The organism is Halomonas sp. I1 (genome assembly GCF_032334135.1).
Lineage (GTDB): Bacteria > Pseudomonadota > Gammaproteobacteria > Pseudomonadales > Halomonadaceae > Halomonas.
The window spans coordinates 1-56660 of record NZ_JAVXUS010000012.1 but is presented as its reverse complement, the minus strand read 5'-3'; the positions used below and the strand labels follow the sequence as shown (position 1 = coordinate 56660).

The 56660-nt window shown below is 65.3% G+C and carries 48 protein-coding genes, 3 tRNA genes and 2 pseudogenes (1 of these 53 running past the window's edge); 25 read left to right on the top strand and 28 right to left on the bottom strand.

The window, feature by feature from the left end:
* The 3 genes in view from rmuC to RSO41_RS12890 are tightly spaced (at most 32 nt apart) and all read right to left on the bottom strand, a layout consistent with a single transcriptional unit that may run on beyond the window.
* A protein-coding gene (gene rmuC, locus RSO41_RS12900) for a DNA recombination protein RmuC (protein WP_315619543.1) crosses the window boundary here: on the bottom strand, positions 1-1288 show its 5' portion. The gene continues 146 nt to the left of window position 1, outside the view; only the first 1288 of its 1434 coding nucleotides appear in the window; its start codon is at positions 1286-1288; the stop codon falls past the left edge of the window.
* Between the two features lie 10 nt (positions 1289-1298).
* Entirely contained in the window at positions 1299-2765 is a 1467-nt protein-coding gene (locus RSO41_RS12895) for an aminoacyl-histidine dipeptidase (RefSeq protein ID WP_315619542.1), read from the bottom strand.
* A gap of 32 nt (positions 2766-2797) precedes the next feature.
* The gene (locus tag RSO41_RS12890; RefSeq protein ID WP_315619541.1) at positions 2798-4978 is read right to left on the bottom strand and encodes a tRNA(Met) cytidine acetyltransferase TmcA; all 2181 of its coding nucleotides are present in this window, start codon (positions 4976-4978) and stop codon (positions 2798-2800) included.
* A 307-nt stretch (positions 4979-5285) separates the two neighbouring features.
* Here RSO41_RS12890 and dctP point away from each other — a divergent pair, with 307 nt between their 5' ends.
* The 4 genes from dctP to RSO41_RS12870 all read left to right on the top strand — a co-directional run bounded on the left by dctP (position 5286) and on the right by RSO41_RS12870 (position 10156).
* Positions 5286-6389, top strand: coding sequence for a TRAP transporter substrate-binding protein DctP (gene dctP, locus RSO41_RS12885; protein WP_315619539.1), 1104 nt, complete (start codon positions 5286-5288; stop codon positions 6387-6389).
* A gap of 97 nt (positions 6390-6486) precedes the next feature.
* Entirely contained in the window at positions 6487-6990 is a 504-nt protein-coding gene (locus RSO41_RS12880; RefSeq protein ID WP_315619537.1) for a TRAP transporter small permease subunit, read from the top strand.
* Entirely contained in the window at positions 6987-8315 is a 1329-nt protein-coding gene (locus tag RSO41_RS12875) for a TRAP transporter large permease subunit (RefSeq protein WP_315619536.1), read from the top strand. The genes RSO41_RS12880 and RSO41_RS12875 overlap by 4 nt, the downstream gene beginning before the upstream one ends.
* A gap of 221 nt (positions 8316-8536) precedes the next feature.
* Positions 8537-10156: an iron ABC transporter permease gene (locus tag RSO41_RS12870; protein ID WP_315619598.1), complete on the top strand. Its 1620-nt coding sequence runs from the start codon at positions 8537-8539 to the stop codon at positions 10154-10156.
* On the opposite strand, the gene RSO41_RS12865 is transcribed toward RSO41_RS12870, so the two are convergent.
* On the bottom strand, positions 10103-11161 hold the full coding sequence (locus RSO41_RS12865; protein ID WP_410000335.1) for an ABC transporter ATP-binding protein: 1059 nt from the start codon (positions 11159-11161) through the stop codon (positions 10103-10105). The two genes, RSO41_RS12870 and RSO41_RS12865, sit on opposite strands and share 54 nt — an antisense overlap.
* Before the next feature lie 278 nt (positions 11162-11439).
* Between RSO41_RS12865 and RSO41_RS12860 the strand changes: the two genes are divergently transcribed.
* Positions 11440-12468, top strand: a complete 1029-nt coding sequence (locus RSO41_RS12860; RefSeq protein ID WP_315619534.1) for a Fe(3+) ABC transporter substrate-binding protein — start codon at positions 11440-11442, stop codon at positions 12466-12468.
* Positions 12469-12736: 268 nt separating this feature from the next.
* Here the strand turns inward: RSO41_RS12860 and RSO41_RS12855 are convergent, their stop codons facing one another.
* The 3 genes from RSO41_RS12855 to RSO41_RS12845 are packed head-to-tail and all read right to left on the bottom strand — an operon-like array spanning position 12737 to position 16274.
* Positions 12737-13450, bottom strand: coding sequence for a sulfite exporter TauE/SafE family protein (locus tag RSO41_RS12855; RefSeq protein ID WP_315619532.1), 714 nt, complete (start codon positions 13448-13450; stop codon positions 12737-12739).
* Complete coding sequence (locus tag RSO41_RS12850; RefSeq protein ID WP_315619531.1) at positions 13443-14891, bottom strand: amidohydrolase family protein; 1449 nt, start codon at positions 14889-14891, stop codon at positions 13443-13445. Before RSO41_RS12850 ends, RSO41_RS12855 begins: the two co-directional genes overlap by 8 nt.
* Positions 14892-14894: 3 nt before the next feature.
* Positions 14895-16274, bottom strand: coding sequence for a uracil-xanthine permease family protein (locus RSO41_RS12845; RefSeq protein WP_315619530.1), 1380 nt, complete (start codon positions 16272-16274; stop codon positions 14895-14897).
* A 137-nt stretch (positions 16275-16411) separates the two neighbouring features.
* Between RSO41_RS12845 and RSO41_RS12840 the strand changes: the two genes are divergently transcribed.
* Positions 16412-17317: a LysR family transcriptional regulator gene (locus RSO41_RS12840; RefSeq protein ID WP_315619529.1), complete on the top strand. Its 906-nt coding sequence runs from the start codon at positions 16412-16414 to the stop codon at positions 17315-17317.
* Between the two features lie 64 nt (positions 17318-17381).
* Here RSO41_RS12840 and RSO41_RS12835 read toward each other — a convergent pair whose 3' ends face one another.
* Complete coding sequence (locus RSO41_RS12835; protein WP_315619528.1) at positions 17382-17894, bottom strand: hypothetical protein; 513 nt, start codon at positions 17892-17894, stop codon at positions 17382-17384.
* A 92-nt stretch (positions 17895-17986) separates the two neighbouring features.
* Positions 17987-18685, bottom strand: a complete 699-nt coding sequence (locus tag RSO41_RS12830; protein ID WP_315619527.1) for a metalloregulator ArsR/SmtB family transcription factor — start codon at positions 18683-18685, stop codon at positions 17987-17989.
* Between the two features lie 115 nt (positions 18686-18800).
* On the opposite strand from RSO41_RS12830, the gene RSO41_RS12825 reads away from it, so the two are divergent.
* Entirely contained in the window at positions 18801-19145 is a 345-nt protein-coding gene (locus RSO41_RS12825; protein WP_315619525.1) for an antibiotic biosynthesis monooxygenase, read from the top strand.
* A gap of 9 nt (positions 19146-19154) precedes the next feature.
* Here RSO41_RS12825 and polA read toward each other — a convergent pair whose 3' ends face one another.
* Positions 19155-21920, bottom strand: a complete 2766-nt coding sequence (gene polA, locus RSO41_RS12820; RefSeq protein WP_315619524.1) for a DNA polymerase I — start codon at positions 21918-21920, stop codon at positions 19155-19157.
* Between the two features lie 161 nt (positions 21921-22081).
* On the opposite strand from polA, the gene RSO41_RS12815 reads away from it, so the two are divergent.
* The 4 genes from RSO41_RS12815 to RSO41_RS12800 all read left to right on the top strand — a co-directional run bounded on the left by RSO41_RS12815 (position 22082) and on the right by RSO41_RS12800 (position 27972).
* Positions 22082-22375 (top strand): DUF2782 domain-containing protein, encoded by a 294-nt coding sequence (locus tag RSO41_RS12815; protein WP_315619523.1) that lies wholly within the window; start codon positions 22082-22084, stop codon positions 22373-22375.
* A gap of 81 nt (positions 22376-22456) precedes the next feature.
* The gene (locus RSO41_RS12810) at positions 22457-23416 is read left to right on the top strand and encodes a homoserine kinase (protein WP_315619522.1); all 960 of its coding nucleotides are present in this window, start codon (positions 22457-22459) and stop codon (positions 23414-23416) included.
* Positions 23417-23424: 8 nt separating this feature from the next.
* Positions 23425-25335, top strand: a complete 1911-nt coding sequence (speA, locus tag RSO41_RS12805) for a biosynthetic arginine decarboxylase (protein WP_315619521.1) — start codon at positions 23425-23427, stop codon at positions 25333-25335.
* A 294-nt stretch (positions 25336-25629) separates the two neighbouring features.
* A complete protein-coding gene (locus RSO41_RS12800; RefSeq protein ID WP_315619520.1) occupies positions 25630-27972 on the top strand; it encodes a glucose/quinate/shikimate family membrane-bound PQQ-dependent dehydrogenase in 2343 nt (780 codons plus the stop codon).
* Between the two features lie 87 nt (positions 27973-28059).
* On the opposite strand, the gene RSO41_RS12795 is transcribed toward RSO41_RS12800, so the two are convergent.
* The 6 genes and pseudogenes from RSO41_RS12795 to RSO41_RS12770 form a co-directional block, all read right to left on the bottom strand.
* The gene (locus tag RSO41_RS12795; RefSeq protein ID WP_315619519.1) at positions 28060-28725 is read right to left on the bottom strand and encodes a fumarylacetoacetate hydrolase family protein; all 666 of its coding nucleotides are present in this window, start codon (positions 28723-28725) and stop codon (positions 28060-28062) included.
* Positions 28726-28791: 66 nt separating this feature from the next.
* Entirely contained in the window at positions 28792-29790 is a 999-nt protein-coding gene (gene thpD, locus RSO41_RS12790; protein WP_315619518.1) for an ectoine hydroxylase, read from the bottom strand.
* Positions 29791-30053: 263 nt separating this feature from the next.
* Complete coding sequence (gene putA, locus RSO41_RS12785; RefSeq protein ID WP_315619517.1) at positions 30054-33719, bottom strand: bifunctional proline dehydrogenase/L-glutamate gamma-semialdehyde dehydrogenase PutA; 3666 nt, start codon at positions 33717-33719, stop codon at positions 30054-30056.
* 246 nt (positions 33720-33965) lie between these two features.
* A pseudogene (locus RSO41_RS12780) lies at positions 33966-34088 on the bottom strand (transposase); the annotation flags it as partial.
* A 239-nt stretch (positions 34089-34327) separates the two neighbouring features.
* The gene (locus RSO41_RS12775; RefSeq protein ID WP_315619516.1) at positions 34328-35011 is read right to left on the bottom strand and encodes a metal-binding protein ZinT; all 684 of its coding nucleotides are present in this window, start codon (positions 35009-35011) and stop codon (positions 34328-34330) included.
* Positions 35012-35138: 127 nt separating this feature from the next.
* Positions 35139-36173: a zinc ABC transporter substrate-binding protein gene (locus RSO41_RS12770; protein WP_315619515.1), complete on the bottom strand. Its 1035-nt coding sequence runs from the start codon at positions 36171-36173 to the stop codon at positions 35139-35141.
* 133 nt (positions 36174-36306) lie between these two features.
* Between RSO41_RS12770 and RSO41_RS12765 the strand changes: the two genes are divergently transcribed.
* Both RSO41_RS12765 and RSO41_RS12760 read left to right on the top strand, forming a co-directional pair.
* On the top strand, positions 36307-37032 hold the full coding sequence (locus RSO41_RS12765; protein ID WP_315619513.1) for a metal ABC transporter ATP-binding protein: 726 nt from the start codon (positions 36307-36309) through the stop codon (positions 37030-37032).
* The gene (locus RSO41_RS12760) at positions 37032-37847 is read left to right on the top strand and encodes a metal ABC transporter permease (RefSeq protein WP_315619512.1); all 816 of its coding nucleotides are present in this window, start codon (positions 37032-37034) and stop codon (positions 37845-37847) included. The genes RSO41_RS12765 and RSO41_RS12760 overlap by 1 nt, the downstream gene beginning before the upstream one ends.
* Positions 37848-38015: 168 nt before the next feature.
* On the opposite strand, the gene hisF is transcribed toward RSO41_RS12760, so the two are convergent.
* From hisF to hisB, 4 genes are all read right to left on the bottom strand, one after another.
* The gene (hisF, locus tag RSO41_RS12755; RefSeq protein WP_315619511.1) at positions 38016-38789 is read right to left on the bottom strand and encodes an imidazole glycerol phosphate synthase subunit HisF; all 774 of its coding nucleotides are present in this window, start codon (positions 38787-38789) and stop codon (positions 38016-38018) included.
* 3 nt (positions 38790-38792) lie between these two features.
* Positions 38793-39545, bottom strand: coding sequence for a 1-(5-phosphoribosyl)-5-[(5-phosphoribosylamino)methylideneamino]imidazole-4-carboxamide isomerase (gene hisA / locus RSO41_RS12750; RefSeq protein ID WP_315619510.1), 753 nt, complete (start codon positions 39543-39545; stop codon positions 38793-38795).
* Positions 39546-39588: 43 nt separating this feature from the next.
* Entirely contained in the window at positions 39589-40230 is a 642-nt protein-coding gene (hisH, locus tag RSO41_RS12745) for an imidazole glycerol phosphate synthase subunit HisH (protein ID WP_315619509.1), read from the bottom strand.
* A gap of 96 nt (positions 40231-40326) precedes the next feature.
* A complete protein-coding gene (gene hisB / locus RSO41_RS12740) occupies positions 40327-40926 on the bottom strand; it encodes an imidazoleglycerol-phosphate dehydratase HisB (RefSeq protein WP_315619508.1) in 600 nt (199 codons plus the stop codon).
* Between the two features lie 177 nt (positions 40927-41103).
* Between hisB and RSO41_RS12735 the strand changes: the two genes are divergently transcribed.
* The 7 genes from RSO41_RS12735 to RSO41_RS12705 all read left to right on the top strand — a co-directional run bounded on the left by RSO41_RS12735 (position 41104) and on the right by RSO41_RS12705 (position 45703).
* Positions 41104-41556, top strand: coding sequence for a GNAT family N-acetyltransferase (locus RSO41_RS12735; RefSeq protein WP_315619507.1), 453 nt, complete (start codon positions 41104-41106; stop codon positions 41554-41556).
* Complete coding sequence (locus tag RSO41_RS12730) at positions 41553-43874, top strand: AsmA family protein (protein WP_315619506.1); 2322 nt, start codon at positions 41553-41555, stop codon at positions 43872-43874. Before RSO41_RS12735 ends, RSO41_RS12730 begins: the two co-directional genes overlap by 4 nt.
* Positions 43875-43942: 68 nt before the next feature.
* Positions 43943-45064 carry an A/G-specific adenine glycosylase gene (gene mutY, locus RSO41_RS12725; protein ID WP_315619505.1) on the top strand — a complete coding sequence of 374 codons (1122 nt, stop codon included), beginning with the start codon at positions 43943-43945 and terminating at the stop codon, positions 45062-45064.
* The gene (locus RSO41_RS12720) at positions 45061-45333 is read left to right on the top strand and encodes an oxidative damage protection protein (RefSeq protein ID WP_315619504.1); all 273 of its coding nucleotides are present in this window, start codon (positions 45061-45063) and stop codon (positions 45331-45333) included. Before mutY ends, RSO41_RS12720 begins: the two co-directional genes overlap by 4 nt.
* A gap of 90 nt (positions 45334-45423) precedes the next feature.
* Positions 45424-45499 (top strand) — tRNA-Phe (locus RSO41_RS12715).
* A 6-nt stretch (positions 45500-45505) separates the two neighbouring features.
* Positions 45506-45580 (top strand) — tRNA-Gln (locus RSO41_RS12710).
* Positions 45581-45627: 47 nt separating this feature from the next.
* A tRNA-Thr gene (locus RSO41_RS12705) sits at positions 45628-45703 on the top strand.
* Between the two features lie 204 nt (positions 45704-45907).
* Here the strand turns inward: RSO41_RS12705 and RSO41_RS12700 are convergent.
* The gene (locus RSO41_RS12700; protein WP_315619503.1) at positions 45908-46825 is read right to left on the bottom strand and encodes a LysR family transcriptional regulator; all 918 of its coding nucleotides are present in this window, start codon (positions 46823-46825) and stop codon (positions 45908-45910) included.
* A 152-nt stretch (positions 46826-46977) separates the two neighbouring features.
* On the opposite strand from RSO41_RS12700, the gene RSO41_RS12695 reads away from it, so the two are divergent.
* A complete protein-coding gene (locus RSO41_RS12695) occupies positions 46978-47967 on the top strand; it encodes an MBL fold metallo-hydrolase (protein ID WP_315619502.1) in 990 nt (329 codons plus the stop codon).
* Between the two features lie 123 nt (positions 47968-48090).
* The gene (locus RSO41_RS12690) at positions 48091-48612 is read left to right on the top strand and encodes a hypothetical protein (protein WP_315619501.1); all 522 of its coding nucleotides are present in this window, start codon (positions 48091-48093) and stop codon (positions 48610-48612) included.
* A 4-nt stretch (positions 48613-48616) separates the two neighbouring features.
* On the opposite strand, the gene RSO41_RS12685 is transcribed toward RSO41_RS12690, so the two are convergent.
* Together RSO41_RS12685 and RSO41_RS12680 are read right to left on the bottom strand one after the other, a co-directional pair.
* Positions 48617-49207 carry a YjaG family protein gene (locus RSO41_RS12685; protein ID WP_315619500.1) on the bottom strand — a complete coding sequence of 197 codons (591 nt, stop codon included), beginning with the start codon at positions 49205-49207 and terminating at the stop codon, positions 48617-48619.
* A gap of 26 nt (positions 49208-49233) precedes the next feature.
* Positions 49234-49527, bottom strand: coding sequence for an MGMT family protein (locus tag RSO41_RS12680; RefSeq protein ID WP_315619499.1), 294 nt, complete (start codon positions 49525-49527; stop codon positions 49234-49236).
* 47 nt (positions 49528-49574) lie between these two features.
* Between RSO41_RS12680 and RSO41_RS12675 the strand changes: the two genes are divergently transcribed.
* Positions 49575-50261: a type 1 glutamine amidotransferase gene (locus RSO41_RS12675; RefSeq protein WP_315619498.1), complete on the top strand. Its 687-nt coding sequence runs from the start codon at positions 49575-49577 to the stop codon at positions 50259-50261.
* On the opposite strand, the gene mnmH is transcribed toward RSO41_RS12675, so the two are convergent.
* The 5 genes and pseudogenes from mnmH to RSO41_RS18505 all read right to left on the bottom strand — a co-directional run.
* Positions 50229-51377 (bottom strand): tRNA 2-selenouridine(34) synthase MnmH, encoded by a 1149-nt coding sequence (gene mnmH / locus RSO41_RS12670; RefSeq protein ID WP_315619497.1) that lies wholly within the window; start codon positions 51375-51377, stop codon positions 50229-50231. The two genes, RSO41_RS12675 and mnmH, sit on opposite strands and share 33 nt — an antisense overlap.
* On the bottom strand, positions 51374-52411 hold the full coding sequence (gene selD, locus RSO41_RS12665; RefSeq protein WP_315619496.1) for a selenide, water dikinase SelD: 1038 nt from the start codon (positions 52409-52411) through the stop codon (positions 51374-51376). The genes mnmH and selD overlap by 4 nt, the downstream gene beginning before the upstream one ends.
* A gap of 57 nt (positions 52412-52468) precedes the next feature.
* The gene (gene radA / locus RSO41_RS12660) at positions 52469-53845 is read right to left on the bottom strand and encodes a DNA repair protein RadA (protein ID WP_315619495.1); all 1377 of its coding nucleotides are present in this window, start codon (positions 53843-53845) and stop codon (positions 52469-52471) included.
* A gap of 90 nt (positions 53846-53935) precedes the next feature.
* Complete coding sequence (locus RSO41_RS12655) at positions 53936-54388, bottom strand: copper resistance protein NlpE N-terminal domain-containing protein (protein WP_315619494.1); 453 nt, start codon at positions 54386-54388, stop codon at positions 53936-53938.
* Between the two features lie 110 nt (positions 54389-54498).
* Positions 54499-54675, bottom strand: a pseudogene (locus RSO41_RS18505) (AEC family transporter); the annotation flags it as partial.
* A gap of 250 nt (positions 54676-54925) precedes the next feature.
* On the opposite strand from RSO41_RS18505, the gene hisC reads away from it, so the two are divergent.
* The gene (gene hisC, locus RSO41_RS12645) at positions 54926-55981 is read left to right on the top strand and encodes a histidinol-phosphate transaminase (RefSeq protein WP_315619492.1); all 1056 of its coding nucleotides are present in this window, start codon (positions 54926-54928) and stop codon (positions 55979-55981) included.
* Between the two features lie 71 nt (positions 55982-56052).
* Positions 56053-56481: a VOC family protein gene (locus tag RSO41_RS12640; protein ID WP_315619491.1), complete on the top strand. Its 429-nt coding sequence runs from the start codon at positions 56053-56055 to the stop codon at positions 56479-56481.
* The last annotated feature ends 179 nt before the right edge of the window (positions 56482-56660 follow it).

Genomic DNA, 56660 nt, shown 5'->3' with positions numbered 1-56660 from the left:
CCCGGGCCTGCGCCACCAGGCTGCCCTGTCCCGTCGAGAGCCGCCGCATGGCGAGGCGATGGCTATCCCCGGCACGCTCCAGATGCCGTCCGACGTCATCCAGGCTCTCGACAAACCCGCCGAATTTGCTCAGCAGACGTTCGGCACGCTCGCCGATCAAACGCGCGTTCTCGTTCTGTCGTTCCAGGCTCCAAAGGCCTGCCACGGTGCGCAGGCTGGCCAACAGCGTGGTCGGTGTGACCATCACCACCTGCCGGTCAAAGGCCTCCTGAAACAGCGTCGAATCGCGCTCGAAAGCGGCCGCAAAGGCCGGCTCCACCGGCACGAAGAGGAACACGAAATCCGGTGAGCGCAGCGTCGACAGGCGCGGGTAATCCTTGGCCGACAGTCCCTGGACATGAGAGCGCAGCGACTGCAGATGATCGCGCATCGCCGCTTCCCGCTCGGTCTCGTCCGCGGCGTTGACCACCCGCGTCCAGGCACTGAGCGATACCTTGGCATCGACGATCAGGTGGCGATCTTCCGGCAGATAGATGATCGCATCGGGACGTCGCCGCCCCTGCTCGTCGTGCAGCGTCACCTCACGACGATATTCGATATCGCGGCGCAGGCCGCTGCGCTCGAGTACTCGTTCCAGGATCAACTCGCCCCAGTTGCCCTGGGCCTTCTGGTCGCCCTTGAGTGCCCGGGCCAGCCCGGCGGCTTCCTCGCCGAGCTTGGCATTGAGACCGGCGAGCTGGTCCAGCTGGGCCTTGAGCGAGCCGCGCTCACGCTGCTCTTGACCGTGCAGTTCCTCGACACGCCGACGGAAGTGATCGACCTGCTCACGGAACGGCTTGAGCAGGGCCTCGAGGCTTTCTCGGCTCTGGGAGCTATAGGTACGCTGCCGCTCGTCGAAGACCTGGCCGGCAAGCTGGTGGAACTCGTTCTTGAGCCGTTCGCGAGCGTCTTCCAGCAATGCCAGCTGCTCGCGGTGCCGCAACGCTGTCTGCTCACGCTCCGTTTCCAGACGTGCCGCCCGTTCGCGCTGTTCGGCGAGTTGGCCCTGGGTCTGCTCGAGCGTCGCCTCGACGCTGGCCAGGCGTTCCCGACAGCCATCCAGTTGAGCATCGCTCTGGGTCAACTCCTGCTCGAGTCGCACCACGGCGGCCTCGCGCTCGGCCAGACGGTTGGCGACGGCATCGTGTCGGCGGCGTTGCCCGATTCCCCACACCAGGCTCGCCAGTGCCACCAGGCCCAGCCCGAGCGGCAGCGCCCAGGCGGACGATGCGAGCCATGCATCGTTCATGCTGCTCTCCTCAAGCCACTGGACTCGCCAGATCCTCGACCAGGGCGCGCAGCATGTCCCAGAACTCCGACACCGAATCGATCTCCACACGTTCGTCCGGCGAATGCGCGCCACGGATCAATGGACCGAAGGAGATCATCGACAGGTCCGGATACTTGGCCCCGAGGATGCCGCACTCCAGGCCCGCATGGATCACCTTGATGGCAGGATCGACGCCCAGTCGATCGCGGTGCAGCGTACAGAAACGTGCCAAGAGCGGGCTCTCGGGCACCGGCGCCCAGCCGGGATAGGCACCCTCGACACGAGTACGGGCCCCGATCAACTCGAACAGCGCGCGAAAGCGATCGGCGATATCGGCACGCGCGCTATCACGCAGCGATCGCACCAGGGCACACAGGTGGAAACGCCCCCCTTCCAGGCTCACCACGCCGAGGTTGTTGGAGGTCTCCACCACGCCTGGCACGGCGGTGCTCATGCGCTCCACGCCACAGGGGGCGGCATGCAGAGCGTTGACCAGCAGACGGCTGGCATCGCGGGTCAGGGCCTGCGCCCCCTCGGTGTCACCGGGCTCGAGAGTCAGCCGCAGGCCATCGTCGACCCCGGCCAGCTCGTCGCGCAACGTGGTCTCCAGTGCCGTCAGGCGGGCCCGAGCAGCATCCACCTCTTCGACAGGCAGCGCCAGGGTGGCGAAGGCCTCCCGGGGCAGGGCATTGCGCAGGGTACCGCCATGATAGTCGATCAAGCGCGCATCGAAATTCCCGAGACAGCGCAGTGCCCGCACCAACAACCGATTGGCGTTGCCACGGCCCTTGTCGATATCGATACCGGAATGGCCACCGGTCAGCCCGGTCAGGGCAAGGCGCATCGGTGTCTCGTCCTCGCCCACCTCGCCGGTGGGCAACTGCGCCTCGACCACCACGTCGGCCCCACCGGCGCAACCGATGTAGACCTGGCCACGATCCTCGGAATCGAGATTGAGTAGAACCTCACCTTCGAGCCAGCCCTCCGCCAGGTTCAAGGCGCCGCCCATCGAGGACTCTTCCTCCAGGGTGAACAGCGCCTCGAGGGGTCCATGCACCAGCGAGTCGTCCTCCAGGATCGCCAGCGCCGCCGCCACGCCCATGCCGTTATCGGCCCCCAGGGTGGTATTCCGCGCCTTCAGCCAGCCGTCCTCCACATAGGTCGCGATGGGGTCTCGGGTGAAGTCGTGGGGATGCTCGGCGTTGGCCTGGGCGACCATGTCCAGGTGCCCCTGCAGGATCACTCCCGGCGCCTTCTCGTGACCGGGGCTGGCGGGCTTGCGGATTCGCAGATTGCCGAAGGCATCGCGATCATGGGACAGGCCGAGACCCTCGGCCCAGGCTTCCAGGTGTGCCACCAGGGCCGCTTCGTGGCCGGACGGGCGAGGGGTATCGCACAGCGTGCGGAAATGGCGCCACAGCGGGCGCGGCGCGAGTTGCTCGAGATGTGCGTTCATGGCGATTCTATATCGTGATTGACTCGGAGACTCTACCGACCGTCCCCATTCTTGGGAAGGCTAGCCGCTTCGAGCCACCTGGCGACACTTCGACGTCGCCAGGCATCGACCTGCCGGGCACCGCTGAGCGACAGCTGCCGGGCGAGCCAGCCGTCGTTGCGCCCCTGAAAGGCCCAGGCAGTCAGCATGGCCAGCTCGGCATCGCCCTGACCATGAGCGGCGACAATGCCGATCAGCGCCTGCATGGCCGGCCTCGCCATGGCCGGATCACGATGACCGTGGGCCACATCGTCAAGGTCACGTCGGTCCTCCGCCGACAGTGACTCGACGGCACGATCGCCGAGCAGAGCCAAGGCCACCAGGGGCTCCAGGTCGGCCAGCTCGAAGGCCAGCAGACCGGGAAGCTGGCGATGGAAGCGACGCACCAAACGTTCCACCAGGACGTCGCCGTCGGCGCTGACCGCTCGCACCACCATCAGGGCATGCTCGCCGGTGGACGTCTCGCGGGTCACCCCGAGGCGCACCACTCGGAACCCCCGGGCCTGCCAGAAGGCCAGCAGGCCGGGCTCGGCGCCGAAGCTCGCGCCGAGCAGGTCGATACCATCCGCTTCGGCATCGGCCTGCTCGGCCGCCAACAGACGCGCCCCCAGGCCCTGGCGACGGTACTGCGGCACCACCGCAATACGCGAGACGCGACGTAGCCGGGCCGTCAGGGCCTCGCGCTCACCGGCATGCGCCGCCAGCGACTGGGCCAACAGGTGACCACGAGGGCGCCGCTCGCCACGCGCCACACGCTCGGCCAGGTCGGCATCGAAGCCTCCTTCGTCGCTGGTGACCGCCACCGCCTCGACGCCGGTCTTGCCCGACAGGCTGGCGACACGACTCCCCGGGGCATCCAGCAACCGCCGCAGGTCACCGGGCGTGGTGCGGTAATGAGCCTGGACCAGCAGGCCGAAGATGGCACGCAGGCGTGGCTCGTCCAGGGCAAGGACATGACGATCCTCGCGTTGCCAGTACACTGCCCCGGGCTGTCCGGCCTCGCCATCCGGTTCCGCATCGAGCATCAGCAGACGCGAGGTCAGCGCCTCCAGAGGGTCCCCTTCGGCCCAGCGCACCGGCGTGGCCAGATGGCATTCACGCCAGTCCGGGGTCAGCCGGTCGAGTCGCTTTCGGAACCGCAGCGCAAAACCACGTCCTGCTCCTTCATAGCCATGCACGGTGGTGGCGAAGGCGATGCGTGGAAAGGCCTCGAGCCAGCCTCCCAGGAGACCGGCGGGAATCGCCGCGGCTTCATCCACCAGCAACCAGCGTCCTGCACCTCCGGCTTCGCCACGCTCGATTCGCGTCTGGAGTTCGTCCGGTGCCAGAAAGATCACGCTGCCATCATCGGCATCGAAGCGATTGCCCCGGCGTATCCCCTCGGGACAAAGCGCCGCCAGGCGCGCGAAAAGCCCCGATACCGCCGAAGGGCGCGGTGCGGTCACCAGGATGTCGCCGACACCTCGCGCCAGCAGCCGAGCGCAGGCAATCCCCAGGGCCGCCGTCTTGCCGCGTCCTCGGTCGGCGGTGATCACCAACGGCCGACGGCGACGCAGACGCACCAGCCGTGCCACGACATCGGCCTGGTCTCGGGTGAGGCAAGCCGGGTCCGGCGACATCGGCACGTCCCGGGGCACACCAGCCAGCACCGGCGTGACCGGCGATTCACCTTCCGTCCAGCGTGCCACGTCGTCGGACTCCGCCAGCAGCCTCGAGAGGCGCATCAGGTATCGACACGGCAAGGCGGCCACCGACCAGGGATATTCGGCCAGGCGCGCATAGTCGGCATCGGGTCGCGAGCCCCAGTCGATGGGCGTCAACAGCACCAGCAGCCCGCCGGCGCGCAGGGTACCGGACAGGGCACCGAACGCTTCGGGGTCGAATCCGGCCTCCGGGGAGATCGCATCGAAGATGATCAGATCGTGCTCTCCCCCCAGCCGGGTCCGTGCCTTGCTCGCCGGCAGCCACTCCTCCGCCTCGATACCCTCCGGTGACTCGGGTCCGACCCAGAGCGGTGCCCGCCAGGTCCCGCCGGACCACAGCCGTCGGGCACGCTCACGACAGCACTCGACACCGCCCCTCAGCCAGACCAGCCCGCGCCAACGTCGCGCAACGAGCGCCCGATGAAAACCGTCCAGATCGGGCGGCAAATCATGCCTGGATAGTGGCGACATGCGGGCTCCCTAGTAGATCAACTTTGGTCTAATACGTTTCGGCAATTAAACGCTCGATTGCACTGCGGCAACGCAACATTCAGTATCCCATAACACTTTCATTTTCCTGATATTACTATCTTTTTTAAGAAATAATGACATGTGCAATCGCCACAAAACCACGTGGACTCTGACCATGATGGACATCGAACATCACGGAAAAGCCATGCTAGCTTGATGACTGGCCTCATCCTTCCCCCAGGATGACCACACGACTCTGTCCGCGTCTCTTCTCGACAACCACAACAAGTCCCAGAGGGAGTCTCTCATGACAACACGCTTCACTCTCACCGGCCTGGCCGCCGGCATCGCCCTGGCCACCATGTCGACCGCTGCACAGGCCCAGGAAAGCTGGACCATGACCACCACCTGGCCGGATAACCTGGACCTGATCCAGATCGATCGCCACTGGGCCGAGCTGGTCAATCAGCTGGCCGGTGACGAACTGCAGATCGACTTCCGCGCCGGCGGTACGCTCATGCCCGGCACCGAGGTCTTCGACGCCACCGAGACCGGCAGTATCGAAGCCGCCGGCGACTGGCCGGGCTACTGGGCCGGCCGCAGCCCGGCCTTCTCGCCGCTGGCCACCACCACCAGCCTGTTCAATGGCGTCGACTATCTGAATTGGATCCAGCAGTGGGGCGGCTTCGAGCTCTATCAGGAAGTCTATGGCCAGTACAATATGGTCTACCTGCCCTACGGTATCACCAACAATGAGTCCGGTTTCCGTGGCGGCACGCCCATCGAGAGCCTCGCCGACCTGGAGGGCAAGCGCCTTCGCCTGTCCGGCCGCGACCAGGGCCGGGTGCTGGAGGAGCTGGGCGGCTCCCAGGTGACGCTGGCCGGCGGCGAGATCTATCAGGCCATCGAGCGCGGTGTGGTCGATGGTGCCGAGTTCTCCACGCCCGGCGTGGACTACAAGGCCGGCTTCAACGAGGTCGCCGATTACTGGCTGACGCCGGGCTGGCACCAGTCCGCCAGCGTATTCGGCGTGATGATCAACAAGGACGCCTGGGATGCACTGTCCGAAGAGACCCAGGAGAAGCTCAAGATCGCCGCGGACGCCACCATGGCATGGTCACTGGCCTGGTCCGAGCGCCAGTCCACAGAAGGTACGGTGAAATTCCTCGAGGACGGCACCGAGATCAACCAGCTCTCCGAGGAGGACCTCGCCGAGATTCAGCGCATCACCAACGAGGTCATCGTGCAGGGCGCCTGCGAGGACCCGATGCACGCCAAGATCTATCATTCGATGATCAGTTACATGGAGCACTACGCCCACTGGCGCGACATCTCGGTGCCCTACAACATGAGCCGGGTCACCGATAACCTGCCGTCCCTGGAAGACATCGAAGCCTGCATGGAGCAATGAGCCGGAATCGCCGTCAAGCGGAACGGGAGGGCCTCTTCAGGGCCTTCCCCTTCCATCGGCCTGACCTTGTCGACACCGACTTACGCCGGACCCCATCATGAATGCCATTGCCAGAGCCATCGATACCCTCAACGAGGTTTTCGGGCGCTTGATCGCCCCATTGCTCGCCGTGATCACCCTGATCGTGATCTACGACATCGCCATGCGGTTCTTCATCGGGCGCCCCAGTGACTGGGCCTTCGATGTCACCAAGATGCTGTTTGGCGCCCATTTCATGCTGATGGCCGCCTACGGGCTGCGACATCATGCCCATGTAGAAGTCGATGTGCTCAAACGCCTGCTGTCGCGACGCAAGCAGGCGGCCCTCGAGCTTCTCGGCTATCTGATCTTCTTCGTTCCCTTCATCGGGATGCTGCTCAGCCTGGGCTGGGAGTTCTTCCTGCGTTCTTTCAGTCGCGGCGAGACGACCTACGGCATGGTGGCCATCCCCGTCTATCCGGTGAAGGCGGTCATCGTCGTCACCGCCGCTCTGCTCCTGCTCCAGGCCCTGGCCGTGGTGAGCCGTGCCATTCAGGAATTGCGTAGGGAGGAAGCCACATGAGCCCCGAGATGCTCACCCTGTTCATGTTCGGCGGACTGCTGATCGGGCTATTCATGGGTCATCCACTGGCCTTCGTGCTGGGGGGTGTCGCCGTGCTGGGAGCCTGGCTGGGCCCCGGGGCCAACACCCTGGGCATCCTGATCAACAATATCTATGGCAATGCCATGGACAATTACGTCCTGGTCGCCATCCCGCTGTTCATCCTGATGGCACGCTTCCTCAACGACTCCGGGGTCACCGAGAAGATGTTCGAGTCGATGCGCCTGCTGCTCGCCAACCTGCGCGGCGGCCTGGCGCTCACCGTGGTCATCGTCTCGGTGCTGCTGGCCGCCACCACCGGCATCGTCGGCGCCTCCATCGCGGTGATGGGCATGATCGCCCTGGTGCCGATGCTCAAGTACTCCTACAACAAGGAATTGAGTACCGGGGTGATCATGGCCAGCGGCTGCCTGGGCATTCTGATTCCTCCCAGCATCATGTTGATCCTGATGGCCAGTTACTCCCCTGTGTCGGTGGGTGCCCTCTTCGCTGGTGCCCTGGTGCCCGGGGTAATGCTGGGCGTGATGTATGCGCTCTATGTGCTGGTCATCTGCTATCTGAAGCCTTCCTATGGCCCGCCGGTACCCGCCGAGGAACGCGCCGATACATCCACCGGCGAGCTGCTGGGCATGCTCGGCAAGTACGTGCTGCCCCCCATGGCACTGATTCTCGGCGTGCTGGGCTCGCTGTTTACCGGTATTGCCACGGCCACCGAGGCCTCCGCCATCGGCGTGGCCATCGCTTTCGTGCTCTTTTTGGTCTTCGGCGACCGCAAGGCCTCGACCTGCTACCGCACCCTGATCGAGGCCAGCAAGACCACCACCATGGTCATGCTGGTACTGGTGGGTGCCACCGCCTTCACGGGCGTCTTCTCGATCGGTGGCGGCATGGACGTCATCAGCGATGTCGTCATGGCCATGCCCGGCGGCACCACTGGCGCGCTGATTCTGATGCTCTTCCTGGTGTTCATCCTCGGCATGTTCCTCGACTGGACCGGCATCGTGCTGCTCAGCTTCCCGATCATGCTGCCCATCGTCGAGCAGATGGGCGTGGACGTGCTGTGGTTCGTGGTGATGGTCGCGGTGGTACTGCAGACCTCCTTCCTGACGCCGCCGTTCGGCTATGCGTTGTTCTATCTGAAGGGAGTGGCTCCCCAGGGCATCGAGATCGTCGACCTCTACCGGGCCGTCATTCCCTTCTGCGCCCTGATCGTGCTGGCCTGCGTGCTGATGGCCCTCTTCCCCACCCTTATCACGGGGCTTCCGGCGGTGATGCTCGGCCACTGAACGGTACCACCATGCCGCCCGCTGCCACGGCGGGCGGCTCCGTCATCTGCCCCGGTGCAGCTCCCGCCCCCACTTGATAGTATTCTTGCCTTCCAGCCCATCGCATTCGGCCGGTACCAGGCCCCATCGCCGGAAGGAGTTGCCGCTTGTCCAGTCCCGCCAGCCACCACCATGCCTCGCCCGCTCGACGGTTACCGTTGCGCTTCGGTGCCTGGCATCTGCTGACCCTGGGAATCGCCGCCATCGTGGCCCTGCCGGTGATCGTGGTATTGGCTCATATCGTCATGCCCACCGAGGGTGTCTGGCACCATCTGGCCGGTACCGTGCTGGGACGCTACCTGGCCAACACCCTGTTCCTGGTCGTCACGGTAGGCTTGGGCACCTTCATCATCGGCACCGGAACGGCCTGGCTGGTGGTGATGTGCCGCTTCCCAGGACGCCGACTGTTCGAGTGGGCCCTCTTGTTGCCACTGGCGGTGCCGACCTACGTGATCGCCTATGCCTACACCGACTTCCTGCAGGTCGCCGGCCCGGTGCAGCACGCCCTGCGCGAAACCTTCGGCTGGGAGCACGGCGACTACCTCTTTCCCGATATCCGCTCACTGGGCGGGGCCGCCACCCTGATCACCCTGGTGCTCTACCCCTATGTCTACATGCTGACACGGGCCGCCTTTCTCGAGCAGTCGGTGTGCGTGCTGGATGTGGGCCGCACCCTGGGACGCGGACCCTGGCGCCTGTTTGGCGGCGTGGCGATTCCACTGGCACGCCCGGCCATCGTCGGTGGCGTCTCGCTGGCGCTGATGGAAACCCTCAATGAATTCGGCGCGGTACAGTACTTCGGCGTTGATACCTTCACCACCGGCATCTACCGCACCTGGTTCGGCATGGGCGAGCAGGTCGCCGCCGCCCAGTTGGCGGCTTGTCTGCTGACCTTCGTGATATTCCTGGTGCTGCTGGAGCGCGTCTCTCGTGGAAGGCGTCGCTACTTCCATACCACGGGGCGCTATCAGCGCCTGCCGGAGTTTCGGCTCACCGGCTGGCGGGCAGCGGCGGCCTGTCTGGCCTGTCTGTTACCAGTGCTGGTCGGCTTCCTGATTCCCGGCGGCCTGCTTGGCTACCTGTCGATCCAGAACGGGGATTCGCTGTTCGGCGCCCAGTTTCTGGAATTTGCCGGCAACAGCCTGGTACTGGCCGTTCTGGCAGCGGGGGTTGCGGTGGGACTGGCGCTGGTGCTGAGCTACGGCGCCCGGCTCAACCCGGGGCCGGTGACCCGCACCGCTACCCGGGTGGCCGCCATGGGTTATGCGGTGCCCGGCTCGGTGGTGGCCGTGGGTATTTTGATTCCCTTCGCCTGGCTGGACGACCAGATCAACGGCTTTCTGAAGGCGCACTACGGCATGATCGCCGGGCTGATCTTCAGCGGCTCGGCCTTCATTCTGATCTATGCCTATGTGGTGCGCTTCCTGGCGGTATCCTTCAATGCCCTGGAAGCCAGCCTCGGCAAGGTCACCCCCAACATGGACGCCGCCGCCCGCACCCTGGGCCAGACCGCCAGCGGCACCCTGCGACGAGTGCATACCCCGATCATGCGCAGCAGCCTGCTGGCCGCCGCCATCCTGGTCTTCGTCGACGTGATGAAGGAACTGCCGGCGACCATCATTCTGCGCCCCTTCGACTTCGACACCCTGGCCGTGCGCGCCCACAACCTGGCCGCCGACGAGCGCCTCGCCGAGGCTTCCACTGCCTCGCTGTCGATCGTCGTGGTGGGCATCATTCCCGTGGTGCTGCTAAGCCTCGCCATGCGTGGTGCTCGACCCGGCGGGAAAGACGAACACCTGTGAAGGATCCAGGCGAATCGCCACCGGCTGCCCTTCCTCGGGCAGGAAGACACCCGGCACCCGAGCATGCAGGTGCGCCTCGCGGCCGTCGGCGCCATGCGCACAGATATGCAACAGGCTGGCTCGCCCCAGTAACTTGGCCATGACCACATGGCTATGGGCCGGCGCCGGCGGTGTCGCCAGCGCCTCGACCCGCAGCGCCTCGGGGCGGATCATCACCTGCGCCCGCTCACCTTCCGCTAGCTCCGGCGCCGCCACGTCGCCCACCGGCGTCGCCACGCGTCCCTCGTGCACCTCACCGAACAGTTCGTTGACCGTATCGAAGAAGGTCACCACGAAGGGATCGGCCGGCTCGCAGTAAAGCTCGCGGGGCGTCCCCATCTGCACGACTCGACCATCACGCATCAGGGCGATGCGATCGGCCATGAACATCGCCTCTTCGGGGTCGTGGGTCACCAGCAGAGCCCCGGCCCCCAGTTTCTTGAGGACATGCAGGGTATCGTCGCGAATGCGGTCGCGCAGCCGCGCATCGAGACTCGAGAAGGGCTCGTCGAGCAGCATCAGGCCGGGCTCCGGCGCCAGGGCCCGGGCCAGCGCGACACGCTGCTGCTGCCCTCCCGACAGGGTATGCGGATAGCTGGCAGCATAGCGCTCCATGCCCAGCTGAACGAGCAGTTCCATGGCGCGCTCGCGTCGCTGCCTTGCGGGCAACGCCTCCAGCCCGAAGGTGACATTCTCGAGGACGTCGAGGTGCGGGAACAATGCCGACTCTTGAAAGGCCAGCCCCACATTGCGCCGCTCCGGCGGCACATGTGGCTGGCCCAGCCTTCGTCCATTGATGGCGACATGTCCCCGCTGCAGGACTTCGAGACCCGCGACGATGCGCAATAGCGTGGTCTTGCCGCATCCCGAGGGACCCAGCAGGCAGACGACCTCCCCCTGGCGTACCCTCAGATCGATTCCCGCCACCGCCGTGTGACGACCATAGGCATGATGGATGTCCTCCATGCTCAGGACGACGGAGGCCTCCGACTCGATGGGTTCGACGGCAGTGTTGAATGATGCGTGCTGCATAGCGCTCGCCGAGTAAGAAATTCGAGCTTCATGGTAACGCGAAAGCGTCTTCGACACGTTGCGATTTTCAATGACGCCACCTCAACGTCCAGGTCAACGTTTTTCATATCCCACAGTTGACGCCTCACTCCGCAAGCGCTTCAATGCAGCATGGGAAATGCAACGCATTAACATCCAAAAATCATTTCCAACACGCTCGAAGAGGTCTTCCAATGCCCCACTACCATCGACTCGTCATGCCGCTTGCCACCCTGCTGACCGGCGCGGCCTTCACCACCCATGCCGCCGCCGATGAGCTCAACATCTACTCGGCACGCCACTACGACTCCGACCAGGCGCTCTATGACGCCTTTACCGAGGAAACCGGCATCGAAGTCAACGTCCTCGAGGGCGATTCCGACCAGCTCATCGAGCGCATCCAGCGCGAAGGCGAGGCCAGCCCCGCCGATGTGATGATGACCGTCGACGCCGGCCGCCTGTGGCGCGCCGAGCAGGAAGACATCTTCGCCAGCATCGACTCCGAGGTGCTGGCCCAACGCCTGCCGGACTCGATGCGTCACCCTGAAGGCAAGTGGTTCGGCTTCAGTCAGCGCGTTCGCGCCATCTTCTACAACCCTGATGAAGTCGACGCCGACGAACTCAACGCCTACGAAGACCTGGCCGACCCTCGCTACGAGGGACAGGTATGCATTCGTTCCTCCAACAACATCTACAACCAGTCGCTGCTCGCCTCGTTGATCGCCCACCACGGCACCGAAGACGCCGAAGCCTGGGCCCAGGGCGTGGTCGACAACATGGCCCGCGACCCCGAGGGCGGCGACACCGACCAGATCAAGGGCGTGGCCAGCGGAGAATGCGATATCGCCGTGGCCAACCACTACTACTATGTGCGCCTGCTGGAGTCAGATAACGACGCCGACCGGGACGTCGCCGAGAGCGTCGAGATCATGTTCCCCAACCAGGACGGCCGTGGCGCTCACGTCAATGTCGGCGGCGCGGGGGTCGTGCAGAACGCACCCAACCACGACAATGCCGTTCGTTTTCTCGAGTTCCTGGCCTCCGATGAAGCGCAGCATGGCTTTGCCGCCGGCAACTACGAATTCCCGGTCGTCCAGGGCGCCGAGAAGAGCGACGTGCTGGAATCCTGGGGGGACTTCAAGAAAGACCAGTTGAACATCAGCGAGCTGGGCGAGAACAACCCCGAGGCGATCAAGATCTTCGACCGCGTCGGCTGGCGGTAAGACGTCACCGGACGCCGATAGCAAGGGGCCCGCGGCAATGCCGCGGGCCCCTTTCGTTCGTCGCCGGTTCGCCCTAAGGAAACACTGCTTAAATGCCTGCGCATGCAAATCGCTGCGCTATAGCCGCCATCCCTGGCGGCTACCCTTGCGGGCCCGCCTAAAGGCGGTTCAAATTCGCTCCCGGCGAATTTGTGCGCGGTGCTCGGCGATTTATTCAGCGTTTCCCGAAACGCCGTATGGGCGAGCGCAGACACTTTTCGAACGAGACCTAGTGGGGGATCATCAACGCCACTCCCGACACCAGCGCAAACAGCAGCACCCCCTGGCGCAGCCGCCGGGCATCGAGGCGCTGGTGCATGACGCGGCTGGCCACGCTGCCGACCAGCAGCGGCGGCAGCAGATAGAGCGCCCAGCGCAGTTGCTCGGTGCCGACCTTGCCTGCCGAGGCCAGGATCACCAGCGACACCAGCTCGCCGACCAGGAAGCAGCAGGCGATGGTCGAGCGCAGCTCCGGCCCGGGGCGATGCTGGTAGAGCAGCGCCAGCGGCGGGCCGCCGACGCCGGTGGCGGTCTCGGTCACCCCGGTGATCAGCCCCACCGACACGCAGGCACCCGGCTTGGGCCGGAACACCGGCGCGAACAGCGCGGCCAGCACGGCCAGCACCGTCGAGGCGCCGATCAGCTGGTTGAGCCCGTTGGTGCTCATCACCACCAGGATCCACAGCCCCAGAAAGGTCCCCGGCAGTCGCCCCACGCCGATCCAGGCGCTGCCCCGCCAGTCGATGGCATCGCGCTCGCGCAGCGCCACGTAGAGGTTGAGCGGCAGCATTAATACCAGCAGCGCCACCGGCAGCAGGTCGGGCCGCAGCAGCCCCATCACCGGGGCGACGATCAGCGCGAAGCCGATGCCGATCGCCCCCTGCATGAAGGCGGCGACGGCCGTGGCCGCGGCGAGGACGGCGTAGACGACGGGATCACTCATGGGGCCCCCGCACCTCCGCGCCCGACCGCGCCGCCATGACCCGCGCGCGGTGGGCCGTCGAGCTCGGGTGAACCCGCTGGATCGGCGCGTTGGCCACCGCGGCGCCGGCCGCCTCGCGCACCTCGGCGAGCAGCGCGCGGGCATCCCAGTCCACCGGCCAGCCCTGCCACAGCCGCAGCCGGCCGTTGGTGAACACCGCCTCGATCTGGTCGCGGTTGGCATAGCGCACCAGCTCCCAGGGCCGATCCCAGGACGGCGTCATCTCGGGCACGTCGAGGTCCACCAGCAGGAAGTCGGCGGCCAGCCCCGGGGCGATCGCCCCGGTCACGCCCCCGAGCCCGGCCGCCTCGGCCCCGCCTCGGGTGGCGTGATCGAGCCACAGCCAGCCGCCGCCGCAGGAGGAATCGCCGCTGGCCAGCCCGAAGGCCAGGCGCTGGCTGGTCTCGGCGGCGTCCAGCAGGCGGAAGGCGTCGCTGCGCGTGCCGTCGCTGCCCAGCCCGAAGCGGATGCCCTGGGCGGCCATGTGCAGCGCCGGCGCCACGGCATTGCCTTTCCAACTGCTGGCCACCGGGTTGAAGGCCACCGCGGTGCCGGTGTCGCGCAGCAGGTTGAGCTCTCCCGGCGTTACCAGGGTGGCATGGGCGACCAGGGTCTGCGGACCCAGGGCGCCGACGGCATGCAGGTGCTCCAGCGGCCGCTGGCGGCGCGCCACCAGCGAGCGTTCCACGGCCTGCAGGTGCTCGTTGACGTGAGTCTGGAAGATGGCGCCGTGTTCGGCGCACAGCGCCGAGGCGTCGTGCAGCATGGCGTCGCTGGCCACCTCGGGGATCGACACCGCCAGCGAGGGGTGCACCAGGTCGTGGTCCGCCCAGCGCGCCAGGTGACGCCCGGCGTCGCGTCGGATCGCCTCGCTGTCCTCCCGGCTGCCGCCCAGGTCGTTACAGATGTAGCCCAGTACGCAGCGCAGTCCGCTCTCCTCGGCGGCGTCGGCGATGCCGTCGAGCTCCGAGGCGGCGCGAGTGCCGGCGTCCACCGCGGTGGTGAAGCCGCCGCGCAACGCCTCCAGGGCGGCGAGCCGGGCAGAGAGCCGTACCAACCGCTCGTCCAGGCTGCCCTCCAGCGGCACCCAGATGCGCTTGAAGATCTCCGAGGGCTCGCCGAACACCAGCGACTTGCCAAGCGACTGGGTCAGGTGGTGGTGGGTGTCGACGAAGCCGGGCATCAGCAGCTTGCCGGGCAGCTCGATGGGCGCGAGTTCCGGATGACGTGCCAGCAGGTCGCGGCGATCGCCGATCTCGGCGAAGCGACCGTCGGCCACCAGCACCGCCTGATCGCGGACGCAGCCTTCCTCCAACAGCACCTCCTCGGGCAGCAGCAGCAGCGTCTCGGCGGCGAAGTCGGCCGGGGCCAGCGGGGCGGCGGAATACGATGTCGGCGACATGGGTTACTTTCCTTTGATCTCTTGACGGGGCAGCGGCGCGTCCGCGGGGGCATCGCTCCGACGGCCGAGGTGATGGAACAGCAGGTTGACCAGCACGGCGGTCAGCGTGCCCATGGCCAGGCCGTTGCCGAGCAGGATCTGCAGGTGCTCGGGGAAGGCGCTGTAGAAGCCGGGCACCAGGATCGGCAGCAGCCCCATGGCCAGCGCCGAGGCCAGGGTGAACATGTTGCCGTGCTCATCGAAGTCGACCCGGCGCAGGATGTTGATGCCCATCACGCCGATGATGGCGAAGACGATCACCGCGGTGCCCGCCACCACGGCGGTGGGAAGCAGCGACGCCAGCCGGCCGAGCGGCGCGAACAGGCCGAGCAGCACCAGGATCAGCCCGGCGGCGACGGTGACGTAGCGCGAGCGCACCCCGGTGGCCCGCACGATGCCGATGTTCTCGCCGCTGGTGATGATCAGCGAGGTACCGAAGCAGCCGCCGAGCAGCGAGCCCAGGGCGTCGGCGCGGATGTTGCGCGGCACCAGGGCCCGGGCGTCGCCGCGCTTCTCGACGATCTCGGCGGTGGCCAGGGTCTGGCCGGTGGCCTCGGTCATCGACACCACGCTGAAGATGATCAGCGGCAGCGAGGCGAAAAGATCGAACTTGGGCAGGCCGAAGGGGAACAGCGACGGCAGGGCCACCACCGGGCCGGTCAGCACGCCGTCGAACTCCATGACGCCGAACACCGCGGCCAGGGTGGCGCCGATGAGCAGCCCCAGCATCACCGCGATGCGCTGCAGCACGCCGCTGAACAGCCGGGCGCACAGCACGATGGCGGTCATGGTCGCGAGTGCCAGGGCGATGCTGGTCAGGTTGGCGAACTCCGGCGAGCCCTCCTTGCCGGTGATCAGCCCGCCGAAGATGCGCACCAGGTTGACCGCCACCAGCAGCAGCATGGTGCCGATCACGATCGGCGGGAAGAACCGCAGCACCTTGGTGAAGAAGGGCAGCGCCAGGAAGTAGAACACCCCGGTGAGAATCACCGCACCGGTGGCCGTCTGCAGGTCGGTGGCCTGGGCGATGGTCAGGAAGATCACCAGCGGCGCCCCGCCCGGCACCTGGACGAAGGGCAGGCGGGCCCCGATGCCGAAGGGACCGAAGGACTGCAGCAGCGTGCCCAGGCCGCAGACCAGGAAGGTGGCGCTCATCAGCGCGACCATGACGTCGTCGCCGAAGCCCATCGCCTGGCCGACCAGGAAGACGGCGGTGATCGGCGCGGCAGCCATCACCAGCACGTGCTGAACGCCGAACAGCAGCATCGAGGGCAGCGGCAGCCGCCTGTCGACCGGCTCGGTCCGGGACTCGTGCGAGCCGAGCGGCTCGGGAGAAATGCTCATGGGGACATCCTCGGTTGTTGTTGTGGAGGCCCCTTCACGCTAGCGCCGGCCGACCGTACTGGTCCATAATAATGTTTCGCTCATATCGTTGCCAAAAAGGCAACAGTTGGCACCGAAGGAGAGAACGCATGCAGCTGATGCTGACCGGGTTGCGCTACTTCGAGGAGGTCGCCCGCCAGGGCTCGCTGCGCAAGGCGGCGGAACGGCTGCACGTGGCCGCCTCGGCGGTGAACCGGCAGATCCTGAAGCTGGAGGACGATCTGGGAGTGCCGCTGTTCGAGCGGCTGCCGCGGGGCCTGCGGCTGTCGTCGGCGGGGGAACTGATGCTGGCCCAGATCCGCCAGTGGCAGCGCGACGAGCGCCAGCTGTTGGAGACCCTCGGCGACATTCGCGGCACCGGCTGCGCCGAGATCCGCATCGCCACCGTCGAATCGCTGACCGACCAGGTGCTGCCGGAGCTGCTCGGCCGCTTCGGTGAACGCTTCCCCCGGGTCCGCTTCGCGCTGCACACCGGGCTGACCGAGGAGATCCTCGAACGGGTCGCCACCGGCGAGGCCGACATCGGCATCTGCATGAACCCGCCGCCGACGCGCCGCATCCGCTTCATCGAGTCGGTGGAGTTGCAATTCGGCATCGCCATGGCGCCGTCTCATCCGCTGGCACAGGCCTCGGGGGTCCGGCTGGCGGAGTGCAGCGCCTATCCGGCCATCCTGCCGGACGCCGAGATGTTCCGCGGCTCGACCCTGGAACGGGCCCTGGCGACGTCCGACGTGGAACTCACCCCGCTGGCCGGGTGCAACCGGATCCTGGCGATCAAGTCGCTGGCCCGGGCGGGGCTCGGCCTGGCCTTCCTCAATGCCCTCGACGTGGCCCGGGAGCTGGCCCATGGCGAGCTGGTGTTCCGCCCGCTACGGGACCTCCGCGTCGACGGCGCGCGACTGGTGCTGTGCAGCGCCGCCGACCGCTCGCTGCCGATGGCCGCCGAGGTGCTGGTGGAATCGTTGAGCCAGGCGCTACGCGACCTGGCTCCTCCCCTCGACTGAGGCGACAAGCCATCTGGAGCAACGCGGCTCGTGGCGACCACTGCGGCCCCAGCCGAGTGAGCACTCAGTCCTCATCAGGCATGGGCGCCACATCCCCGGCCTTCTGAAACACACTCAGGGTTCCCATGCGACGACCGCGATCATTGAGGAAGGTCTCGAGCACCACTACCGGTCCGGCGGCATCACGCGCGAACTCGATTCGTTCCGACGACGTACGCCGTGCTGTCCAGTCATCTCCCAGGCACTGGGCAAGCCCTTCGCCTCCCCGGGTCAGGGCTGTCTGCGGGCTGTCGAGCGCCAATCGACCAAAGCAGACATAATGGTCGGGGGAGCGGGCCGAGGTGATCAGGCAGGCATCATGAAAGGCCTGCACGTCAGTTTCCCAGGTTCGCGTAAGGCTGGTCTCGTCCAGCCGCCCCTTGATGTCCGCGAAACCGCCAGCGGCGCTTTCTACTGCCTGGCCCAGGGCGTCACAGTCGAACTGCTGCGACACCGAGTCCGACGTGGCCTGACTCGCGCAGCCGGCCAACAGCGCCATTCCCGCACCCGCCAGCCAGGCCCTTGCCATTGTTGCCATTTGCATCTCCTTGCATTCCTCCATGACGCCGCGCGAACGCGCGACCTTGCTAAACTCCACCGACACGATAGCACCGGCGCACGCCGCTGACCTCAATTGGGCAACTCGATATGGAACCGGCGTTCCAGCGCCTGTCTCCCCCTTGATGTCAGGCGGAGGGCCCGGCCATCGAGGTCCCGTCTCACCCACTTCCGACCGATGGCATGGTCCAACAGGGCCGCGCCCAGGGCGCCTGCCAGGTGCGGGCGACGCTCGCTCCAGTCCATGCAGGGACGGGCGAAGCGGCGACGCCGGGCACGCACCGCCCGGACGTCCACGCCCATGTCACGGAAGACACGCTCTCCGTCCTCGCTCAAACGGTAGTCGCTCCCCGCCTCGGCGGCGGGTATCAGCCAGTCGGCCCCGACGCAGGCATCGTGGAGCGTCACCGCCAACTCACCGGCCATATGGTCATAGCAGGTTCGGGCGAAGCACAGGCGCTGCGGCGTGTTCGGCGCGAAGGTCGGCGTATCGCCCTGCCCGATGACCATCAGCCCCTCCAGCGCCTCGGCGACTCTCGGGTCTTCCAGCGCATAGTAACGATGACGCCCCTGAGGATATCGCCGCACCAGGGCCATCTCGGCGAGGCGCGCCAGATGGGCACTGGCCGTTGGTGGGCCGACCTCAGCGATGGCCGCGAGCTCGGTACTGGTTCGCGCATGGCCATCCATAAGCGCACACAGCATGCGGGCCCTGGCGGGTTCAGCGATCGCCGTCGCCACTCGGGACATCGCGAGATCCGTGACTGCCATATTTCGCTCCTGATCGAATCGTGGCCTGCGATGACCGTCGATACTGGCTCGTGACGGCTGCCCATCATGGCAGAGCAGCCGCGCTTTCCACTTCACCGTCACCGTAGGAGCCAGCATGATCGCCGTCATCTTCGAAGCTCAGCCCCATCCCTCGCAACGCCAGCGTTATCTGGACATCGCCGCCGAACTCAAGCCGCTACTCGATGACGTGGAAGGGTTCATCTCCATCGAACGCTTCCAGAGCCTGGCCGATCCCGAGCGACTGCTGTCACTGTCGTTCTGGCGCGACGAGGCGGCCGTGGCCGAGTGGCGCCGCCTGGAGGCCCATCGTGCAGCCCAGAGCGCGGGGCGCCGCTCGGTGTTCGCCGACTACCGACTGCGTATCGCCCGAGTCGAACGCGACTACGGCATGGACGAACGGGAACAGGCCCCCGCGGATAGCCGCGAGGCTCATGAATGATGCGCTCCTTCAGTGCGCCTCGTCCCAGTTGACGCCACTCTCGGCTTCGACGATCAGGTCCACGTCAAGCTCGGCGGCACTTTGCATGCGGGTCTTGACCTGTTCGATGAAGGTGTCGACCTCGCGTTCCGCGACTTCGAAGACCAGTTCATCGTGGACCTGCATGACCATCATGGCGTCGAAGTCGCCCTCGGCCAGCCAACCGTCGACATCGATCATGGCGCGCTTGATGATGTCCGCCGCGGTGCCTTGCATGGGCGCATTGATGGCCGTGCGCTCGGCGCCCTGCCGACGATTGCGGTTCTGGGAGTGGATCTCCGGCAGATGGAGCCGTCGACCGCAGACCGTCTCGACGTAACCGTCATCCGCCGCCTGGGCACGAATGCGCTCCATGTAGCGCGCCACGCCTGGATAGCGGTCGAAGTAGCGATCAATGTAGATCTGCGCCTGGTTGCGCTCGATATGCAGCTGGCGGCCCAGCCCCCAGGCGCTCATACCGTAGATCAGCCCGAAGTTGATCGCCTTGGCGCTGCGACGCTGCTCGCCGGACACCTTGTCCAGCGCCACGCCGAACACCTCGGCGGCGGTGGCGGCATGGATGTCCCGTCCCTCGGCGAAGGCCGCAAGCAGCCCCTTGTCGCCGGACAGGTGCGCCATGATGCGCAGCTCGATCTGCGAGTAGTCGGCGGCGACGATGCGATAGCCGGGCCGCGCCACGAAGGCCTGGCGGATCTTGCGCCCCTCCTCGGTGCGGATCGGGATGTTCTGCAGATTGGGGTCGGAGGACGACAGCCGCCCGGTGGCGGTGACCGCCTGGTGATAGCTGGTGTGCAACCGGCCGGTGGCCTTGTTGACCAGCCGGGGCAGCTTGTCGGTGTAGGTGGAGCGCAGCTTGGAGAGGCCGCGATGCTCCATGATTACCTTGGGCAGCGGGTAGTCCAGCGCCAGTTCCTCCAGCACCGCCTCGGCGGTGGAGGGCGCCCCCTTGGGGGTTTTCTTGATCACCGGGATCTGCTGTTCCTCGAACAGGATCTGGCCGAGCTGCTTGGGCGAGCCCAGGTTGAACTCGCGCCCGGCCAGCTCGAAGGCTTTCTCCTCGAGTTCGCCGATGCGCTTGCCTAGCTCATGACTCTGGGTATGCAGGCGCTCGGCGTCCAACGCCACGCCGCCACGCTCCATGCGCGACAACACTCGGATCAACGGCCGCTCCAGGGTGTCGAGCACCTCGGCCAGGCGACCCTCGGCCTCGACCCGCGGACGTAGCTCATGATGCAGGCGCAGGGTGATGTCGACGTCCTCGCAGGCGTAGGGCGCGGCCTGTTCCAGGGCAACCTGGTTGAAGGTCAGTTGCTTGGCGCCCTTGCCGGCGATCTCCTCGAAGCTCACCGTCTTCTCGCCCAGGTACTTGAGCGCCAGTGAATCCATGTCGTGCCGAGTGGCGGTGGAGTCCAGCACATAGGACTCGAGCATGGTGTCGTGCAGGGCGCCGGCCACCTCATAGCCATGACGCGCCAGCACCGAGACATCGTACTTGAGGTTCTGGCCGACCTTGGTCTTGCTCGCATCGGCCCAGAGCGGCGCCAGCGCCTCGAGCACGGCCTTTCGGTCGAGCTGCACCGGGGCATCCAGGTAATCGTGGGCCAGCGGGATATAGGCAGCCTCCCCTGGCTCCAGGGACAGCCCGACGCCAACGATCTCGGCCTCCATGTAGTCGAGGCTGGTAGTCTCCAGGTCGAAGCAGAACACCTCGCTGTCCGCGAGGCGCGCCAGCCATTCGTCCAGTACCGCTTGCTCGGTGATCACCGCGTCGTGACGCGCCTGGTCCTCGCCGACGCTCGCAGCATCGCCCGCCCCGGGCGTGGCGGTCCCTCCCGCCACATCATCGACGCCCTCATCGCCGCCCTCCAGCAGTTCGGACAGCCAGGCCTTGAATTCCAGGCGGCGATAAAGCTCGAGCAACGCCTCGCGGTCCGGGTGGGCGATGTCCAGGTCGTCGAGGCCCACCGGCAATGCGCAGTCGGTCTTGATGGTGGCGAGCTCATAAGAGAGGAAGGCCTGGTCGCGATGCTCCTCGAGCTTCCTGGGCAGCGTCTTGGCACCGCGGAAGCCCAGCGTCTTGACCCTCTCCAGGTCCGCATAGACGGTCTCGAGGCCACCTTCCATGCCCTGCAGCAACCCCAGGGCGGTCTTCTCGCCGACGCCGGCTACCCCCGGGATGTTGTCGACCTTGTCGCCCATCAGCGCCAGGAAGTCGATGATCAACGCCGGTGGCAGGCCGAACTTCTCCTTAACCCCCGCCACGTCCAGGGTCTCGTCCTTCATGGTATTGACCAGGGTGATGTGGGCGTTGACCAGCTGGGCCATGTCCTTGTCGCCGGTGGAGATCACAGCGTCACGGCCAGCCTGGGTAGCGTGGTGCGCCAGGGTACCGATGACGTCATCGGCCTCCACGCCCTCGATGCACAGCAGCGGTAGTCCCAGCGCCCGCACGCAGTCGTGCAACGGCTCGACCTGGGAGCGCAGGTCATCCGGCATCGGCGGACGCTGCGCCTTGTATTCGGCATAGAGCTCGTCGCGAAAGGTCTTGCCCGGGGCGTCGAACACCACCGCCATGGGGCTGTCGGGGTAATCCTTGAGCAACCGTTTGAGCATGTTGAGCACGCCCTTGACGGCACCGGTGGGCTGCCCCTCCGAGGTGGTCAGCGGCGGCAGGGCATGGAAGGCTCGATACAGATAGGAAGAACCGTCGACGAGTACGATGGGAGTGTCGGCCATGAATCGGCATCCATTGATGTCTGAGTAAAGTGATATCCGGGGAGAAAGTGCAACTCTGATCCTCCATGATACGCATAGCCACCGATGTTTGCCGCGAGGTATGCCTCGACCGGACGACGGCATACACTGGTGGAAGCTCACCGATACCCCCGGAGGTTGCCATGTTGACCCTGTTTCGTCCGTTCGCCGCACTGCTCGTCGGTGGCAGCCTGATGCTGGCCGGGCTGCCGGCGCTGGCCCAGTCCGGCGGATCGCCCGACCCCGAGATCACCACCCGCCAGGAAGCGGATCGCACCGTTCGTGAGTACCGGGTCAACGGCGATCTCTACGCCATCGAGGTTCGTCCCTCCTCGGGCCCCTCCTATTACCTGATCGATCGGAATGGCGACGGCAACTTCGAGCGCCAGGCCGGCGACGATATCAGCATCCCCGAGTGGGTACGGCGGGATTCCTGACCGCGACTGGCCAACCACATTCGGCATCGGTGCGCCAAGCCGCTACAATAGGCGATTTGGCATAGCCCGCGCGAGACACAAATGGCCGTATTCACACCGCTCACCGACGCTCAGGTCGCGGCATTCCTGAACCGCTTCGACGCCGGTTCGCTGGTTGCCGTCGAGGGAGTCCCCGCCGGCACGGAGAACAGCACCTTCTTCGTCACCACCGACCGCCAGGAACTGGTGCTGACCCTGTTCGAGCAAGGCGAGCATGAAGAGCTGCCGTTCTTCGTCGAACTGCTGGACTATCTCGACGAGCACCGCCTGCCGGTGCCCGGCCCCTTGCACGACCATGACGGCATTGCCCTGCACAGCCTGGCCGACAAACCGGCGCTGCTGTTCCCCCGCTTGCCCGGCAAGCACCCGGAGGCTCCCAACCTGGCTCAGTGCCGGGCCCTGGGCGATGCCCTCGGCCACATGCACAAGGTCTCGCAGCGCTTTCCGGGACATCGCCCCAATCCACGCGACCTGCATTGGCTGCTGCCCATGCACCACAAGGTCCTGGCCTACCTCTCGCCGGAGGACCAGGCGCTGATGATGGACGAAGTGGAAATCTATCAAGGCTTCTTCGACGAGGCCCCGGAGTTGCCACAGGGCGCATTGCACGGCGACCTGTTCCGCGACAACACCCTGTTCGACGGCGATCGCCTGGGCGGCATGATCGATTTCTACAATGGCTGCACGGGCGACCTGCTGTTCGACCTGGCCATCGTCATCAACGACTGGGCCACCGATGCCGACGGTCGCCTCGACACCGAACGCTACGCCACCCTTCTCGCCGCCTATCAGGCCCAGCGTCCGCTGGAAGCCGCCGAGCGCGACGCCTGGCCGATGATGCTGCGCATGACGGCACTGCGCTACTGGCTGTCGCGTCTGCTGGTGGTCTATGTCGACCCACCGGCCCATGACCTGACGCCCCATGACCCCGACCAGTTCCGCACCATCCTCAAGCGACGCTTGGAGGAAGGCGCCCTGCCGCTTCCCGAGGTCGCATCTTGAGGGCGTCAATGGGCAGCGTCGCCGGCCCGGCTCACCGGGCACGGCATACCTGGAACATCGATCAGTGGGGCAGTGGCTACTTCGACGTCAACGACAGTGGCCAGGCGCTGGTACGGCCACTCGGCGAAGAGGCCGAAGGCCCCGCCCTGCCGCTGACGTCACTGGCCACGCAGCTTCGCGAGGCCGGACTCCGTCTGCCTGTGCTGGTGCGTTTCACCGACATCCTGCATGACCGCGTAGAGCAACTCTGCGCCGCCTTCGACAGTGCCATGACAGAGGAAGACTTCGACGGCGGCTACACGGCGGTCTACCCCATCAAGGTCAACCAGCAGCGCCGGGTGGTCGAGGAGATCCTGGCCACCCAGGAGCGCGGCCGTGGGCGCGTCGGCCTGGAGGCCGGCAGCAAGCCAGAGCTGCTCGCCGTACTGGCACTGTCCGGCGATGGTCCTTCGCTGATCGTCTGCAACGGCTACAAGGACCGCGAATACATCCGCCTGGCGCTGATGGGCGAGAAGCTCGGCCACCGGGTCTATCTGGTGGTGGAAAAACTCTCCGAGCTGTCGCTGATCCTCGAGGAGGCCGAGCACCTCGGCGTCAGCCCACGCATCGGCCTGCGCGCTCGCCTCGCCTCGGTCGGCAAGGGCAAATGGCAGAACACCGGCGGCGAAAAGTCCAAGTTCGGTCTCACCGCTGGCCAGATCCAGGCGGTGGTGAGCCGACTGGCCGAGGCCGATGCCCTCGGTTACCTGCAACTGGTGCATTTCCACCTGGGCTCGCAGATCGCCAATATCCATGATATCCAGCGCGGCCTTCGCGAGTGTGCACGCTTCTACCGAAACCTGCTGGCGATGGGCGCACCAGTGGACACCGTGGACGTCGGCGGCGGGCTGGGCATCGACTACGAGGGAACTCGCTCGCGCAGTTTCTGCTCGATCAACTACTCGATGCACGAATATGCCCGTAATGTCGTCTCGGCCTTCGCCCAGGTATGCAGCGCCGAAGGGCTTCCTCATCCGCACCTGCTCAGCGAATCCGGCAGGGCACTGACCGCCCACCACGCGGTGTTGATCACCAACGTGATCGGCGAGGAACGCCCCGACACCCAAGCTCCAGAAACGCGGCAGCATGCCGATCCCCAAGTGGCCGAACTATGGCGGGTCCATGACGAGCTTCATGCCCTGCATGACCCGCGCGGCCTGGTCGAAGCCTGGCACGACCTGACGCAGGCGCTGAGCGAGCTTCAGGACCGTTTCGTCATGGGGTTGGCCGACCTCGGCGCCCGCGCCGAGGGCGAAGGCGTCCACTCCGCCGCCTGTGCCCGGTTGCGCGAACGGCTTGACCCACGCAACCGCGCCCATCGCGAGATCCATGACGAGCTGGCTGAAAAGCTCGCCGACAAGCTGTTCGTCAACTTCTCGCTGTTTCAATCGGTGCCCGATGTCTGGGGTATCGACCAGATCTTCCCGGTACTGCCACTTTCCGGCCTCGACCGCGAACCCTCGCGCCGCGCGGTGATCCAGGACATCACCTGCGACAGCGACGGCCGCATCGACGGCTATGTCGACGGCCAGGGCGTCGAATCCACGCTGCCGCTCCCGGAATGGCAGGACGACGAGGAACACCTGATGGGGTTCTTCCTGGTCGGCGCCTACCAGGAGATCCTCGGCGACCTGCACAACCTGTTCGGCGACACCGACTCGGTGGATGCCGCCCTCTCCCCCGACGGTGAATGGCGCTTCGATCACCTGTTGCGTGGTGACCGGGTCGCCGACGTACTGGGTTACGTCAACTTCGATGCCGAGACCTTGCGTGCCAGGCTCGCCGAACAGCTTGCTGCCAGCGATCTGAGTGACGACGAGCAGCGCCAGTTCCGGCATGACCTGTCCGCCGGCCTGGAAAGTTACACCTACCTTGCATGAAGGGTTTTCGGCGCGTTCGGCACTGACATCCCCACTCCATTACACCATAGTGATCATCACGGCACGCTTGGCGGACGTAAAGCGTGCCGCCGAGAGGGCATCTTTAATTCACAGGCTAACTATTATAAAATGAAATCAATCGACGACTCCGCAAGCACTGAATAAATCGACGAACGGTTTGAAACGCCGAATGCCACGCGCATCGCAGTCGCTGCATTCGGTGGCACTGCTGGCGTGCGGGTACCGGGATCGCGACCTTATTCAGGGCTTCTTCCATGGCAAGGAGCTTGGATCATGATCATTCTTTCGCTCATCTTCTGGCTGGTCGGGCTGGCACTGCTGGGGGGTGGCATCTGGCTCATCACCCTCGACGGCAGCTGGTACTACGCACTGGCCGGTCTCGTCCTGATCGCGGTCGGGGCCCTGACGCGATCGCGCCGTCCCATCGCTCAGGTGCTTTATGCACTCTTCCTGATCGCGACCGCCGCCTGGTCGCTCTGGGAGTCCGGTTACGACTGGTGGCCCCTGGCCACCCGACTGGGCCTCTTCCTGATCCTCGCCATTCCGCTGCTGATACCGGCCAAGGGTGGCAGCCGCGCCGGCCTGGCCCTGCTGCTGCCGATCTGGGCGATCATCGGCGTGGGCACCCTCGCCAGCCTCAGCGTCGACGCCCATCGCATCGAGGGCGAGCTGAACCGCGATGTGGTCACCGAAACGCCGGCAACAGGAGACACACCCGAAGAAAGCTGGCATGCCTATGGGCGCAGTAATCTGGGACAACGCTTCTCGCCACTGGAACAGATCACGCCGGAAAACGTCGATGACCTGGAGCTGGCCTGGCAATATCAGACCGGCGACGTGAAGGGCCCCGAGGACGTCGGCGAAACCACCTACGAGGCCACGCCGCTGAAAGTCGGCAACTCGCTGTTCCTGTGCACCCCGCACAATTGGCTGATCGCCCTGAATGCCGATACCGGCGAAGAGCAGTGGGTCTATGACGCCAAGGTACCGGCGGAAAGTTCGCGCCAGCACCAGACCTGCCGTGGCGTCTCCTATCTGCCGCCGAGCTCCGGCGAGGCGGACGCCATCGACGTGCAGGTCGCCAGCGAACCGGCCGAGAACCTTGACGCCATGCAGTGCGACGCCCAGTTGTTCCTGCCGACCTCCGATGCCCGCCTGATTGCCGTCGACCCGGCGACCGGCGCACGCTGCAGCAACTTCGCCAGCAACGGCGAACTGGATCTGCTGCACAACATGCCGTTCAAGCAGGCCGGCTTCTACTACTCCACCTCACCGCCCGTGGTTGCCGATGGCAAGGTCATCGTCGCCGGCTCGGTCAACGACAACTACGCTGTCGAGTCTCCCTCCGGCGTGATCCGTGCCTATGACGCCAAGACCGGCGAGCTGGTATGGAACTGGGATGCCGGCAATCCGGATGAGACCGCACCGATCGCCGAGGGCGAGACGTATACCACCAGTTCGCCGAACAGCTGGTCGATCGCCAGCGCCGACGAAGAACTGGGCATGGTCTATTTCCCCATGGGCAACCGCACGCCGGATCAGCTGGGCATGTACCGTAGCGAGGCCGAGGAAACGTACGCCAGCTCGGTGGTGGCCCTGAGCCTTGCGACCGGTCAGGTGGAGTGGGTCCAGCAGTTCGTGCACCACGACCTGTGGGACATGGACACCCCGGCCCAGCCCAGCCTGCTCGACCTCGACACCGAGCAGGGCACCCAGCCCGCGCTGGTGATACCCACCAAACAGGGTGACGTCTATGTGCTGAACCGCGAGACCGGCGAGCCGATCCTGCCGATCTCCGAGCAGCCGGCGCCCCAGGGCACCATCGAGGGCGACTACGCCGCCGAGACCCAGCCGATCTCGAGTCTGACGTTCCGGCCGCCGACCCTGCGCGAGGCGGACATGTGGGGCGCCACGCCGTTCGACCAGCTGATGTGCCGCATCCAGTTCAAGTCGCTGCGTTACGAGGGTCAGTACACCCCGCCCTCCGAGCAGGGCACCATCGTCTTCCCGGGCAACTTCGGGGTCTTCAACTGGGGCAGCATCGCCGTGGATCCGAAACGCCAGGTCATGTTCGGCATGCCGCTCTACCTGGCCTTCACCTCCACCCTGGTGCCCAAGGAAGGCGCCGAGCTGGGCGAGACCAACCAGGGCGAGCAAGGCCTCAACGAAAACGCCGGCGCCGACTACGCCGTGGACATGAAGCCCTTCCTCTCACCGTTCGGCGTCCCCTGCCAACAGCCGCCCTGGGGCTACGTGGCCGGCACTGACCTGCGCACCGGGGAAACCGTCTGGAAGCACAAGAACGGCACCATCGAGGACATGACGGCACTGCCGCTGCCGATCAAGATGGGCGTACCGGGCATCGGTGGTCCGATCATCACGGAAAGTGGCGTGGCCTTCCTGGCCGCCAGCGTGGACGACTACCTGCGCGGCTACGATCTCGAGACCGGCGAGCAGCTGTGGCAGACCCGCCTGCCCGCCGGCGGCCAGGCCACGCCCATGACCTACCTCAACAGCCAGGGCGAGCAGATGGTCGTCCAGGTGGCCGGCGGGCACGGCTCGATCGGCACCACCATCGGCGACTACGTGATGGCCTACAAGCTGCCCGAGCAGTAACGGTCAGAAGGCGCCTTTCGAGGCGCCTGGACACGACAAGGCCCCCGCCGGCGGGGGCCTTCGCATGTCAGGACGGCACGGGCAGTGTCAGTCGATGACCTTGGTGACGATCTCCAGCCCCCCGGTCAGTTGGAGACGCAACGCTGCACCACGAGGCAATTCCCCAACGCCGGCGGGCGTGCCGGTGAGCACCACGTCACCCGGCAACAGCGTGAAGTGGCGGCTCATTTCCGACAGCAACGTCGGTATCGAAAACAACATGTCGGCGCCCAGGCCATGCTGCCGACACTCGCCATCCACTTCCAGCGTAAATTCCAGCGCACTCCAGTTGGGGGGCTCGGCGAGCGGCAGGAAGGCCGACATCGGACAGGCGCCATCGAAGGCCTTGGCGACTTCCCAGGGCTGGCCCTTTTCCTTCAGGTGGGCCTGGACATCGCGAAGCGTCAGGTCCAGCGCCAGACCGATACCCACGATGGCGCGCTCGGCCTGGTCGGGCGCCACCTCGCTCAGCGGCTCGCCGATCAACAGGGCCAGTTCCGTCTCGAAGTGGACCTCGCCTCGCGCGAAGGGAGCCTCGATGGGCGCCGCCAGATCCACGGCGCTGGTGGCCGGTTTGATGAACAGCAACGGCTCGCTGGGGACCGGGTTATTCAACTCCCGTGCATGATCGGCATAGTTCCGGCCGACACAGACAATCTTGCCCAGCGGTTCCGGAAAACGCCGGCCATCGGTGAAACGGGGTACGAAGCGCATGTCCGACTCGACTCCTGATCCGGGGGAGGGCCTCCAGGGGCCCGATTCCCTCAGTCTACCCTCGTGTCAGGTCTCCGGCGACCAGGCTTCATCCGGCACATGTGCCAGAAAGCGCGGACGACGTTTCGTGGCCGCATAGGGCTCAACGCAACGATTGTCACGACGGTTATACACGAAGAACGCATTGCTGCGCGGGTCCGGCGACATGTTGGCGTTGGAGCCGTGCAGGGTATTGCAGTCGAACAGCAGCAGACCGCCGGCGGCCCCGGTGGGCGCCTCGATGCCGTGGCGGTCGATCAGCTCACGCAGGGCCTCGCGGCTCGGGACACCGAACTCCTGAGTCTTGAGCGACTGCCGGTGATGGTCTTCCGGTGTTTCTCCCAGGCACGGCACGAATACCCGGTGCGAGCCAGGCACCAGCATCAGCGGGCCGTTGAAGGTGTGGTTGTCGGTCAGCACGATGGAGGCACTCACCGCGTGCATGGCCGGCATGCCGTCCTCGGCGTGCCAGGTCTCGAAGTCCGAGTGCCAGTTGAAGCCCTTGCCCTCGAAGCCGGGCTTGTAGTTGATCCGCGACTGATGGACATAGGGCTCGCCGCCGAGAATTTGTCGGGCGCGGCTCATCAGGCGCTCGTCATGAGCCAGGCGGCCAAACACCTTCGACAGGAAATGCACGGCGAACAGCGAGCGAATCTCCTTGCCCTGCGGCTCGGTGATGGAGAAGTCGCGCTCGCGATAAGCGTCGTGCGCGAGCAGCTGCTTGAGCTCCCGGCGCAGTTCGTCGAGCTCGTCGCCCCGCAGGAAATCCGGCTCGAAGAGAAAGCCCTGGCGCTCGAACGCATCGAGCTGCGCCGAGGAAAGCGGCCCCTGCCGGTCGCGGCCCTTGACCACCGGCTCCCGGCGATTCAGCCAGGGCAGGTCGAAGGGCTCGGCGAGCCGAGTGGGATAGGGATCCTCGCCGGGCAGCGGGGCGCTGCGGACCCGGCTCTGGGGATCCGGGGAATCGACGATATCGAACGGAGTCGCCTGTTTCAGCGGTCGGTCGGACGATGTCTGCACTGACATCCACTACCTCCTTTGCAGTCGGAATGGGTTCAGATTCGAGCTCGTTACCGACGGCGCTCGGCCGTGGCGCGGGCCATGGGGGACCCGCGTCGGAGAGGTGGTGATGCCCGCCCCGGGTTTCAAGGGGTGGCCTCAACCAGCCAACGCCGGGAGTGGAAGGCAGGGCCCAGGGGGCGAACGCCCGGCACGCGGGGCCGGGCGTCGCGGGCCAGGCCCCGGGCGCCTCGCGGCGCCCGGGGCCTCGGCCGGGGTGGGCGGCGCGGCTACTCGGCGCTCGCCAGCAGGCTGGCGTTGCCGCCGGCGGCGGTGGTGTCGATGCACAGGTGGCGCTCCACCACGTAGCGCGCCGGGGCGATGGCCTGGGTCTCCAGTTGCACGATGGGGCCGTCGCGCTCGGCCAAGGCGAGGCGCAGGCTCCGGGTCCAGTCGCCGGCTCCGGCGGCGGCCACGGCCGCGATGCCGCGCACGCGCGTCAGCGTCTCGGCCGCCACGGTGCCGTCGAAGGCAACGACCGGCGCCCCGGCCGCGCTCAGCGAACGCACCTCGCCATCCGCGCCGGGAGCGACGATCAGCACCGGACAGCCCGCCCCCAGCGCCTGCACCGCCTGGGCGACGGCGATCTCGAGGGTCGGCCCCAGGCACAGCACCGGCCCCTTGGGATACTGCGACAAGCGGTTGCTCTCCCCCGTCGGCCCCGGCAGCGTCTGCGGGCTCATGTCCAGGGCCGCGGTCTCGGCGAGCGCCTTGCGGATCACCCCGCGGCGGCCGGAGAGCGCGCGGCGCAGCACCTCGACCCGGTCCGGCCGCGCCGCCCAGGGGCGGGCATCCAGGCCGTCGAGCGCTGCCTGGAGCGCATCGAGCGATACGGCCTCGCCCTGGGGCGCGTCATGGTGCTCGACGGCGGCGGTGCGCCGGAAGCGGGGCACGTAGAGCGGGCCGCCGGCCTTGGGGCCGGTGCCCGACATTCCCTCGCCGCCGAACGGCTGGGAGCCGACGATGGCGCCGATCTGGTTGCGGTTGACGTAGATGTTGCCGACATGGATCCGCTCGACGATCTGCTGCACGCGGTCGTCGATGCGGGTATGCAGGCCGAACGTCAGCCCGTAGCCCTTGGCGTTGATCGCGTCGACCACCTTGTCGATGTCCCGCGCCTTGAAGGTCGCCACGTGCAGAACCGGGCCGAAGATCTCGCGCTCCAGGTCCTCGATACCGCCGACCTCGACCACCGCCGGGGTGACGAAGGTGCCGACATCCGGGGCGGGCAGCGTCTTGAGCACCTTGCCGGCCTGCTTCTGCGCCTCGACATAAGCGCCGATATCGGCCTGGGCCTCGGCGTCGATCACCGGCGAGACGTCGGTGTCGGTGTTCCAGGGGTCGCCGATGGACAACGCGTCCATGGCGCCGTCGAGCATGGTCAGCAGCCGCTCCCGCGCCTCCTCCTGAACGTACAGCATGCGCAGCGCCGAGCAGCGCTGGCCGGCCGACTGGAAGGACGAGATCAGGATGTCGCGCACCGCCTGCTCGGTCAGCGCGCTGGAGTCCACGATCATGGCGTTGAGCCCGCCGGTCTCGGCGATCAGCGTCGCGTCGGGGCCGGCGTTCTTGGCCAGCGCCTGGTGGATGAGCTGCGCCACCTCGGTCGAGCCGGTGAAGCAGACCCCGGCGATGCGCGGGTCGCCGGTCAGCGGCCCGCCCACCGTGGGGCCGTCGCCGGGCAGCAGCTGCAGCGCCGCCTCCGGCAGGCCGGCCTCGCGCATCAGCTCGACGGCGCGGGCGGCGATCAGCGGCGTCTGCTCGGCGGGCTTGGCGAGCACCGCGTTGCCCGCCGCCAGCGCCGCGGCGATCTGGCCGGTGAAGATGGCCAGCGGGAAGTTCCAGGGGCTGATGCACACGAAGACGCCCCGCGCCTCGCCCGGCTCCTCGGCCGCCAGCCGCTCGCTCTCGCCGGCGTAGTAGCGCAGGAAGTCCACCGCCTCGCGTACCTCGGCGATGCCGTCGAGGATCATCTTGCCGGCCTCGCGGGTGGCGATCACCGTCAGCTCGGCCATGTGCTGCTCGTAGAGGTCGGCGGTGCGGCGCAGCACCTCGGCGCGCTCGGCGACCGGCCGCGCCGACCACTCGCGATAGCCGTCCTCGGCGGCGTCCAGCGCCGCCGCTACCTCCTCGGGAGTGGCCTCGAACACCCGGCCGACCACCCGCGAGCCGTCGGCCGGCGACAGCGCCTCCCGGGCGGTACCCTTGGGCGCGGGGCCACCGACCAGCATCGGCGCCGCGGTCCAGATGGCATCGGCGAAGGCCTCCCGGGCCGAGAGCAGCGGCAGGATCGAGGCCGGCTCGTTGATCCGGTAGCCGCGGGAATTCTTGCGCTCCGGGGCGAACAGCTCGCCGGGGCGACGGATCGTCGGGTTGGCGATGGCATCGCCCAGGCGCTCGAATCCGGCCACCGGGTCCTTCGCCACCTCGCTGGCGGGGATCGAGGTGTCCACCACCTGGTTGACGAAGGAGGAGTTGGCGCCGTTCTCCAGCAGCCGGCGCACCAGGTAGGCCAGCAGGTCGCGGTGGGCGCCGACCGGGGCGTAGATGCGGCAGTGGGTGCCCTCCGACTGCTTGACGATGTGGTGCAGCGACTCGCCCATGCCATGCAGGCGCTGGAACTCGTAGCTGTCCTTGTCGTCGCCGGCCATGGCGACCACGGCGGCGCAGGTGTGGGCGTTGTGGGTGGCGAACTGCGGATAGATGCGGTCGCGCCGCTCGAGCAGCATGCGCGCGCAGGCCATGTAGCTGACGTCGGTGTTGACCTTGCGGGTGAACACCGGGAAGGTCTCGACGCCCATCTCCTGGGCCAGCTTGATCTCGGTGTCCCAGTAGGCGCCCTTGACCAGCCGCACCATGATCCTGCGGTCGTGGCGCTCGGCCATCTCGTAGAGCGCCTCGATCACCGGCGCGGCGCGCCGCCCGTAGGCCTGCACCACGATGCCGAAGCCGTCCCAGCCGGCCAGCTCAGGGTCGGCCAGCAGCGCCTCGATGACATCGAGCGACAGGTCCAGCCGGTCCTGCTCCTCGGCGTCGATGTTGAAGCCGATGTTGGCCTTGGCGGCCTGCCGGACCAGCTCCCGGGCCCGCGGCACCAGGTCGCGCATCACCGCCGCGCGGTGGGTGGTCTCGTAGCGCGGGTGCAGCGCCGAGAGCTTCACCGAGATGCCGGGGCTGCCGCGCACGTCGCCCTGGGCCTGCTTGGCGATGGCGGCGATCGCCTCGGCATAGGCCTGGTGGTAGCGCAGGGCATCGTCGTCGGTGCGCGCCGCCTCGCCCAGCATGTCGTAGGAGTAGGTGTAGCCCTGCTTCTCGAGCTCGCGGGCGTTCTTCATGCCCTCCTCGATGGTCTGGCCGAGCACGAACTGGCGGCCGAGGATCCTCATCGACTGGCCCACCGCGGTGCGCACCACCGGCTCGCCCATGCGACGCACCAGGCCGCGCAGCGCCCGCACCGGGCCCTTGGGATCCTTTTCCAGCACATTGCCGGTCAGCATCAACGCCCAGGTCGAGGCGTTGACCATCGACGAGGACGACTTGCCCAGGTGGGCGCCCCAGTCGGAGGGCTCGATCTTGTCGTGGATGAGGTCGTCGATGGTCTCGGCGTCGGGCACCCGCAGCAAGGCCTCGGCCAGGCACATCAGGCCGACGCCCTCGGCGGTCGAGAGCCCGTACTCGGCCAGGAACGCCTCCATCATGCTGGGCGAGGTCTCCTCGCGCACTCGCGTCACGTAGTTGGCGCCGACCTCGGCCACCCGGCGGCGCTGCTCCTCCGAGAGCTCGATGCGCTCGACCAGCCCGCGCAGCACCTCCGCCTCGTCGACGTCGTAGTGGGCGCGGATGCGCGAGCGCAGCTCGCTCACGGCCTCGTGGGGATGAAGGTTGGCTTCGTTCATGGTCGATCTCCCAGGCGACGCGCCACGCATCGGCGATGCTCGGGCGCGGATGGCGTCGTCGTTGTCGAAAGTCACTTATCTAGCGTAGGCGCCCGAGCGCGGATTGCGCCCACCGAGGTCGCCAACGCGGCGACGGTCGGTCGCCGGGGCGGGGTCGATGCCGTGCGACCCTGTCTCGCAGCCCGCGAAGCGGGTCACCCGGAAGGGGCAAGGTCGAGGGCGGGCACGGGCGCGGGCGCAACGCTTGTAGGCCAGCAAAGTGCCCCAGAGCGCCTGGAAGACCTTCTCCGGTGTCCGGCTACGCAGCGTCAGGCGGTTATCCAACAGGGCTTGCTTCATTTCCCGGTAGCCCAGTTCGATTTCCCAACGAATGGAAGTCTCGGTCAAACAAGGTCAGAGTGTGATCCGGGGTGCTGGCGATAAGCTCGGGCGAGAGCACCTCGGAGAGGCTGGAGGAATCCTCGGGTGCCGCCTGGGCGATGGCATCGAGGGCGTTGCTGAAGTGCATGGACCTTCCCATGTCAGTGGGCCTGACACGGGAAGGTCTCATGATCGGCTGATTGAGAATAGGCTTAACTGACTAGCATTGCCCTACCCCGACGCCATCGTCAGTGAGCCTTCATTTCACGAACGATCTCCTCCCCGCTCAGGCTGGACGGATAGTAGGTCGGCCAGTGCTTGACCTCGTCCAGCAGAGCCGCCCGATCATCGCCCCAGTAGAGGTGATAGTGACCGGCATCGGTCGGATAGATGCTGTGGTCGCTGAACTGGATGTACTCGGGCAGCTCGTCCCCACCTTCCTGGAGTTCGAAGATGAACCGCACGCCTCGGTTCCCCGCCTCGTAATTCAGGATCTCGTAGCCATCGTAGGCATACTCGCCGGACATTGTGTCGCCATCTTCATGAAAGACCACGGTACTGCCATCGATCACGATGCGGCCGACATCCGTCTTGTAGCCTCGCTCGTAATACGCCTTGTATTCCTCGGCGGTCTTCTCATCGTTCTTCTCCGCCTTGTGGGCCATGACCGGATCGAGCGTACCATCCTGAAGATAGGGATAGACCGATTGCCAGTCCCCTTCCCAGTCGGAAAGCTCACGATCCTCCACCTGGCTGTCGTCGAAATAGCCGGCATAGATATCGCTGTCATGATCGTGGCCATGGCTGTGGTCGTGCCCATGGTCGTGGTCGTGATCATGGCCATTCTCATGCGCCAGCGCTGACTGGCTCGCCGTCACTGCCAGCAGGCTGATCGCCAGGGCGCTCGCTTTCTTGGCATATGGCATGCTCATGCTTCTCTCCTTTGTGCAACACTTTGCTCAATAGACCGGGTGGCGCCTCACCACCCGTTTCATCACGTGATTTCAGGCGCTTCACGGACATTCCTCGATGCCGAGTCGCTCGAGGTGTGCTATCGGATCAGGCCCCTGCCGCACACCGGGACACACCATCGGACAGCTGGCGCAGCAAGGTGGGATACAGCGTTTCGCCAAGTGCAAGCCCGGCCCCCAGCGGATCAATCACGATAGAGGTATCCACACCGGTGGGGCCGAACACATTGTCCACCAGTCGAGGATTGAACTGCGGTTCGCTGAAGACACAGTCGACGCCCAGCTCGCTGACCTTGTGGCGCAGCTCATCGATACGCGCCGGGCTGGGGTCAGACGCATCGCCCAGCGAAATGGCACCGGCCGCCGTGAGATCGAAGCGTTGCTCGAAGTACTGGTAGGCATCGTGAAAGACGATGAACCGGGTGTCTTGCGCCCCCGAAAGACGTTCTTCGAGGTCATTGATCAGCTCATCGAGCTCGGCCTTGCCCTGGCGTGCATTTTCCCGATAAGTCTCCGCATGCTCCGGGTCTGCCTCGGCAAGCGAGTGCACGATGGCACCCAGCCAGACCTGGGCATTGGCGGGGTCGAGCCAGGCATGCGGATCGATGCCTTCGTGAGAATGACCATGATGATGACCGCCACCATGGTCATGGCCATGAGCGTGGTCGTGGTCGTGGTCGTGGTCGTGGTCGTGGTCGTGGTCGTGGTCGTGATCATGATCATGGCCATTCTCGTGCGAATGGTCGTGGTCATGCGCCGCGAAGGTGGCCCCCTGGCGAAACGCCAGGGTCCTGGTATCCGGCACATCCAGCAGGGCCACGCTTTCGGCATCGGTGGCCAGGCTTTCCATGGATCCCTTCAGCCAAGGCGCCAGCTCTTCACCAACCCAGAACACGACATCGGCATTTTCCAGTGCCTCGGCCTCCGAGGGTCGCATGGAGTAACCATGGGGCGAGGCCCCCGGCTGGATGACCAGCTTCGGTGATCCCAGGTCGCCCATGACACGGTCAACCAGCGAGTGGACCGGCGGAATGTCGACCGCGACATCGGGGACATCCGCAGCGGCGATGGCTGGGGTACTGGCCCCCAACAAGGCCGCCCCCCAGTAACGGGCACGCAACATCATGATCTCCTTGAACAGCAGGTAATGGGGAAATTGAGCGATGACTATTTATGTTATAACATAACTTTTCTGTCAAGCAGGCCAGGCCAATATCCCGGCTTGGAAAAGCTCGCACGTTGCTGGTAGATCCCCCATGACATTGCTGACCATCGAAAATCTGGCTGTGGACCTTGGCGGCCAGCCAATCCTCGACAACATTCACCTGGCCCTCGAGCGTGGCGAGATCGTCACCATCGTCGGGCCCAATGGCTCGGGCAAGACAACGCTGCTGAAGGCCATTATCGGCTCCCTGACTCCGGCATGTGGACAGATTCAGCGAGCCCCCGGCCTGATACTGGGCTATGTACCGCAGCGACTGCACCTGGATCCGACCCTGCCGATGACGGTCAAACGCTTCATGGGGCTGCCCAGGCAACATTCACGGGCTTGCATTGCGCAGGCACTGGAGAGAGCGGGTGCCGCGGGACTCGGCCAGCAACAGATGAGCTCGCTGTCAGGCGGGCAGTTCCAGCGAATCCTGCTGGCACGAGCACTGCTGGAGTCACCCGACCTGCTGATTCTCGATGAAGCGACTCAGGGCCTCGATCAGCAAGGGGTCATCGACTTCTACCGTCAACTAGAGGCGGTACGTCACGAACTGGGGTGTGGCGTACTGATGGTCAGCCATGAACTCCACGTAGTAATGAGCACCTCGGACCGGGTGGTTTGCCTCAACCGCTCGATCTGCTGTGAGGGCACACCGGAGCGTGTGGCCGCCTCGCCGGCCTATCACGCCATGTTCGGCCAGGGCGTTCAGGACGCTCTGGCCGTGTATCGCCATGACCACCATCCTCGACAGGCACTCCGGGAGCCGGCCTGATGATATTCGACGACTTTCTGGTACGTGCCGCCCTGGCCGGTATTGGCGTGGCCCTGGCCGCCGCTCCGCTGGGCTGTTTCGTGGTATGGCGCCGCATGGCCTACTTCGGTGATGCCACCGCTCACGCCGCCGTGCTCGGCGTCGCCCTGTCGCTGGTGCTCTCGACCTCGATCCTGGCAGGCGTGCTGGTGACCTCCCTGGCCATGGCCACCATTGTCTCGTCGCTCAGCGGCAGAGGTTATGCCATGGATACGCTCCTCGGCGTCATGGCGCACTCGGCACTCGCCCTGGGGCTGGTAGCGGTATCCTTCGTCTCCGGGGTGAGGATCGACCTGATGGCCTACCTGTTCGGCGACATCCTGGCGGTCGGCAAGTGGGACCTGGCCATCATATGGGCAGGGGCGATGCTCGTCCTGGGGCTGATGCACTGGCGCTGGTCCAGCCTTCTAACCGCCACGCTTAATACCGACCTGGCCCACGCCAGCGGCATCGACCCCGGGCGGGAACAACTGATCCTGACGCTGTCGCTCGCCGTGGTCGTGGCCGTGGCACTGAAGGTCGTCGGCGTGCTGTTGATCGCGGCACTGTTGATCATCCCCGCCGCCACGGCGCGCCCCTTCAGCCGCACCCCGGAGAGCATGGCCCTGCTGGCCGCTCTCTTCGGCGCCGGCTCCACCACGGGGGGACTGCAGGCCGCCTACTGGCTGGATACGCCCACCGGGCCCACCATCGTCAGCCTGGCCGCACTGCTGTTCCTGCTTGCCAGCCTGGCCGGCCGCCTGACGCCCCGCGTCATGAAGACGACAAGGCAGTAAGGTAGCGCCACTCTCAAGCAGCGCTCTAAGAGGGTGTTTACAAAAGTCACGAGCGACAGCCAGACAAGGCGAAATTCGGCGAGAATGCGGAGTTTATCCGTACTAAATGAGCACTTCGAGCCGAATTTCAACGCGGTATGGTCGAGCGCAGTAATTTGTCAACACCCTCTAAAGGCGCATCTCGATCCCCCGCTCGGCCATATAACGCTTGGCCTCGGGAATGCTGTATTCCCCGAAGTGGAAGATACTGGCGGCGAGCACTGCATCGGCTCCGCCGTCCTTGACCCCTTCCACCAGGTGATCGAGGTTGCCGACGCCGCCGGAGGCGATCACCGGCACGCTCACCGCATCGCTGATGGCACGCGTCACGCCGAGGTCGAAGCCCTGCTTGGTGCCGTCGCGATCCATGCTGGTGAGCAGTAGCTCACCGGCCCCCAGCTCCACCATCTTCCTGGCCCACTCCACGGCGTCCAGGCCGGTGGAGCGACGGCCGCCATGGGTGAAGATCTCCCAGCGCGGTGTCTCGTCTTCGCCGGAGACCCGCTTGGCGTCGATGGCCACCACGATGCACTGGCTGCCGAAGCGTTCCGCGGCTTCATGGACGAATTCGGGATTGTGCACGGCGGCCGTGTTGATCGAGACTTTGTCGGCACCGGCATTGAGCATGGTGCGAATATCATCGCAGGTGCGAATCCCTCCCCCCACGGTCAGGGGGATGAACACCTCGCCGGCAATGCGCTCGACCATCTCCACCGTGGTATCGCGGTCCTCGTGACTGGCGGTGATGTCGAGGAAGGTGATCTCGTCGGCTCCCTGGTGGTTATAACGCTGGGCAACCTCCACCGGGTCGCCGGCGTCGCGAATGCCGACGAAGTTGACGCCCTTGACCACACGTCCCGCATCGACGTCCAGGCAGGGAATGATGCGCTTGGCGAGTCCCATGGTTCAGCTCCCGGTTCGTTGGCGGGTGAGTTCATCGCACAGCCGCTGGCCTTCGGCCACGTCCAGGCTGCCTTCATAGATGGCGCGGCCGGTGATGGCACCGAGTATGCCCGGCTCGTCCGCCCCGACAAGCGAGCGCAGGTCATCGAGATTGGTGACGCCACCCGAGGCGATCACCGGCAGGCCGCCCTGGCGGGCCAGCTCGGCGGTGGCCTCGACATTGACGCCACCCATCATGCCGTCACGGGCGATATCGGTATAGACGATGGCGGAAACGCCGTCATCGGCGAAGCGCCTGGCGAGTTCGGAGGCCTTGAGAGTGGATACCTCGGCCCAGCCATCGGTGGCCACGAAGCCATCACGGGCATCGAGGCCGACGATCACGTGGCCCGGAAAGGCACGGCACATCTCGGTGACGAAGTCAGGCTCCTTCACCGCCTTGGTGCCGATGATCACCTGAGAAACGCCTGCCGCCAGGTAGTGCTCGATGGTCGCTGCGCTGCGAATACCGCCACCGATCTGAATCGGCAGGTCCGGGTAGGCACGGGCAATGGCAGTGACCGCTTCACCATTGATCGGCCGGCCCTCGAAAGCGCCATTGAGATCGACCAGGTGCAAGCGGCGGGCTCCGGCCTCGACCCAGCGAGCGGCCATGGCGACCGGATCATCACCATAGGTGGTCGCGTCGTCCATGCGCCCCTGCTTGAGGCGAACGCACTTGCCATCCTTGAGATCGATGGCGGGAATTACCAGCATGTCAAATCCTCCAGGGCGGACCCGGTGTGCCACCGGGTTCCGTTCAGGGCATCCAGTGAACGAAGTTTTCCAGCAGCCTGAGACCAGCCCGGGAGCTTTTCTCGGGGTGGAACTGCACGGCGAAGGTGGCATCGCGGCCGGTCGCCACATGGGCCGAGACCCGGCCATACTCGGTGGTACCGAACAGGCGGGTGTCGTCATCGACCTCGACATAATAGCTGTGCACGAAGTAGAAGTGCTCATCCTGGTCGATGCCCTGCCACAAGGGATGGTCCTGATGGTGACGCACCAGATTCCAGCCCATGTGCGGCACCTTGCAACGGTTGCCGCTCTCGTCGTGCATATCGGCAGGGAAGCGCCGCACCTGGCCGGTCATGAAGCCCAGGCAGTCGATGCCCCCGTTTTCCTCGCTGCGCTCGTGGAGCATTTGCTGGCCCACACAGATTCCCAGCAGCGGCTTGTCCTGGCTGGCCAGCAACTCTTCCACAAGGCCGCGCAGTTCCGTACGTTCCAGCTCGCCCACGCAGTCGCGAATGGCCCCCTGGCCCGGCAGCACCAGCCGGGTGGCGCCGTTGATGCGCCGGGCATCACGGGTCACCACGACATTTTCGTGGGTCACGTGCTCCAATGCCTTGGCGACGGAGTGCAGATTGCCCATTCCGTAATCGATGACGGCAATGGTCATGAAGTGCTCCTCGTATCGGTCGACGGGTTCAGGAAACCCTGCTCGGGTATCGGTGCGCGAACGCCGCTACGCTCGACGCGCGGCTCAGCGTTGCCTTCACAGACTGCCCTTGGTGGATGGCATCCGGCCGGCCATGCGCGGGTCCTCGGCGACGGCCATGCGCAGTGCACGGCCAAAGGCCTTGAAGATGGTTTCTGCCTGGTGGTGGGCATTGAAGCCCTTCAAATTGTCGATATGCAGGGTAACCCGGGCATGGTTGACGAACCCCTGGAAGAACTCCCAGAACAGTTGGGTGTCCATCTGCCCCAGCACGGCCCGGGTGAACTCGACGTCCATGAACAGGCCCGGACGGCCGGAAAAATCCACCACGACCCGGGACAACGCTTCGTCGAGGGGCACATAGGCATGGCCATAGCGGTAGATACCGCGCTTGTCGCCGATCGCCTGATCGAAGGCTTGCCCCAGGGTGATGCCAAGATCCTCGACCGTGTGGTGCGCATCGATGTGCAGATCGCCCACCGCCTTGATATCAAGGTCGATGAGCCCATGGCGTGCTACCTGGTCGAGCATGTGATCGAGGAAGGGCACACCGGTTTCGCAGGTCAGCCGCCCCTCGCCATCGAGGTTCACGGTGACCGTGATCTGGGTTTCCTTGGTGTCGCGGGTGACCGTGGCGGTACGCTCGGACTCGGACATGTTGCATCTCCAGCGCCGTGGCGCTTGTCGAAAGAAGACCGGCCGCTTGGACCAGAACGCGCCGATGGCGGGCCGCCGACGCCGATCCGCCATTATAGTGAAACGCTACCCCCATCCGCTACAATGCCAACCATTCAGCGGTGGCGGTATCCGCCGCCCTATATGGGAGAATCATGCATGCCGGTCACCCTCCAGCGAGTCGACCAGGCGGCCTGGGCGTCGGATCCACAGGCCCGCACCGATCTACTCCGCATCTATGCCGATGCCCCCACCGAACGTCTACCGCAAGATCCGGAGGCGTTCGTCCACGAGCATCTGGCGGCGTCGCACTTCTTCTGTTGTGCGCACTTCAACGACCGGCTGCTGGGCGCCGTGGCGGTTCATCCCGATGCCGATGCCTGGTGGCTTTCCCACCTATGCGTGCGCAAGACCACGCGACGCCGCGGCGTCGGATCGCGCCTGCTGGCACTGACGAGCGAGGCCGCACACCAGGATGGCCGTCGACTCCGCGTGACGAGCTCGCAGCTTTCCATGGCCGACCAGATGCTGCTGAAGCGGCTCGGTTATCGCCTGACCCAGGCGGGTGACTACTTCGAACTCGACCTACCGCCCAAAGGAGCCGGGCAATGAAGCGAATCCTGCGTACCTTGTTGGCCACTATCGGTATTCTCGGTCTGGTGGCGGTCGGTGCCGTGGTCTTCGTCACCACGTTTTTCGATCCCGAAGACCTCAAACCACGCCTCGTTGAGGTAGTGCGCGAGCACAGCGGGCTGGAACTGGAGCTGGATGGCCCGCTCAGCTGGTCCTTCTACCCTCGGCTGGGAGTCAGCGTGGAAGCCGCCGAGGCACGCCTGCCGACCCAGTCATCCGATGCCCATCCGTTCGCCGCCTTCGACCATGCCGAAGTCAGCCTGGCCTTTGCCCCCTTGCTGCGCGGGGAAATCGCCATCGATGGCCTGACCCTGGAGGGGCTATCGCTGAACCTGGCCCGTGACGGACAAGGTCGCGGCAACTGGGAAACACTGATCGATCGCCTCGAGAACCGTGGCGAGGACGCGGAGGCCGTTCTCGCACCGGCCAGCGCCGGCCCGAACCGCGACTCGTCGAACGGGAGTGGCTTGTCCGTGGCGCTCAACATCGCCAGCGTCCAGATTCATCAAGGGCGGGTCCACTACCGCGATGCGCAGGCAGAGCAGGAAGTGATCCTGGAGCAGCTCAACATCACCGGTCATAACGTCAATCCCGACCAGCCCTTCCCGCTCAACGCCAGCATGCGCATGACCCTGAACGACGGCCTTGCCACCGAGACGCCGGCCCTGGTCAGCGACATCATCCTCAAGACGCAGGTCGACCTCGGCCTGGCCGAGGGGCGTCACATCCTTCAGAAACTGTCCCTGCAAACCGACTCCCGCATCGGCGATGCCCAGCAGGAACAGAAAGCCAATCTCAGTGCCGCCGAGGCGACACTCGATCTCGGCCAGCAGCACGTGACGTTGACCGATGGCCAACTCGACACCAGCCTGCTGCACCCTCGACTAGGCGAGAAACGCCTGGCACTGGCAATGGACTTTCAACTGGAGGCCGACGTACCGACCCAGACTGCCCAGTTCCGCGAGCTGCACCTGACGGGCCCCGATGGCCTGGAGCTGGATGGTAACCTCAACCTGGCCGACCTGTTCACGGCGCCCACCTATCGGGGCCAGGTGCAACTGGCTCCGTTGTCGCTACGCCCCTGGCTGGCACGCCTCGATGCCATGCCCACTACCGCCAGCGACTCGGCACTCGGCGACGTCGGCCTGGCCAGCCCCGTCGAAGGGGACGTTCAGTCCATCAGCCTGGATGGCCTGACCCTGAACCTGGATGGCAGTACCTTCAGCGGCCGCCTGGGCGGCCGGTTCGATGGCTCGCGCTTGAACCTGAATCTACAGGGCGACACCCTGAACCTGGACGACTACCTGCCGCCCGATACACCAGCCTCCGAGACCAGCGCCAGCCTCCTCCTGTTCGATCGCGCCTATGCGGAGCAGCCGCCGGCATTGCTCCCCGCACAATGGCTGGCCGACCTGGACCTCGAGGCGAACCTCGAACTCGGCGAGCTCCACTTGCTGCGGCAACGCTTCGACAACGTGGCGCTGACGCTGGAAGGCCAGGGAGGACGTCACCGCCTGACGCGTTTCGAAGCCGGCTTCCACGACGGCCAGCTCTCGGCCACCGGCTCGCTCGATGCCCGCGAGACACCGCTTCGCTGGCAACTGTCGCCCGACATCAAGGAAGTGCGACTGGGCGACCTGCTGGAAACGTTCAACGAGCCCCCCTCTCCTGTGCAGGGCCTGCTGGCAGGGAGTGGCGAACTCGAAAGCCGGGGCAACAACCTGGCCGAACTCAAGCGCGGCCTGAATGGTCATCTCGAGACTCGGCTCGCCGAGGGCCGCCTGATCGGAACCAATATCTCTCGACAATTGTGCACCACGGCGGCCCGTCTCGAGGGAGAGGACACCAGCCGTGACTGGCAGGAGGACACTCGCTTTCAGCGTGCCGACGCCAGCTTCCGGATCCGTGACGGCGTCGCCGAGAGCGACGACCTTACCGTGACGATTCCCGGCATTGCCGTGAACGGCCAGGGGCAGCTCGATGTGAGCAACGAGCGCTTCGACCTCAAGGCCGACGCCCGCTTCACCGACACCGTGGACGCGGCTTGCGAGGTCAACCCGCGACTCAAGCAGGTCCCCTTCCCCGTCCACTGCGAAGGACAGCTGAGTGGAGACAGCAACGAGTGGTGCCGCTTCGATCGCCAGGCACTGCAATCCTCTCTCGGGAAGCTGCTGCGCCAGGAAGCATCCAGGCGCGCCGGCGAAGAAATCAACGAACGTCTTGATGATGCCATGGATAAGCTCGAGGAAAAGGCCGGCGGTGAACTTCGTGGCACCCTCGAGGGTCTATTCAAGTGAGCATCAAGTAAAGCCAGTCACTGCGCCGGTCTCCGAGATCGGCGCTTTTTTGCGTGTCGAGTCCCTTCATGAGCGACAACCCACCCGCCATCCTGCCCCCCGAGACCTTCCAGCGCCGTCTGCTGGACTGGTTCGATGTGCATGGGCGCCACGACCTGCCCTGGCAAAGCGAACGGACTCCCTACCGGGTCTGGGTCTCGGAGATCATGCTCCAGCAGACCCAGGTCACCACCGTGATCCCCTACTTCGAGCGCTTCATGGAGCGCTTTCCCGATGTCGAAGCCCTGGCTACCGCCGATCAGGACGAAGTCCTGCACCTATGGACCGGCCTCGGCTACTATGCGCGAGGGCGCAACCTGCACAAGGCCGCCCGGGTCGTGATGGATGAACACGACGGCGTCTTTCCCGTGCATAGCCTCGAGGCCATGGCCGGGCTCCCCGGCATCGGCCGCTCCACCGCCGGGGCGATCATCGCCCAGAGCACCGGGCGCCGCGCGGTGATCCTCGACGGTAACGTCAAGCGCGTGCTGACCCGGCTGCATGCCGTGGAAGGCTGGCCAGGGCGCCCCGCCGTGGAGCGTCGGCTGTGGTCGCTGGCCGAGCACTACACACCCGATACGCGTGTGGTCGACTTCACTCAGGCGATGATGGACCTGGGCGCAACACTGTGTCGGCGCGGCCGCCCGGAGTGCGAGCGCTGCCCTTTCGAGAACGAGTGCCTGGCCCATGCGCGCGGCGAGGAACGTCGCTTCCCGGAATCCAAACCGAAGAAGGCACTCCCCACGCGACGGACGCTCATGCTGCTGCTCCAGGACGACGGCGGCCGGGTACTGCTCGAACAACGCCCGTCCAGCGGACTTTGGGGAGGCCTCTGGAGTCTGCCGCAATTCGAGGACCTCGCAGCACTACAGACCTGGCTGGATCAGCACGCTCCCAGCGCCGAACTTGATGGCGCCTGGTCCACCTTTACCCATGTCTTCAGCCACTTCCGGCTGGAGATCACCCCTCAACCGGCGAGAGTGGCGCGCCTCGATGCGGTCGGCGAGACATGGCGCCGCTTTGACCCCTCGGATCCTGCCAACATCGGGCTCGCCGCGCCGGTGAAAGGCTTGCTGGAGTCGCTGCGTCCCTTCACCCTGTCCGCACCCGCAGGTCACGCAACCGAATCAGCCAAGGAGCCATCCCGATGACCCAGACCGTATTCTGCCGCAAATATCAGGAAGAGCTGGAAGCCCTGCCCTTTCCTCCCTTGCCCGGCGAAAGGGGCCGCGAGATCCAGTCCAGCGTCTCCAAGCGCGCCTGGGAGGAGTGGCAGGCCCTGCAGACTCGCCTGATCAACGAGAAGCATCTCAATATGCTCGACCCGACGGACCGGGCCTACCTGATGGAGCAACTGGAGCGCTTCCTGAACAACGAGGAAACCGACCAGGCAGAGGGCTACGTGCCTCCCGAGCAGTGACGTGCCTCAAGGTGCTGTATACGCCATCTTTTTGAAAAGAAACGGTTGACGTGAAAAGGCCTTTAGGGTTTAATACGCACCGTTGGCGCGGGCCAGATAGCTCAGTCGGTAGAGCAGGGGATTGAAAATCCCCGTGTCGGCGGTTCGATTCCGTCTCTGGCCACCACAATGCTGGGGTATCGCCAAGTGGTAAGGCACTGGTTTTTGGTATCAGCATGCGCAGGTTCGAATCCTGCTACCCCAGCCACGCCAACCCGTTTCACGTTCTGCTTTATACAGCGTGGAGCGTTCCGAGCCGACATAGCTCAGTTGGTAGAGCAACTGACTTGTAATCAGTAGGTCCCGGGTTCGACTCCTGGTGTCGGCACCATCGGAACCCTCTTCTGAATCGCCATATTGCAGAATGACAAAACCGCCACCAAGGCGGTTTTTTCGTTTCTGCATGACGCCGCTGCTCGGCAAGCGGCGCGACTCCTCGCTCCTGAAGGCGGCCGCCGCTCGATATCCCGCATTCGACGGTCTGGATGGATGGCGGGCTCCCAAGCAAGGTCTTCAATGAGCAGACCTCGGCGCTTCAGGCCTGCGGCCCCCACGCCACTTCAAACACCAGATTGCGAAACCAGCGGTGAGCCGGGTCATCCCTCATGCGCGGATGCCAGAGGGCATACAGCTCGACGGTGCCAACATCCAGCGGCGGAGCAAACAGATCCAGCATGGTCTCGAAGCGCCGAAGGAATCGGCCGGGCAGCGTGCAGAGGTGATCACTGCTCTCGAGAATGACCGGTGCCAGGGCATAGCTCTGTACAGAAAGACTGACATGACGCGTCCGTCCCAGCTTGTCGAGCGCACGATCCACCGCTCCCTCATATCCCCCTCCGCTGGTCGACACCAGCACATGCTCGGCGGCGCAGAATTCATCCAGCGTGACGGGATGGTCTCCTCTCGGATGGCCACGTCGTTGCGCGGTAACGAAGTCGTCGGTAAACAGCGTTCGGCCAATCAAGCCCTCATCCTCCGACCGGGGCAGACCGATGACCATGTCGATATCCCCACGATCAAGGGCCTGCGTGATCGTCTCGGGATCCGGCAGTACGAAAGTGACTCTGACATGGGGCGCCGCCCGCTTGAGCGCGGGAACGATGTCCGGCCCCAGCATGATGGCAGGATTGTCATAGGCCGCCACGACAAACTCACGATCGCTTTCCGCCGGGTCAAACGCGGGAGATGGCCCGATGAACTCGCGCAGCTGGCCCAGCAGCCGAGGCAATGTCGCCCCCAGTTCGTTGGCGCGAGGCGTTGGTGCCATGCCCCGGCCGGCGATCGGGACAAAGAGCTGATCGCCAAAGACCGTTCGCAGACGCGTCAATCGTCCCGAGAGGGCTGGCTGGGTAATCCCTAACCGGTCCGCCGCACGGCTGACGTTGCATTCCTGGAACAGGGCTTCGAACGCTGTCAGCAATCCGATATCAATTTCACTCAACCGATCGGGCATTGGAGCTCCCTGGTTTTACTCCCACTCGGGATAGGCCAATACAGGTGGTATCGGCGCGGGTTATGCAAGGTATAACGACTATCGTTTTCTCGGCAATCTTCTCGCCCTCTATGATCTGGCCCTGACATTCACTTGAACAGGGAGACAGAGCCGTGGCTCTACGATTCCTTATGCTTGCCGCTATATTGCTGGGCCTGGTCACATCGGGCCCCGTCCTCGCAACCGAGCCTTCCGCTTCGGACGATTCGCCGGGTATTGCCCACCAGGGCGCCGATACCTATACCGTCATGATCGGGGACATCCGGGTCACGTCGCTCTCCGACGGCACAGTGCCGCAGGACCTCCATAAGCTCCTACACGGCATCTCCAACGAAAGAATCGATGCCATGCTGAAGCAGGCCTATCTGACCAACCCTGTCGAAGCATCGATCAATGCATTTCTGCTCGAGATGGGCAACCGGCTCATCCTTGTCGATACGGGCGTGGGCGAGCTTTTCGGACCAGGGCTCGGCAACATGCTGATCGCCAGCCTGCATGCTGCAGGCGTTGAACCTGAACAGATCAGCGACGTCTTGCTCACCCATGTGCACTCCGACCATATGGGCGGACTTACCCGAGATGGAGAGGCTGTCTTCCCCAACGCTACGATCCACATCGGGAAACCGGATGTCGACTTCTTCCTGAATCGCCAGAACGCGACGAATACCGACTATGACAGACACTATTTTGACCAGGCGATCACAGTCCTGACGCCCTATATCGATGCCGGCAAGGTCTCTTCCTTCGACCGGGCCACGGAAATACTCCCGGGCTTGACGGCGTCACTCCATCCAGGCCACACGCCAGGCAGTGCCTTCTACACACTGGAAAGCCAGGGGCAGAGGCTCACCTTCATCGGCGACATCCTTCACGTGGCAGCCATACAGCTCCCGGAGCCTTCGGTGACCATTGCTTATGACGTCAATCCCGAAAGAGCTGCTAGCGTGCGCTCAAAGGCCTTTTCGACTTTTGCCGAGGATGCTGAGCTCGTCGCGGCACCTCATATGCCCTTCCCGGGTATCGGCCATATTCGCAAGGCTCGCGAAGGCTATGACTGGCTGCCCATCGAATACGGGAATCGGACCGTAACTGAGGCGCGATAGATCACCGTGGGAAAACCGTCCCGGGCGCCTCCCGGGCCGGTTGCTCGCGCCTTTGGTCCGGGACTCGGTTGCCGCCCAGGGCCATGGCGATCATGATGTCTCCTATACTCCGGTGGACTCATCATGACGCATCCCCCGCTCGGAAAGATCCTCGTCATCATCTCGTCGACGTTACTGGCCAGCCAGGCCCATTCCAGTCCCCCGGCCTCGCCACTCAACTGGCCACCCACGCTGGAGCTGGATCACGCCCTCGTGCAAACCAGCCTTTACACTCGACACTTCGACCCAGACCCCGAGCACAACAACCACCAGAAGCTGATCAGCCTCGAACTCCACACCCCGGATGACTGGCTGGCAGGCGGAGCCCGGTTCCAGAACTCCTTCGCTCAGGAATCCATCTACCTGTACGTTGGCAGGGAGTTTCCCCTCTGGCGCATCGCTCATGACATCAGCCTGCGCGCCAAGCTGACGGCAGGGTTGCTGCATGGGTACAGGGGCGAATACCAGGACAAGATCCCCCTCAACCATCTGGGCATCGCCCCCGCCGCACTCCCCAGCATTGGCATACGGTGGGGACGTGTCGAAGGCGACCTGATACTATTCGGCGGCGCCGGCATGATGATCACGACGGGGCTGCGCTTCTGACAGCTCAGTCTGTCGTCAGCCCCAGATTGCTGACCCCTTCGTTGCGTCCCAGCCGGCGCAACGCCTTGAGCGCGTCGCGGTCCAGATGGCCTTGCGCCGCCTCGAGCACCGCATCCTGAAAGTCGTTTTCCTCGCACATCAGCGGATGCTCGCGCGTCAGGGCGGCCAGCTTGCCGGCATCCTCCTCGCCTTCGGTCAACTCGATGAAGGCCCGCACGCCGCCACGCGAGGTGCGACTGACGTCCAGAATCGAATCCGGTGACTCGCCACGCAGGGTATCGAGCAACGCGGAAACCGCGACGACCGCCTCCAGGGCTCGACGAGCCCCGAAGCTGTCATCCTCTTCGGGCGGTTCCAGCTCGGCCAGCTTTTCCGCCTGCCGATCGAAATCGATACGCGCGTCCTTGACCGAAAGCTGCTCCCAGACCAGGGCCAGTACGGCACGCAGCGCCTGGACATCACCATGGCCGCTCGTATCGGCATACAGAGCGTAATTGGGCACCAGGCGCTCGCAGAGCGCCGCCATGAACGCCTGCTGACCACGCGGCGACAGTGCCTGGAGCCGCTCGAAAAAACCACCGGGTGACTGACTCATGAAATCTCCTTGTGTGATGGGGCCGCTCAAGGCCAGAGACGCTCCTTGGCCACCCGCCCCCGACTGTCGAACGCCACACCCTCATCGATAAGGCGTCGACGCTGTTCATCCGCTCCACCGTGGTCAGCCAGCCGCCGCGACGCGGTGATCACCCGAAACCAGGGAAGATCGTGCTCCGAAGGCAGTTCACGCAGAGCCCTGGCTACCAGGCGCGGTGTGGCGCCTTCGGTCATGGCGGCAATGCGACCGTAGGTGGTCACCCGGCCGGGCGGGATCTCGGCCAGGATCGTCAGGATCTGTTCCTTGAGTGCCGGCTTCATGTACCCTTCGCTCCCCGTCCTTTGCTCATACCCACAGCGAGGCCCCCATGCATCTGCACCTCCTTCAGCACGGCCCCTACCAAGGCCCGGCCCGGATCGCCGACTGGCTCGACAGCATGGGACACAGCCATACCGTTTTCCATCTGCACGAGGGCGACCTGCCACCACGGCTCGCCGACGGCGATGCCCTGATCATTCTCGATGGTCCGGACGAGGGCGACCTCGCTCCCGACGCGACCTGGGCACGCCGGGAGCGCAAGCTGATCGCGCAGGCGCTGAACAGCCAGAAGCCTCTGCTGGGTCTCGGCCACGGCGCCCGACGCATCGCCGAGGCACTGGGTGCCATGGTCTCCCGCGGCACCTATGCCGAAAGCGGTTGGCACACCCTCGACCTGGCCCCCGACAGCCCCTTCGACCTGCCCGAGCGTTTCGAAGCCTTCATGTGGCATCGCGATATCTTCGCCCTTCCCGATGAGGCCCTGCCGCTAGGCAGCAGCGCAGCCAGCCCCATGCAGGGCTTCAGTTGGGATGGCCTCCGCGTGGTCGGCCTGCTTTGCCACCTGGAGGCCACCCCCGCCAGCGTGACCGACATGCTGGATCACTTGCCTTCTCTCGGCACCGGCCCCTATCTCCAGGATCGTCAGACGATGCTGTCCGATGCCAGACGCTTCGACCGTCAGGCCCCCTTGCTGGACCGACTGCTATCCCAGTGGCTGGCCAGCGCTCGTCGCTGACGTCAGGAAGCCCTCCCGCTCGCCGCCCGATGCCTCGTCAGCCCAGTCCCGCGCCACTGCCAGACAGCTGTCCCAGTCACCCACGTGCAGGAAGTGCTGATCGTCGTGCTTTTCCAGTTGGTAGCGATACATGGGGTCGTAATACTCGGTCAACAGTGGCGCCAGCCAGGCTTCGTGAGCCTGGCTATTGCCCCGCTCGTGCTCACGAAAAGCCAATGCCTGAAGACGCTGCAGGCGTGCCAGTCGGGCACCGCCCAATCGCTTCCTCAGGCGCTGCAAGGCACCGGAAAGCTGCTTGCGCATCAGTGCCCAACCTAGCCATTCGCCGAACTGATGGCGATAGACTGCCCAGAGGTCCTCGATATAATCCTTGTGGATCTGCTGGAGACGCCAATCCAGCGGCATCTCGACACGGATACGCGGCGCACGCGCCATACTCCGCCAGAAAGTCAGAGGGATATTGGCCGTACCGATATGGCGAGACTCATCCTCGAGCGCCACAGGCCCCGCCAGTTCCAGCAGGCGCAGGCCCATGGCATGCTCGAAGTCGGTCTGGGAGGGAGCCGTCAGTGGGTGACGACCAAAGGCAGATCCCTTGTGGCGAGCGCAGGCCTCGAGATCCAGTCCGCATGAGAGCGCCTGGATCAGGCTCGTCTTGGCACAGCCGGTGAGCCCCCCCACCACCAGCAACGGCTGCTCCGCCGCCGCATCGACTCGCGAACACAGCGCCTGACGCATGGCCTTCCAGCCACCCCGGATACGCGGCCGTTCGATCCCGGCCTCGGCAAGCCACTGCTGGGCGATCCGGGAGCGCTGGCCTCCCCGAAAGCAGTAGATCAATGCATCGGGATGGCGCACCAGAAGACGCTGCCAGGCATCGATACGTTCAGCCCGCACATCACCGGCGACCAGATGCTCCCCCAGGGCGATGGCGGCATCCTGGCCGGCACGCTTGTACTCGATACCGACGCGATGGCGCTCTGCGTCATCCATCAACGGCAGATTGACCGCACCGGGCAGCGCCCCCTGGCGAAACTCCACCGGCGCGCGCACATCGATCAGGACACGACCTTCTCGCAACAGCCCAAGGTCGGGCTCGACCAGCGTCGAACTCATCCTCGAACCTCGATCCGCGCCTCGCCCCGAGCGGCAACGATCTCGCCGAAAGGCTCGAGCTCGAGGCCATGGGAACGCCCGACACGCTCGATATCATCCTCCCAGGAAGGGTGGACCGAGAGCAGCAGGCCGCCGGAGGTCTGGGGGTCGCACAGCCACTGCCAGTGGGCGTCATCCATGGCCGGCAACGCCTTGCCCAGGGCATCCCGGTTGCGACCGGTCCCGCCCGGCACAGCGCCCTGGCGCCGATAGGCCTCTGCTTCGGCCAATCGCGGCAGGCGTCGAAAATCGATCCGTGCCGCGACACCGCTGGCGTCACACATCTCGGTCAGGTGGCCAGCGAGACCGAAGCCTGTGACATCGGTCATCGCATGCACACCCTGAACCCTCGCAAGCTCCATGCCGATACGATTGGTCTCGAGCATTGTTCGACGAGCAAGCCCCTGATGGCCCGGCTCCAGACGCCCCTGCTTTTCCGCGGTGGTCAGCATGCCCACGCCGAGCGGTTTGGTCAGGTACAGCAAGTCGCCGACCTGCGCGCCCTTGTTGAGCTTGAGGTGCTCGAGATCGACCAGACCATTGACCGCCAGCCCGAAGATCGGCTCAAGCGAGTCGATGGAATGCCCTCCAGCCAACGCCAGGCCAAGCTCGCGACACACGGCCTGGGCACCGCCCACCACATCGCCGGCGATGTCGGCTCCCAGTTTGTCCAGCGGCCAGCCGAGGAGGCCCAGCGCCATGATGGGCGAACCGCCCATGGCGAAGACATCGCTGATGGCATTGGTGGCGGCAATCCGACCGAAATCGAAGGGATCATCGACGATCGGCATGAAGAAGTCGGTGGTGGCGATCATCCCGCGACCATCACCCAGATCATAGACGGCGGCGTCCTCACGCCCCTGATTGCCGACGATCAACCGAGTGTGAGAGGCTCCCGGCCCGGCCTTGGCCAGGATACCGTCCAGGACATCGGGCGCGATCTTGCAGCCGCAGCCGGCACCGTGACTGTACTGTGTCAGGCGGATGGCGCTCATCTGATTCTCCTTGGCAATCGTTACCGGCATTCTACAACAGAGCTCGGCCGCAACGGTCTATAGGGCTTCCAGGGCGTCGGCGAGCTTGTCCACCGCCACCACCTCCATACCCTCGGGGGCCTGCTTGGGGGCATTGGCACGCGGTACGATGGCTCGACGGAAGCCATGCTTGGCGGCCTCGACGATACGCTCCTGGCCACTGGGCACCGGACGGATCTCACCGGACAGGCCCACCTCGCCGAACACCACCAACTCGCGAGCCAGCGACCGGCTCTGCAGGCTCGATACCACCGCCAGCAACACCGCCAGGTCGGCACTGGTTTCCAGTACCTTGACCCCGCCGACCACATTGAGGAAGACATCCTGGTCGCCGGTGAACAGCCCGCCGTGACGGTGCAACACCGCCAGCAACATCGCCAGGCGATTCTGGTCGAGGCCCACCGCCACGCGTCGCGGGTTACCCAACGCCGAGTCGTCGAGCAATGCCTGCACTTCCACCAGGATCGGCCGAGTCCCTTCCCAGACCACCATCACCAGGCTGCCCGGTGCCTGCTCCTCACTGCGCGACAGGAAGATCGCACTGGGATTCTTCACCTCCTTGAGGCCGTGCTCGAGCATGGCGAACACGCCCAGCTCGTTGACCGCACCGAAGCGATTCTTCTGCCCCCGCAACGTACGGAAGCGCGAATCGGCGCCGCCCTCCAGCAGCAGCGAGGCATCGATCATGTGCTCGAGCACCTTGGGCCCGGCCAGGGTGCCATCCTTGGTCACGTGTCCCACCAGCATGAGTACCGTGCTGGACTGCTTGGCGAAGCGGGTCAACGCCGCTGCCGATTCACGCACCTGAGCCACGCCCCCGGGCGCCGAGGCGATGTCCTCCAGATGGGTGGTCTGGATGGAGTCGATGATCAATACCTCGGGGCGCTCTCGTTCGGCAACGCCGAGAATCGTCTCGATGCTGGTCTCGGCGAGCATCTGCAGTCCTTGGGTGGGCAACTGCAGACGGTGGGCACGCATCGCCACCTGGCTCAGCGATTCTTCGCCGGTGACATAGAGCACGCGACGTTGCTGAGCCAGCTTGCAGGCCGTCTGTAACAGCAGTGTCGACTTGCCGGCGCCGGGATGTCCGCCCAGCAGCACGGCAGAGCCAGGCACCAGGCCGCCCCCCAGCACCCGATCGAACTCCTCGAAAGTGGAGGTCAGCCTGGGCACCTCACTCAGATCGACGTTGGACAGTTCGACGACCTCGCGCGACACGGCACCGGCATACCCCCCTCGACCGGTGGTACCGCTGCTGGCGGCCCCGGGCCGGGCGGCGGAGAGCCTCACCTCGCTCAGGGTATTCCATTCCTGGCAACTGGAGCATTGCCCCTGCCACTTTCGATATTCGGCGCCGCACTCGGTGCACACGAAGGCGCTCTTGGCTTTGGCCATGGGTGTCTCGTCGAAGGAGAAGGACTCGGGTGAAACCATATGCAAGGGGCGGCCCGATGGCCGCCCCTCGTCAACGCGATACCGGTAGCATCACATGCGCTTCAGGCGCAGCACTTCGTTGTTCTGGAAACGCCGACGCTGAGGGTCGATCAACTCCAGGGTCTGCGGGTCCACTCGCAGGAAGTAATAAACCTGACCTTCACCATTCGGGGTGAGCTCGTAGACAGTGGCTTGCGGATTGTCGGCCGTCCCATCGAGCACTTCCCAGTTGCCCGAATACGTCTCGTTGGGCGGGTTCTCAGGATGGCCGCGATAGGCCGCTTCCAGATCGAAGGTACGGTCGGCGGCCGCCCCCTGCTCCTCACCCGTCATGGTGACGTTCAGGTCGATCCCCTCGCAGTTTCGGCACGGCAAGGTCCCCTGATACGTCTGCTCGGTACTCGTCATCCCCGGCTCGGCGGTTCCCTGATCGGTGGGGCCCGCCGCACAGCCCGCCAGCATGGCGAGCATCGCCGAGCCCGCCAGCAACGTCCTGATTTGCATATTCGTTCTCCTAACCAATGGGCATGGCACCGTGAAGCACGGCAACCTGCTCGATAGCATAACCTCTCGCGCCAACAGCGGACAGCCTGGGCGCCACCAGGTTCCATTGTTCATGATGCCATCGGACGGACATGCTCGAACACCATCCATAATAGCAACGGCATCACCACCAGGCTGCCCAGGTTACCGATCAGCACCAACGAGGCCACCTGATGAGGCTGCTGGCGATACTGCTCGGCCACCAGAGAGTTCAACACTGCCGGCGGCAGGGCAGCGAACACCAGCATGGGCACGAATAGCTCCATGTTCAGCGTATTCAGCCCCCGGATACCCGGACGTCGATAACGACCATAGAGGGTGCCGCATCCCGCGATCAGGAAGACCGGCAACAGGGTAGAAAGAATCTGGGCAAGCATTCGGCCTCATCCATGGCGGACTCATCGTTCACGCGAGCTTCGAGCCTAGCATGACACCGGCTTGCGCGGCTTCGGCGGGCGGGTCACCATGGACGAAGTGTTTCCATCCGAGCGAGTGACGATGAGCAAGTTCTGGAGCCCCAAGTTGCGGGAGCTGACGCCTTATGTCCCCGGCGAGCAGCCTCGCGAGCGTCTGGTCAAGCTGAATACCAACGAGAACCCCTATCCGCCCGCGCCGGGTGTCGAAACGGTGCTGCAGGCGTTCCCGGTCGACCATCTACGTCGCTACCCCGACCCTGACTCTCACGCCCTGCGCGAGGCCCTGGCCCGGGAATTCGGCGTCGAAAAGGAGCAGGTGTTCGTCGGCAACGGCTCCGACGAGGTGCTAGCTTTGGCCTTTCAGGCCTTCTTCTGCCATGACCGTCCTCTGGAGATGCCGGCCATCACCTACAGCTTCTATCCTGTCTACTGCCGCCTCTACGACGTGGAGCGCCGCACCCTGCCGCTGGACGCCGAATGGCAGGTCGACCTCGAAGCCTTCTCGCCCCAGGCCGGCGGGGCGATCTTCGCCAACCCCAATGCGCCGACCGGCCATGGCCACGGCCGCGAGGCGATCGCCGGCCTGCTCGAGCGGCTCACCGAGTCAGTGGTGCTGGTCGACGAGGCCTACGTGGACTTTGGCGGTGAGAGCGTCGTGCCGCTGGTCGAGCGCTTCCCCAACCTGCTGGTCACCGGTACCTTCTCCAAGTCGCGCAGCCTCGCCGGCCTGCGCCTCGGCTACGCGGTGGGCTCACGGGAGCTGATCGAGGGACTCGAACGGGTCAAGGACTCCTTCAACTCCTATCCCATCGACAGCCTGGCCAGCGCTATCGCCATCGCCTCCCTGGAGGACCGCAAACACTTCGACGCCTGCCGCGAGGCGGTGATCACCACCCGAGAGCGTACGCGTACCCGCCTCGAAGGCCTTGGCTTCCGGGTACTGCCGTCGCAGAGCAATTTCCTGCTGGTCAGCCACCCGGAGCAGGACGCCGCCCAGTTGTTCGTCGGCCTGCGCGAACGCGGCATCCTGGTCCGCCACTTCAACACCGAGACGTTGAGCGGCTGGCTGCGCATCTCCATCGGCACCGAAGACGAGATGGACAACCTGGTCGAGGTCCTCGACGTGCTCTGCCGCTGACCCGAGTCGCGAGCGGGGGCACGCCGATCGCGTGGCCCGCTCTTTCCCCCGACACATCGACGAGTCATTCCATGATCGAGGAACGATTGCCACTGGCCGGCGTGCACCACGTGGCCCTGATCACTGCCGACTACCCACGTGCCAGACGCTTCTATCTGGAGGTACTGGACGCCGAGGTCCTCCACGAGACCTATCGCGAGGCCCGCAATAGCCACAAGCTCGACCTGCGCCTGCCTGGCGGCATTCGGCTCGAGCTGTTCTCCTTCCCCTCGCCGCCGCCACGCCCCAGCTACCCCGAGGCCTGTGGGCTGCGTCACCTGGCACTGGCTACGCCGAGCATCGACGCCTGCGTAGCACTTCTCGAGGCTCGAGGTGCCAATCCCGAGCCGATCCGCATTGATGAGATCACCGGCGCCCGCTTCACTTTCTTCAGCGATCCTGACGGCACACCCATCGAGCTATACGAAGATACGCCTTGCCCAGCAGACCGAGTCCCGTAAAACGGCCCGCCCTGGCCCGCAGGGCACTTCTCGTTGGTTCCCGACGAACGCGTCGCATGGCAAGGGCGCTGTTCCTTCATTCGGACATAAAAAAATCCCCCAGGAAGGCCCGGGGGATTTTTTTGATGTAAGTGCCTGACGATGACCTACTCTCGCATGGGAACTCCCACACTACCATC

What these genes read in the sequence shown, in the direction of transcription:
- RSO41_RS12895 (WP_315619542.1), bottom strand. Translation starts at nt 2,765, where the DNA reads ATGAACGCACATCTCGAGCAACTCGCGCCGCGCCCGCTGTGGCGCCAT.
- RSO41_RS12890 (WP_315619541.1), bottom strand. Translation starts at nt 4,978, where the DNA reads ATGTCGCCACTATCCAGGCATGATTTGCCGCCCGATCTGGACGGTTTT.
- dctP (WP_315619539.1), top strand. Translation starts at nt 5,286, where the DNA reads ATGACAACACGCTTCACTCTCACCGGCCTGGCCGCCGGCATCGCCCTG.
- RSO41_RS12880 (WP_315619537.1), top strand. Translation starts at nt 6,487, where the DNA reads ATGAATGCCATTGCCAGAGCCATCGATACCCTCAACGAGGTTTTCGGG.
- RSO41_RS12875 (WP_315619536.1), top strand. Translation starts at nt 6,987, where the DNA reads ATGAGCCCCGAGATGCTCACCCTGTTCATGTTCGGCGGACTGCTGATC.
- RSO41_RS12865 (WP_410000335.1), bottom strand. Translation starts at nt 11,161, where the DNA reads ATGGAGGACATCCATCATGCCTATGGTCGTCACACGGCGGTGGCGGGA.
- RSO41_RS12860 (WP_315619534.1), top strand. Translation starts at nt 11,440, where the DNA reads ATGCCCCACTACCATCGACTCGTCATGCCGCTTGCCACCCTGCTGACC.
- RSO41_RS12855 (WP_315619532.1), bottom strand. Translation starts at nt 13,450, where the DNA reads ATGAGTGATCCCGTCGTCTACGCCGTCCTCGCCGCGGCCACGGCCGTC.
- RSO41_RS12850 (WP_315619531.1), bottom strand. Translation starts at nt 14,891, where the DNA reads ATGTCGCCGACATCGTATTCCGCCGCCCCGCTGGCCCCGGCCGACTTC.
- RSO41_RS12845 (WP_315619530.1), bottom strand. Translation starts at nt 16,274, where the DNA reads ATGAGCATTTCTCCCGAGCCGCTCGGCTCGCACGAGTCCCGGACCGAG.
- RSO41_RS12840 (WP_315619529.1), top strand. Translation starts at nt 16,412, where the DNA reads ATGCTGACCGGGTTGCGCTACTTCGAGGAGGTCGCCCGCCAGGGCTCG.
- RSO41_RS12835 (WP_315619528.1), bottom strand. Translation starts at nt 17,894, where the DNA reads ATGGCAACAATGGCAAGGGCCTGGCTGGCGGGTGCGGGAATGGCGCTG.
- RSO41_RS12830 (WP_315619527.1), bottom strand. Translation starts at nt 18,685, where the DNA reads ATGGCAGTCACGGATCTCGCGATGTCCCGAGTGGCGACGGCGATCGCT.
- RSO41_RS12825 (WP_315619525.1), top strand. Translation starts at nt 18,801, where the DNA reads ATGATCGCCGTCATCTTCGAAGCTCAGCCCCATCCCTCGCAACGCCAG.
- polA (WP_315619524.1), bottom strand. Translation starts at nt 21,920, where the DNA reads ATGGCCGACACTCCCATCGTACTCGTCGACGGTTCTTCCTATCTGTAT.
- RSO41_RS12815 (WP_315619523.1), top strand. Translation starts at nt 22,082, where the DNA reads ATGTTGACCCTGTTTCGTCCGTTCGCCGCACTGCTCGTCGGTGGCAGC.
- RSO41_RS12810 (WP_315619522.1), top strand. Translation starts at nt 22,457, where the DNA reads ATGGCCGTATTCACACCGCTCACCGACGCTCAGGTCGCGGCATTCCTG.
- speA (WP_315619521.1), top strand. Translation starts at nt 23,425, where the DNA reads ATGGGCAGCGTCGCCGGCCCGGCTCACCGGGCACGGCATACCTGGAAC.
- RSO41_RS12800 (WP_315619520.1), top strand. Translation starts at nt 25,630, where the DNA reads ATGATCATTCTTTCGCTCATCTTCTGGCTGGTCGGGCTGGCACTGCTG.
- RSO41_RS12795 (WP_315619519.1), bottom strand. Translation starts at nt 28,725, where the DNA reads ATGCGCTTCGTACCCCGTTTCACCGATGGCCGGCGTTTTCCGGAACCG.
- thpD (WP_315619518.1), bottom strand. Translation starts at nt 29,790, where the DNA reads ATGTCAGTGCAGACATCGTCCGACCGACCGCTGAAACAGGCGACTCCG.
- putA (WP_315619517.1), bottom strand. Translation starts at nt 33,719, where the DNA reads ATGAACGAAGCCAACCTTCATCCCCACGAGGCCGTGAGCGAGCTGCGC.
- RSO41_RS12775 (WP_315619516.1), bottom strand. Translation starts at nt 35,011, where the DNA reads ATGAGCATGCCATATGCCAAGAAAGCGAGCGCCCTGGCGATCAGCCTG.
- RSO41_RS12770 (WP_315619515.1), bottom strand. Translation starts at nt 36,173, where the DNA reads ATGTTGCGTGCCCGTTACTGGGGGGCGGCCTTGTTGGGGGCCAGTACC.
- RSO41_RS12765 (WP_315619513.1), top strand. Translation starts at nt 36,307, where the DNA reads ATGACATTGCTGACCATCGAAAATCTGGCTGTGGACCTTGGCGGCCAG.
- RSO41_RS12760 (WP_315619512.1), top strand. Translation starts at nt 37,032, where the DNA reads ATGATATTCGACGACTTTCTGGTACGTGCCGCCCTGGCCGGTATTGGC.
- hisF (WP_315619511.1), bottom strand. Translation starts at nt 38,789, where the DNA reads ATGGGACTCGCCAAGCGCATCATTCCCTGCCTGGACGTCGATGCGGGA.
- hisA (WP_315619510.1), bottom strand. Translation starts at nt 39,545, where the DNA reads ATGCTGGTAATTCCCGCCATCGATCTCAAGGATGGCAAGTGCGTTCGC.
- hisH (WP_315619509.1), bottom strand. Translation starts at nt 40,230, where the DNA reads ATGACCATTGCCGTCATCGATTACGGAATGGGCAATCTGCACTCCGTC.
- hisB (WP_315619508.1), bottom strand. Translation starts at nt 40,926, where the DNA reads ATGTCCGAGTCCGAGCGTACCGCCACGGTCACCCGCGACACCAAGGAA.
- RSO41_RS12735 (WP_315619507.1), top strand. Translation starts at nt 41,104, where the DNA reads ATGCCGGTCACCCTCCAGCGAGTCGACCAGGCGGCCTGGGCGTCGGAT.
- RSO41_RS12730 (WP_315619506.1), top strand. Translation starts at nt 41,553, where the DNA reads ATGAAGCGAATCCTGCGTACCTTGTTGGCCACTATCGGTATTCTCGGT.
- mutY (WP_315619505.1), top strand. Translation starts at nt 43,943, where the DNA reads ATGAGCGACAACCCACCCGCCATCCTGCCCCCCGAGACCTTCCAGCGC.
- RSO41_RS12720 (WP_315619504.1), top strand. Translation starts at nt 45,061, where the DNA reads ATGACCCAGACCGTATTCTGCCGCAAATATCAGGAAGAGCTGGAAGCC.
- RSO41_RS12700 (WP_315619503.1), bottom strand. Translation starts at nt 46,825, where the DNA reads ATGCCCGATCGGTTGAGTGAAATTGATATCGGATTGCTGACAGCGTTC.
- RSO41_RS12690 (WP_315619501.1), top strand. Translation starts at nt 48,091, where the DNA reads ATGACGCATCCCCCGCTCGGAAAGATCCTCGTCATCATCTCGTCGACG.
- RSO41_RS12685 (WP_315619500.1), bottom strand. Translation starts at nt 49,207, where the DNA reads ATGAGTCAGTCACCCGGTGGTTTTTTCGAGCGGCTCCAGGCACTGTCG.
- RSO41_RS12680 (WP_315619499.1), bottom strand. Translation starts at nt 49,527, where the DNA reads ATGAAGCCGGCACTCAAGGAACAGATCCTGACGATCCTGGCCGAGATC.
- RSO41_RS12675 (WP_315619498.1), top strand. Translation starts at nt 49,575, where the DNA reads ATGCATCTGCACCTCCTTCAGCACGGCCCCTACCAAGGCCCGGCCCGG.
- mnmH (WP_315619497.1), bottom strand. Translation starts at nt 51,377, where the DNA reads ATGAGTTCGACGCTGGTCGAGCCCGACCTTGGGCTGTTGCGAGAAGGT.
- selD (WP_315619496.1), bottom strand. Translation starts at nt 52,411, where the DNA reads ATGAGCGCCATCCGCCTGACACAGTACAGTCACGGTGCCGGCTGCGGC.
- radA (WP_315619495.1), bottom strand. Translation starts at nt 53,845, where the DNA reads ATGGCCAAAGCCAAGAGCGCCTTCGTGTGCACCGAGTGCGGCGCCGAA.
- RSO41_RS12655 (WP_315619494.1), bottom strand. Translation starts at nt 54,388, where the DNA reads ATGCAAATCAGGACGTTGCTGGCGGGCTCGGCGATGCTCGCCATGCTG.
- hisC (WP_315619492.1), top strand. Translation starts at nt 54,926, where the DNA reads ATGAGCAAGTTCTGGAGCCCCAAGTTGCGGGAGCTGACGCCTTATGTC.
- RSO41_RS12640 (WP_315619491.1), top strand. Translation starts at nt 56,053, where the DNA reads ATGATCGAGGAACGATTGCCACTGGCCGGCGTGCACCACGTGGCCCTG.